The 57,671-nt window shown below is 33.1% G+C and carries 70 protein-coding genes and 1 pseudogene (1 of these 71 running past the window's edge); 33 read left to right on the top strand and 38 right to left on the bottom strand.

Annotated elements, in window-relative coordinates; all coding sequences use genetic code 11:
* The first annotated feature begins 43 nt into the window (after nucleotides 1-43).
* Nucleotides 44-235, top strand: a complete 192-nt coding sequence (locus R1F52_03095; protein ID WOV93630.1) for an aminotransferase class V-fold PLP-dependent enzyme — start codon at nucleotides 44-46, stop codon at nucleotides 233-235.
* A 443-nt stretch (nucleotides 236-678) separates the two neighbouring features.
* Here R1F52_03095 and R1F52_03090 read toward each other — a convergent pair whose 3' ends face one another.
* From R1F52_03090 to R1F52_03040, 11 genes are all read right to left on the bottom strand, one after another.
* Nucleotides 679-1,176 (bottom strand): DUF2326 domain-containing protein, encoded by a 498-nt coding sequence (locus R1F52_03090; GenBank protein ID WOV93629.1) that lies wholly within the window; start codon nucleotides 1,174-1,176, stop codon nucleotides 679-681.
* Nucleotides 1,177-1,213: 37 nt separating this feature from the next.
* Nucleotides 1,214-2,410, bottom strand: a complete 1,197-nt coding sequence (locus R1F52_03085) for an AAA family ATPase (GenBank protein ID WOV93628.1) — start codon at nucleotides 2,408-2,410, stop codon at nucleotides 1,214-1,216.
* Nucleotides 2,407-2,628 (bottom strand): ABC-three component system middle component 6, encoded by a 222-nt coding sequence (locus R1F52_03080; protein WOV93627.1) that lies wholly within the window; start codon nucleotides 2,626-2,628, stop codon nucleotides 2,407-2,409. The genes R1F52_03085 and R1F52_03080 overlap by 4 nt, the downstream gene beginning before the upstream one ends.
* 2 nt (nucleotides 2,629-2,630) lie before the next feature.
* Complete coding sequence (locus R1F52_03075; GenBank protein ID WOV93626.1) at nucleotides 2,631-3,209, bottom strand: ABC-three component system protein; 579 nt, start codon at nucleotides 3,207-3,209, stop codon at nucleotides 2,631-2,633.
* A gap of 244 nt (nucleotides 3,210-3,453) precedes the next feature.
* Nucleotides 3,454-3,786 (bottom strand): type IV secretory system conjugative DNA transfer family protein, encoded by a 333-nt coding sequence (locus R1F52_03070; protein WOV93625.1) that lies wholly within the window; start codon nucleotides 3,784-3,786, stop codon nucleotides 3,454-3,456.
* A gap of 51 nt (nucleotides 3,787-3,837) precedes the next feature.
* Complete coding sequence (locus tag R1F52_03065; GenBank protein ID WOV93624.1) at nucleotides 3,838-4,293, bottom strand: hypothetical protein; 456 nt, start codon at nucleotides 4,291-4,293, stop codon at nucleotides 3,838-3,840.
* A gap of 174 nt (nucleotides 4,294-4,467) precedes the next feature.
* Nucleotides 4,468-4,854, bottom strand: coding sequence for a hypothetical protein (locus R1F52_03060; GenBank protein ID WOV93623.1), 387 nt, complete (start codon nucleotides 4,852-4,854; stop codon nucleotides 4,468-4,470).
* On the bottom strand, nucleotides 4,827-6,041 hold the full coding sequence (locus R1F52_03055) for a hypothetical protein (GenBank protein ID WOV93622.1): 1,215 nt from the start codon (nucleotides 6,039-6,041) through the stop codon (nucleotides 4,827-4,829). Before R1F52_03055 ends, R1F52_03060 begins: the two co-directional genes overlap by 28 nt.
* On the bottom strand, nucleotides 6,042-6,455 hold the full coding sequence (locus R1F52_03050; protein WOV93621.1) for a hypothetical protein: 414 nt from the start codon (nucleotides 6,453-6,455) through the stop codon (nucleotides 6,042-6,044).
* Nucleotides 6,452-7,006, bottom strand: a complete 555-nt coding sequence (locus R1F52_03045) for a hypothetical protein (protein WOV93620.1) — start codon at nucleotides 7,004-7,006, stop codon at nucleotides 6,452-6,454. The genes R1F52_03050 and R1F52_03045 overlap by 4 nt, the downstream gene beginning before the upstream one ends.
* 2 nt (nucleotides 7,007-7,008) lie before the next feature.
* Nucleotides 7,009-7,461: a hypothetical protein gene (locus tag R1F52_03040; GenBank protein WOV93619.1), complete on the bottom strand. Its 453-nt coding sequence runs from the start codon at nucleotides 7,459-7,461 to the stop codon at nucleotides 7,009-7,011.
* A 269-nt stretch (nucleotides 7,462-7,730) separates the two neighbouring features.
* Between R1F52_03040 and R1F52_03035 the strand changes: the two genes are divergently transcribed.
* Genes R1F52_03035 through R1F52_03005 form a run of 7 tightly spaced genes read left to right on the top strand, consistent with a single transcriptional unit; the run spans nucleotide 7,731 to nucleotide 14,943 of the window.
* Nucleotides 7,731-8,489: a hypothetical protein gene (locus tag R1F52_03035; protein ID WOV93618.1), complete on the top strand. Its 759-nt coding sequence runs from the start codon at nucleotides 7,731-7,733 to the stop codon at nucleotides 8,487-8,489.
* A 7-nt stretch (nucleotides 8,490-8,496) separates the two neighbouring features.
* Nucleotides 8,497-10,491 carry a DNA methyltransferase gene (locus R1F52_03030; GenBank protein WOV93617.1) on the top strand — a complete coding sequence of 665 codons (1,995 nt, stop codon included), beginning with the start codon at nucleotides 8,497-8,499 and terminating at the stop codon, nucleotides 10,489-10,491.
* Entirely contained in the window at nucleotides 10,457-11,206 is a 750-nt protein-coding gene (locus tag R1F52_03025) for a hypothetical protein (GenBank protein ID WOV93616.1), read from the top strand. The genes R1F52_03030 and R1F52_03025 overlap by 35 nt, the downstream gene beginning before the upstream one ends.
* A 31-nt stretch (nucleotides 11,207-11,237) precedes the next feature.
* Nucleotides 11,238-11,759: a hypothetical protein gene (locus R1F52_03020; protein ID WOV93615.1), complete on the top strand. Its 522-nt coding sequence runs from the start codon at nucleotides 11,238-11,240 to the stop codon at nucleotides 11,757-11,759.
* Entirely contained in the window at nucleotides 11,759-12,421 is a 663-nt protein-coding gene (locus R1F52_03015) for a phospholipase D-like domain-containing protein (GenBank protein WOV93614.1), read from the top strand. Before R1F52_03020 ends, R1F52_03015 begins: the two co-directional genes overlap by 1 nt.
* 37 nt (nucleotides 12,422-12,458) lie before the next feature.
* Nucleotides 12,459-13,511, top strand: coding sequence for an SNF2-related protein (locus R1F52_03010; GenBank protein WOV93613.1), 1,053 nt, complete (start codon nucleotides 12,459-12,461; stop codon nucleotides 13,509-13,511).
* A complete protein-coding gene (locus R1F52_03005; GenBank protein WOV93612.1) occupies nucleotides 13,474-14,943 on the top strand; it encodes a helicase-related protein in 1,470 nt (489 codons plus the stop codon). Before R1F52_03010 ends, R1F52_03005 begins: the two co-directional genes overlap by 38 nt.
* Before the next feature lie 278 nt (nucleotides 14,944-15,221).
* On the opposite strand, the gene R1F52_03000 is transcribed toward R1F52_03005, so the two are convergent.
* The 3 genes from R1F52_03000 to R1F52_02990 all read right to left on the bottom strand — a co-directional run bounded on the left by R1F52_03000 (nucleotide 15,222) and on the right by R1F52_02990 (nucleotide 16,465).
* A complete protein-coding gene (locus tag R1F52_03000; GenBank protein WOV93611.1) occupies nucleotides 15,222-15,551 on the bottom strand; it encodes an IS110 family transposase in 330 nt (109 codons plus the stop codon).
* Nucleotides 15,538-15,903 (bottom strand): hypothetical protein, encoded by a 366-nt coding sequence (locus R1F52_02995; GenBank protein WOV93610.1) that lies wholly within the window; start codon nucleotides 15,901-15,903, stop codon nucleotides 15,538-15,540. Before R1F52_02995 ends, R1F52_03000 begins: the two co-directional genes overlap by 14 nt.
* A gap of 280 nt (nucleotides 15,904-16,183) precedes the next feature.
* Nucleotides 16,184-16,465, bottom strand: coding sequence for an HNH endonuclease signature motif containing protein (locus tag R1F52_02990; protein WOV93609.1), 282 nt, complete (start codon nucleotides 16,463-16,465; stop codon nucleotides 16,184-16,186).
* Between the two features lie 308 nt (nucleotides 16,466-16,773).
* Between R1F52_02990 and R1F52_02985 the strand changes: the two genes are divergently transcribed.
* Nucleotides 16,774-17,133: a hypothetical protein gene (locus R1F52_02985; GenBank protein ID WOV93608.1), complete on the top strand. Its 360-nt coding sequence runs from the start codon at nucleotides 16,774-16,776 to the stop codon at nucleotides 17,131-17,133.
* A 132-nt stretch (nucleotides 17,134-17,265) separates the two neighbouring features.
* Here the strand turns inward: R1F52_02985 and R1F52_02980 are convergent, their stop codons facing one another.
* Nucleotides 17,266-17,613: an integrase core domain-containing protein gene (locus tag R1F52_02980; GenBank protein WOV93607.1), complete on the bottom strand. Its 348-nt coding sequence runs from the start codon at nucleotides 17,611-17,613 to the stop codon at nucleotides 17,266-17,268.
* 303 nt (nucleotides 17,614-17,916) lie between these two features.
* Here R1F52_02980 and R1F52_02975 point away from each other — a divergent pair, with 303 nt between their 5' ends.
* Together R1F52_02975 and R1F52_02970 are read left to right on the top strand one after the other, a co-directional pair.
* Complete coding sequence (locus tag R1F52_02975) at nucleotides 17,917-19,014, top strand: hypothetical protein (GenBank protein WOV93606.1); 1,098 nt, start codon at nucleotides 17,917-17,919, stop codon at nucleotides 19,012-19,014.
* Entirely contained in the window at nucleotides 19,004-19,930 is a 927-nt protein-coding gene (locus tag R1F52_02970; protein ID WOV93605.1) for a hypothetical protein, read from the top strand. The genes R1F52_02975 and R1F52_02970 overlap by 11 nt, the downstream gene beginning before the upstream one ends.
* Before the next feature lie 437 nt (nucleotides 19,931-20,367).
* Here the strand turns inward: R1F52_02970 and R1F52_02965 are convergent, their stop codons facing one another.
* Entirely contained in the window at nucleotides 20,368-22,287 is a 1,920-nt protein-coding gene (locus R1F52_02965; GenBank protein WOV93604.1) for a type IV secretion system DNA-binding domain-containing protein, read from the bottom strand.
* Nucleotides 22,288-22,778: 491 nt separating this feature from the next.
* Between R1F52_02965 and R1F52_02960 the strand changes: the two genes are divergently transcribed.
* The 3 genes from R1F52_02960 (at nucleotide 22,779) to R1F52_02950 (ending at nucleotide 24,931) form a co-directional block, all read left to right on the top strand.
* Complete coding sequence (locus R1F52_02960; protein WOV93603.1) at nucleotides 22,779-23,450, top strand: restriction endonuclease; 672 nt, start codon at nucleotides 22,779-22,781, stop codon at nucleotides 23,448-23,450.
* Nucleotides 23,451-23,452: 2 nt separating this feature from the next.
* Entirely contained in the window at nucleotides 23,453-24,514 is a 1,062-nt protein-coding gene (locus R1F52_02955) for an aminopeptidase P family protein (protein ID WOV93602.1), read from the top strand.
* 114 nt (nucleotides 24,515-24,628) lie between these two features.
* Nucleotides 24,629-24,931 carry a hypothetical protein gene (locus R1F52_02950; protein WOV93601.1) on the top strand — a complete coding sequence of 101 codons (303 nt, stop codon included), beginning with the start codon at nucleotides 24,629-24,631 and terminating at the stop codon, nucleotides 24,929-24,931.
* A gap of 154 nt (nucleotides 24,932-25,085) precedes the next feature.
* On the opposite strand, the gene R1F52_02945 is transcribed toward R1F52_02950, so the two are convergent.
* The 6 genes from R1F52_02945 to R1F52_02920 all read right to left on the bottom strand — a co-directional run bounded on the left by R1F52_02945 (nucleotide 25,086) and on the right by R1F52_02920 (nucleotide 31,892).
* On the bottom strand, nucleotides 25,086-27,380 hold the full coding sequence (locus R1F52_02945) for a tetratricopeptide repeat protein (GenBank protein WOV93600.1): 2,295 nt from the start codon (nucleotides 27,378-27,380) through the stop codon (nucleotides 25,086-25,088).
* 53 nt (nucleotides 27,381-27,433) lie between these two features.
* Entirely contained in the window at nucleotides 27,434-28,264 is an 831-nt protein-coding gene (locus R1F52_02940; GenBank protein WOV93599.1) for a methyltransferase domain-containing protein, read from the bottom strand.
* A complete protein-coding gene (gene coaBC / locus R1F52_02935) occupies nucleotides 28,261-29,475 on the bottom strand; it encodes a bifunctional phosphopantothenoylcysteine decarboxylase/phosphopantothenate--cysteine ligase CoaBC (protein ID WOV93598.1) in 1,215 nt (404 codons plus the stop codon). The genes R1F52_02940 and coaBC overlap by 4 nt, the downstream gene beginning before the upstream one ends.
* Nucleotides 29,468-30,271 carry a 3-methyl-2-oxobutanoate hydroxymethyltransferase gene (panB, locus tag R1F52_02930; GenBank protein WOV93597.1) on the bottom strand — a complete coding sequence of 268 codons (804 nt, stop codon included), beginning with the start codon at nucleotides 30,269-30,271 and terminating at the stop codon, nucleotides 29,468-29,470. The genes coaBC and panB overlap by 8 nt, the downstream gene beginning before the upstream one ends.
* Entirely contained in the window at nucleotides 30,268-31,002 is a 735-nt protein-coding gene (locus R1F52_02925; protein ID WOV93596.1) for a phosphopantothenate/pantothenate synthetase, read from the bottom strand. The genes panB and R1F52_02925 overlap by 4 nt, the downstream gene beginning before the upstream one ends.
* 2 nt (nucleotides 31,003-31,004) lie before the next feature.
* Nucleotides 31,005-31,892, bottom strand: coding sequence for a GHMP kinase (locus R1F52_02920; protein ID WOV93595.1), 888 nt, complete (start codon nucleotides 31,890-31,892; stop codon nucleotides 31,005-31,007).
* Between the two features lie 64 nt (nucleotides 31,893-31,956).
* Between R1F52_02920 and R1F52_02915 the strand changes: the two genes are divergently transcribed.
* The gene (locus R1F52_02915) at nucleotides 31,957-32,928 is read left to right on the top strand and encodes a phosphate uptake regulator PhoU (GenBank protein ID WOV93594.1); all 972 of its coding nucleotides are present in this window, start codon (nucleotides 31,957-31,959) and stop codon (nucleotides 32,926-32,928) included.
* On the opposite strand, the gene R1F52_02910 is transcribed toward R1F52_02915, so the two are convergent.
* The 3 genes from R1F52_02910 to R1F52_02900 all read right to left on the bottom strand — a co-directional run bounded on the left by R1F52_02910 (nucleotide 32,919) and on the right by R1F52_02900 (nucleotide 34,405).
* The gene (locus R1F52_02910; GenBank protein ID WOV93593.1) at nucleotides 32,919-33,419 is read right to left on the bottom strand and encodes an NUDIX hydrolase; all 501 of its coding nucleotides are present in this window, start codon (nucleotides 33,417-33,419) and stop codon (nucleotides 32,919-32,921) included. The two genes, R1F52_02915 and R1F52_02910, sit on opposite strands and share 10 nt — an antisense overlap.
* A 267-nt stretch (nucleotides 33,420-33,686) precedes the next feature.
* Complete coding sequence (locus R1F52_02905) at nucleotides 33,687-34,106, bottom strand: cupin domain-containing protein (GenBank protein WOV93592.1); 420 nt, start codon at nucleotides 34,104-34,106, stop codon at nucleotides 33,687-33,689.
* A gap of 152 nt (nucleotides 34,107-34,258) precedes the next feature.
* Entirely contained in the window at nucleotides 34,259-34,405 is a 147-nt protein-coding gene (locus tag R1F52_02900) for a hypothetical protein (GenBank protein WOV93591.1), read from the bottom strand.
* A gap of 335 nt (nucleotides 34,406-34,740) precedes the next feature.
* Between R1F52_02900 and R1F52_02895 the strand changes: the two genes are divergently transcribed.
* Nucleotides 34,741-34,953 carry a hypothetical protein gene (locus R1F52_02895; GenBank protein WOV93590.1) on the top strand — a complete coding sequence of 71 codons (213 nt, stop codon included), beginning with the start codon at nucleotides 34,741-34,743 and terminating at the stop codon, nucleotides 34,951-34,953.
* A 95-nt stretch (nucleotides 34,954-35,048) separates the two neighbouring features.
* Here R1F52_02895 and R1F52_02890 read toward each other — a convergent pair whose 3' ends face one another.
* Nucleotides 35,049-35,981, bottom strand: a complete 933-nt coding sequence (locus R1F52_02890; GenBank protein ID WOV93589.1) for an AsnC family transcriptional regulator — start codon at nucleotides 35,979-35,981, stop codon at nucleotides 35,049-35,051.
* A gap of 81 nt (nucleotides 35,982-36,062) precedes the next feature.
* Here R1F52_02890 and R1F52_02885 point away from each other — a divergent pair, with 81 nt between their 5' ends.
* The 3 genes from R1F52_02885 (at nucleotide 36,063) to R1F52_02875 (ending at nucleotide 39,203) form a co-directional block, all read left to right on the top strand.
* A complete protein-coding gene (locus R1F52_02885; GenBank protein WOV93588.1) occupies nucleotides 36,063-37,247 on the top strand; it encodes an FtsX-like permease family protein in 1,185 nt (394 codons plus the stop codon).
* Between the two features lie 70 nt (nucleotides 37,248-37,317).
* Nucleotides 37,318-37,938 carry an ABC transporter ATP-binding protein gene (locus R1F52_02880; protein WOV93587.1) on the top strand — a complete coding sequence of 207 codons (621 nt, stop codon included), beginning with the start codon at nucleotides 37,318-37,320 and terminating at the stop codon, nucleotides 37,936-37,938.
* Nucleotides 37,935-39,203, top strand: coding sequence for an LPXTG cell wall anchor domain-containing protein (locus R1F52_02875; protein ID WOV93586.1), 1,269 nt, complete (start codon nucleotides 37,935-37,937; stop codon nucleotides 39,201-39,203). Before R1F52_02880 ends, R1F52_02875 begins: the two co-directional genes overlap by 4 nt.
* Here R1F52_02875 and R1F52_02870 read toward each other — a convergent pair.
* Together R1F52_02870 and R1F52_02865 are read right to left on the bottom strand one after the other, a co-directional pair.
* Nucleotides 39,185-40,255, bottom strand: a complete 1,071-nt coding sequence (locus R1F52_02870) for a branched-chain amino acid ABC transporter permease (protein WOV93585.1) — start codon at nucleotides 40,253-40,255, stop codon at nucleotides 39,185-39,187. The genes R1F52_02875 and R1F52_02870 overlap by 19 nt on opposite strands.
* Nucleotides 40,239-41,162: a branched-chain amino acid ABC transporter permease gene (locus tag R1F52_02865; GenBank protein ID WOV93584.1), complete on the bottom strand. Its 924-nt coding sequence runs from the start codon at nucleotides 41,160-41,162 to the stop codon at nucleotides 40,239-40,241. Before R1F52_02865 ends, R1F52_02870 begins: the two co-directional genes overlap by 17 nt.
* A gap of 48 nt (nucleotides 41,163-41,210) precedes the next feature.
* On the opposite strand from R1F52_02865, the gene R1F52_02860 reads away from it, so the two are divergent.
* Nucleotides 41,211-41,963 carry an ABC transporter ATP-binding protein gene (locus tag R1F52_02860; GenBank protein ID WOV93583.1) on the top strand — a complete coding sequence of 251 codons (753 nt, stop codon included), beginning with the start codon at nucleotides 41,211-41,213 and terminating at the stop codon, nucleotides 41,961-41,963.
* Entirely contained in the window at nucleotides 41,964-42,686 is a 723-nt protein-coding gene (locus R1F52_02855; protein ID WOV93582.1) for an ABC transporter ATP-binding protein, read from the top strand.
* Here the strand turns inward: R1F52_02855 and R1F52_02850 are convergent.
* A complete protein-coding gene (locus tag R1F52_02850) occupies nucleotides 42,679-43,974 on the bottom strand; it encodes an ABC transporter substrate-binding protein (GenBank protein WOV93581.1) in 1,296 nt (431 codons plus the stop codon). The genes R1F52_02855 and R1F52_02850 overlap by 8 nt on opposite strands.
* An 85-nt stretch (nucleotides 43,975-44,059) precedes the next feature.
* Here R1F52_02850 and R1F52_02845 point away from each other — a divergent pair, with 85 nt between their 5' ends.
* Nucleotides 44,060-44,632 carry a hypothetical protein gene (locus R1F52_02845; protein WOV93580.1) on the top strand — a complete coding sequence of 191 codons (573 nt, stop codon included), beginning with the start codon at nucleotides 44,060-44,062 and terminating at the stop codon, nucleotides 44,630-44,632.
* Here R1F52_02845 and R1F52_02840 read toward each other — a convergent pair.
* Entirely contained in the window at nucleotides 44,629-45,096 is a 468-nt protein-coding gene (locus R1F52_02840; GenBank protein WOV93579.1) for a hypothetical protein, read from the bottom strand. The genes R1F52_02845 and R1F52_02840 overlap by 4 nt on opposite strands.
* 178 nt (nucleotides 45,097-45,274) lie before the next feature.
* Here R1F52_02840 and R1F52_02835 point away from each other — a divergent pair, with 178 nt between their 5' ends.
* Nucleotides 45,275-45,757 (top strand): peptidylprolyl isomerase, encoded by a 483-nt coding sequence (locus R1F52_02835; protein ID WOV93578.1) that lies wholly within the window; start codon nucleotides 45,275-45,277, stop codon nucleotides 45,755-45,757.
* Nucleotide 45,758: 1 nt separating this feature from the next.
* On the top strand, nucleotides 45,759-46,643 hold the full coding sequence (locus R1F52_02830) for a hypothetical protein (protein WOV93577.1): 885 nt from the start codon (nucleotides 45,759-45,761) through the stop codon (nucleotides 46,641-46,643).
* On the opposite strand, the gene R1F52_02825 is transcribed toward R1F52_02830, so the two are convergent.
* Nucleotides 46,633-46,782: a hypothetical protein gene (locus R1F52_02825; protein ID WOV93576.1), complete on the bottom strand. Its 150-nt coding sequence runs from the start codon at nucleotides 46,780-46,782 to the stop codon at nucleotides 46,633-46,635. The genes R1F52_02830 and R1F52_02825 overlap by 11 nt on opposite strands.
* A gap of 307 nt (nucleotides 46,783-47,089) precedes the next feature.
* Between R1F52_02825 and thsA the strand changes: the two are divergent.
* The 5 genes and pseudogenes from thsA to R1F52_02800 all read left to right on the top strand — a co-directional run bounded on the left by thsA (nucleotide 47,090) and on the right by R1F52_02800 (nucleotide 50,404).
* Nucleotides 47,090-48,779 (top strand): annotated as a pseudogene (thsA, locus tag R1F52_02820) (thermosome subunit alpha).
* A 6-nt stretch (nucleotides 48,780-48,785) separates the two neighbouring features.
* Nucleotides 48,786-49,073, top strand: a complete 288-nt coding sequence (locus R1F52_02815; GenBank protein WOV93575.1) for a hypothetical protein — start codon at nucleotides 48,786-48,788, stop codon at nucleotides 49,071-49,073.
* Between the two features lie 46 nt (nucleotides 49,074-49,119).
* Nucleotides 49,120-49,671: an AAA family ATPase gene (locus tag R1F52_02810; GenBank protein ID WOV93574.1), complete on the top strand. Its 552-nt coding sequence runs from the start codon at nucleotides 49,120-49,122 to the stop codon at nucleotides 49,669-49,671.
* Nucleotides 49,656-50,087: an RNA-binding domain-containing protein gene (locus R1F52_02805; protein WOV93573.1), complete on the top strand. Its 432-nt coding sequence runs from the start codon at nucleotides 49,656-49,658 to the stop codon at nucleotides 50,085-50,087. The genes R1F52_02810 and R1F52_02805 overlap by 16 nt, the downstream gene beginning before the upstream one ends.
* Nucleotides 50,088-50,155: 68 nt before the next feature.
* Complete coding sequence (locus tag R1F52_02800; GenBank protein WOV93572.1) at nucleotides 50,156-50,404, top strand: hypothetical protein; 249 nt, start codon at nucleotides 50,156-50,158, stop codon at nucleotides 50,402-50,404.
* On the opposite strand, the gene rnz is transcribed toward R1F52_02800, so the two are convergent.
* The 3 genes from rnz to R1F52_02785 all read right to left on the bottom strand — a co-directional run bounded on the left by rnz (nucleotide 50,405) and on the right by R1F52_02785 (nucleotide 52,594).
* Nucleotides 50,405-51,310 (bottom strand): ribonuclease Z, encoded by a 906-nt coding sequence (gene rnz / locus R1F52_02795; GenBank protein ID WOV93571.1) that lies wholly within the window; start codon nucleotides 51,308-51,310, stop codon nucleotides 50,405-50,407.
* Nucleotides 51,311-51,606: 296 nt separating this feature from the next.
* Nucleotides 51,607-51,993, bottom strand: a complete 387-nt coding sequence (locus R1F52_02790) for a hypothetical protein (GenBank protein ID WOV93570.1) — start codon at nucleotides 51,991-51,993, stop codon at nucleotides 51,607-51,609.
* 7 nt (nucleotides 51,994-52,000) lie between these two features.
* Nucleotides 52,001-52,594, bottom strand: coding sequence for a restriction endonuclease (locus R1F52_02785; GenBank protein WOV93569.1), 594 nt, complete (start codon nucleotides 52,592-52,594; stop codon nucleotides 52,001-52,003).
* 81 nt (nucleotides 52,595-52,675) lie between these two features.
* Here R1F52_02785 and tmk point away from each other — a divergent pair, with 81 nt between their 5' ends.
* From tmk to pyrH, 3 genes are read left to right on the top strand one after another with little or no spacing between them, the layout of a single operon-like run.
* Nucleotides 52,676-53,251: a dTMP kinase gene (gene tmk, locus R1F52_02780; GenBank protein WOV93568.1), complete on the top strand. Its 576-nt coding sequence runs from the start codon at nucleotides 52,676-52,678 to the stop codon at nucleotides 53,249-53,251.
* Between the two features lies 1 nt (nucleotide 53,252).
* Nucleotides 53,253-54,425: an HD domain-containing protein gene (locus tag R1F52_02775; protein ID WOV93567.1), complete on the top strand. Its 1,173-nt coding sequence runs from the start codon at nucleotides 53,253-53,255 to the stop codon at nucleotides 54,423-54,425.
* Between the two features lie 20 nt (nucleotides 54,426-54,445).
* The gene (gene pyrH, locus R1F52_02770; GenBank protein WOV93566.1) at nucleotides 54,446-55,129 is read left to right on the top strand and encodes a UMP kinase; all 684 of its coding nucleotides are present in this window, start codon (nucleotides 54,446-54,448) and stop codon (nucleotides 55,127-55,129) included.
* Here pyrH and R1F52_02765 read toward each other — a convergent pair.
* A complete protein-coding gene (locus tag R1F52_02765) occupies nucleotides 55,110-55,460 on the bottom strand; it encodes a hypothetical protein (protein ID WOV93565.1) in 351 nt (116 codons plus the stop codon). The genes pyrH and R1F52_02765 overlap by 20 nt on opposite strands.
* 72 nt (nucleotides 55,461-55,532) lie before the next feature.
* Between R1F52_02765 and R1F52_02760 the strand changes: the two genes are divergently transcribed.
* Complete coding sequence (locus tag R1F52_02760; GenBank protein ID WOV93564.1) at nucleotides 55,533-56,078, top strand: hypothetical protein; 546 nt, start codon at nucleotides 55,533-55,535, stop codon at nucleotides 56,076-56,078.
* 279 nt (nucleotides 56,079-56,357) lie between these two features.
* On the opposite strand, the gene R1F52_02755 is transcribed toward R1F52_02760, so the two are convergent.
* The 3 genes in view from R1F52_02755 to R1F52_02745 are tightly spaced (each overlapping or abutting the next) and all read right to left on the bottom strand, a layout consistent with a single transcriptional unit that may run on beyond the window.
* A complete protein-coding gene (locus tag R1F52_02755; GenBank protein ID WOV93563.1) occupies nucleotides 56,358-56,993 on the bottom strand; it encodes a hypothetical protein in 636 nt (211 codons plus the stop codon).
* Nucleotides 56,993-57,244, bottom strand: coding sequence for a hypothetical protein (locus tag R1F52_02750; protein ID WOV93562.1), 252 nt, complete (start codon nucleotides 57,242-57,244; stop codon nucleotides 56,993-56,995). The genes R1F52_02755 and R1F52_02750 overlap by 1 nt, the downstream gene beginning before the upstream one ends.
* A protein-coding gene (locus R1F52_02745) for a V-type ATPase subunit (GenBank protein WOV93561.1) crosses the window boundary here: on the bottom strand, nucleotides 57,244-57,671 show its 3' end. Its footprint extends 604 nt past the window's final position; 428 of the gene's 1,032 nt are visible here — the last part of the coding sequence; its start codon lies beyond the right edge, outside the window; its stop codon occupies nucleotides 57,244-57,246. Before R1F52_02745 ends, R1F52_02750 begins: the two co-directional genes overlap by 1 nt.

Raw genomic sequence — 57,671 nt, 5'->3', positions numbered from 1 at the left:
AATATCAAATTAAATATAATACACAATCTGGTATATTATAAATATGCAAGAATCTATTTATCTAGATTATAATTCTACAACTTCGATAAATCAATGCGTTTTTGAAAGTATGCTGCAAATATTTCATCATACATTTGGTAATCCTTCTAATACTCATACATTCAGACAACAAGCCAAAATAGTGATCAATAAAGCTAGAGAACAAGTATCTGATTTAATAGTTCCACAACATTGATGTTAGTGTTGAGAAATTCAAGGACTATTCGTGTCTTGTCTTGAAGCGAAATTCTTTTTTATGTTCTTTCTTTCTCCATGATCTATGATAAGATTATACATGTAAGTGGTCTCATTCTAGAGGGGTCACACCAATTAGTATGTGAATGGGCCTCGTCAAGCTAACAGATTTACAGAAACAAAAAGAATCAATCACATTTCAGATTAACGAGTTAAAATCAGTGTAAAAACAATTTTAAAAAGATGTATAACTTTGTTTTTCTTATGTATAAAAACATGTTTGATAATAGCTTGGTTTAACTCTAGCTTTGTTTGAAAATCTATTCTAAATTATCTCTCATGTGTTAATAAGTTAAAAAATACTAATTCTAACAAACTGTTTAGTTTTTCTTTCGAGTTATTTTTATATGAGTAAATCAAACAAAAACTAGATTTTGTCATTGTTTATAGTCTAATGCCTAAGATTCCACCATCTTCAGTTGAATCTGTTAATTTTCTTACAATGTGTCTTTCTAAATCCAGATCTTTCAAATCTCTATGAGGAATCATATCTGAATTTAATGTACAAATATACTGAAAACTATACATTTCTGATGTTTTTTTTGCAAGTTGTAGGGCTCCTGCTCTTTGTCGTTCATCCACTCCATCAAAAATCATACTATCGTGAATCAAAAATTTAGGAGATTGTTTTCTCATAGACCAAATTTTTGTAAGTGTAAGATCATAACAAAATACCTTCATATTTCCAATACCCTGACTTGATGAACGTTGAATGTTGATATCAAACTTAAACCCGTCTTCATTTAAATTTATTAGAAAAGTTCCAAATTCACTATAGAGAGAACTAGAGAATTCACCAAATGCCCTGATTGCCATATTTTTCTGATCAGTTCGTTCTTTCATGTCGATTAAAGCATTTTTATAGAGTTTCTGCTTATCCATTTTTATCTGATTATCTCTATCTGCAATATTTTTTAAATTATCTAATTTCAGCTTTGATATCATTTAACTCAGATTGAGAATTACTATGATTCTTTTGAACTTCTGTGTATTCCTTTAATGCACCTTGTGTGTTAAGTATTTGCATTAAATTTAATCTTTTTTTATCTAATTGTTCTATTATTTGTGTTCTGGAAATAATTTCACTTTTTAATTGTGTAATTTCTGAATTCAAAAATTCTTTTCTATTTTCTATAATCTTATTATGAAATTCATTAACTTCCTCTAATGTTTTTGTTATTCTTTCTGAAAAATACATTCCAGCTTCTTGATAAACTTCAGATATTTGTTGAATATCTGCTACTTTTTCTTGTTCTAAACTAACGTTGTATCTATTTAACAATAATTTATCCATTACACTTTGATTGGTTTTATTGTGAATTGTGTCTGTGATGTCGTTAGCTTCCTTCTCAATTTGTTCATATTGATCATTTACTTGAAATTTATTTAATTTTTCTTTTTCTTTATCTGCATGTATTTGTAATCTGACTCTTTCTGCTTCTAATTCACCAGTATTTCCCATAAATCCTTTAAAGTTTCCTGTGTTTATTTCTCGCTTAAATGCATCTAGATCATTTTTCTTTTTTCTCAAAATTTGTAATTCTGTTGCAAATATCCATCCTAAATCTAACAAATATGCATTATTAGTCTGAATATCCCATGTTAGTTGAGCTGATGACTGTTTGAATGCATCAAGAAATCCTTCATGTTTTCTTATAAAATATGAAATCATGCTTCCAAATGATGGATTAAATGATTGTAAACCTATTGGTAAATCAAACATAAGTTTACCTAAAATATTTCGCCAAGAATTCTTGTTGAGATATTTTTTACCCGTTTCGGTATCTGTTTTAGGTTTTATTGACCAACTGGAATAATCCCCATCTATGAAAATCTGACCCTTATTTCCTGGACTTCTACTGACCTTGTATCTTTTCTCATCTAAATCAAGTTCAATTGTGAATGTAGAATCTTCCAACTTTGAATCATTTAGTGCATCTTTAGGATCTCCTCCTAAACAAAAATGAATAATGTTTATCATGGTACTTTTCCCAAGCCCATTCCTCGAATCTTTCTGTGATGATTCCCTAGTTCTTTCTGCTAAAACTACATTAAATCCTTTAGAAAAATTAATTTTTTTAAATTTCTTATGATCAGAATCAATCGAATGAATCAAATCTGTATTTTCCTAATAATTCCTTTTTCATAATCTATTAGACCTAACATAAACAAAAAATCTAACCCTAAAGTAAATTTCTCAAAGTATATTATTTCAGATTTAATTTTTGAATCATTCCAAAGCATTGTAATTGTTTGTGCTTCATCAATTTGTTCTAATATTACAGCCCCCACATTTAACATTGAATTAGATAATTTTACATGTTTACTTGGCAATATTATTTTTCAAACACCTCACATTTTTCAAAGAAATATACTAACACGGATAACCCTGCTTGTGTTTTTGCTTTCTCGTTAGAATGTAATGAAGCAAAATCATACAAGGAATAAAATAAATCATCGTCTTTTATTTCTTCTTCATTACGTAGTCTCATGTACTCTTGTACAAAACGTTCTCTTATGCGTTCTCCTTGTTTTGGATTGGGGTGTTTTTGCAAATAATTATTAACTTGATTTGAACCTATCATTCCACGTAAAATTAATTGTGAAGTCTGTGTTGACAAATTATTTTTTTTGATTTTTTCTTTAGGTTTTATCAATGTATAATCATCTTGAATTGTAATCACATCTGATGCTAGAAAATTTAATATGTCTTCTAGTTCTGTAAATCCTACATTTTGTACATTGTCTCTCAATTTATTGTATATTTTGGCTTCGTGGTCTTTTTTGAATTTTTGTAATTTATCTTTAGTGTAGAATTTCGGATTTTTGTCTATTTTTATGTGACAATTTGCACAAACTACAATTAAATTCTCTTCTGAATTTTTTTGTGAGTCTGATGATATCCTCTTCTGCACGAGGACCATTTTTGCTAAAACTTATGATATGTGCATTTTCTGAAATAACAATTTCAACATCTTTGGTCATTTTTTGTAAAAGATCGAGTCCACAATCAGGCATTGCACACTGTCTCCCACATTTCATGTATAATCGCCTTTTAACGTCATCTGATATACTCCGACTCATATAATATGATGAATAATGTGTTATGTTAAACTTTGCTTCCTAATTTACATCTAACTCATTTACAATCAAAAAGATTTAGATCATCAAGTTTTGTAATCCTTTGATGATCTTTATTCGTTCAGCATCAATTCCAGATACTCTACCAAAGATTTGTGTTGCTGTATTTCCAGTGATACTCTCTAATAATTTTGCAGATATCTGAGATGTATTTTGATGTGAAAGGATTAGCCCTAAATTGTATGATCGAGCCTGAGCAAGTAGTGTAGATAGTAGTGTTAAATCATGTATCTTTTGAAACTCGTCTAATGCTAAAACGACCAGAGTTCTATCCTCTGCAGGTATCAAAGCTGCACGTGCTTTGGCCATTTGAAGTTGTATCTTTCTTGAGCGTCCTTTGATTGTTCCCATGTCTTCTCGTCTGATTAGCCCGTCATTTTCTGGAATTGTTGGTGGTAATAGTCATGCAGATAGTGGTCTGACTATTTTGCCCTTTAGATTTGAATCTTTCTCTATTACTCCAAGTGCTGGACCGTGTTGGCTCATGGGTCTTTGACCTAGTACTTCTCCGGATATGATAAACTCTGCACCAATCTCTTCCATGTGTTTCTTTGCTGCATCAAACATCATGGAACGACAATCAATACAAGGATTATATCCTGCACCTCTTCTATGTTTTGGATTTTTTAGCATTTTGATATATTCATCTCCTAGGTATACTGTTTTGAGATCAACACCCAATTCTTCTGAGCGCTCTCTAATTTCGAATCCGCAACCTCTTCCACAATCAAAGTCACAAAATGGTGTCTTGATTGCTACGGCAGACACGTCAAATCCCTGCTTTTGCATCATTTTGACTGCCAATTGGCTGTCTAGACCGCCTGATAGGAGGGCTACTATTTTCTTGTTTTTTACCATATTGTAATCAATATCTAATATTTTATTAATACTAATAAAAATATCTAATTTTGAACAGTGTAGGTATTATGATGTTTAGATATCTCAAAATACATATTCATAGCAAGAACACCATAGTAGAAAATCTCAACAAATTTGGTACAGGAAGGATCCCTCCTCATTTCAAATAATTATTTACTCTTCAATAAATTGCATGACAAAGAAGCATTTGTCACAAATGAATAATTTAATAGAAAATGTTTCTCTATCACCTAAAGTTAAAGTATGAAGTCTTTTTTTCAAAAATGATTTATTTCCACAATGAAGACATTTTTTAGGCTTATCATTATCAACTTTTGAATGAAGTAAACTACGTTTTATTTGTTCAGATTTTTTTCTTATGAGAGGATCATTTTGATAATCACCATCTTCAACTACTGGGCAATGTTCATGAATCCATCTTCCACTTCCAGCTTGAATTATTTCATCTCCTGGATAAATAAACTCACTACATCCAAAACATTTAGATTTAAATTTTGATTTCAATTTAATCATTAAATTTTGTTGATAATCTCTTCCCAAGTTGTAAATCGATCATAAAGGTTAGAATATGCACCAGTTGTATCCCTTTTATTAGCATGTTTCGCTGCATGTGTTAATTTTGCAAGAAATTTTCCTATCCCATCAGAATCAATTTCTTCTAATTCTTTAATTCGATTTACAAGAAAATGCTTTCCTGCCAATTCCATTTGTTCACCTTTATTATCAACATCATGGATTATGTCACAATATTTACAATCACATTTTTTTAATTCTAGCGCACGTTCAATTTCAGCAATTCTTGCAAATGGTACTTTTGAATGAAGAAATGTTTGATAAAATCGAATGGTTGCAGCCCTACCACCAGTAGTAAATGGACTTTTGTGTTCTCCATAACAAATTGAATGTGAGGATCCTGTCATACCTTTTTCTTTGAGTAAAAACGAAAACAATCCCCCATACATATTATAAATTGGTTTTTTGTTATTAGCAAGTTTACTAACAAATTTTTGAAAACGTTCTAACTCTTCTTTCTTTGCAAAATTTTCATCCATGTATGCAGACCATATCATATATCCATCAACGCCTGAGATTTTGTATTTTTGTATAATTTCATCAATATCTTCTTCATATGACAATAGATCCCTATCAATCATTATCACTGCAAAAATTTTTTCATTATCATCTCTATTTTCTATTGCCAATTTGATAGAGTGAGTATTTACGGTAAGCCAATCTTCAGCACCTGCGTCTAAGAAAAAATATGGTGGAATAATCCATTTAGGTCTAAGAACAAAAGATTCAGTATTTTCAGTTTCGAATTCTTCAAATTCAGAAATTTCATCATAAATATCTTGAACTGTAGTTCTTTGATAAGTTACAACATTTTCAACTAATTCTTTCAAATTATCTGTTGGTTGATTATTGTCAATAAGTAAATTTGGAGATAGATTAAGAGAATCAGGTTCAACTATCAAATCTAAACCATAGTTTTCCATGAGTTTTGGAAACCAACGTTTTCCTCTAATATCTTCAACATCAGCACCAAAAACGTATGTATGAGGATCAATAATGTATGGTTTTTTTAGTTTTGTAAGCATATTGGTAATCCTTTTTTTCAGACCTTCTAAAATATGACTTGATACAACAATGTTAAAGTTTCTCAAATTACTATTTTCTAACCATGCCATTTCTCGGCTAATGTTAATTCGTATCATTAATTCAGGCAATCAAGACATCTCCTGTAATGTACATTGTTTTTTTGCATAACGTCTACGTTTAGAAATAACTAATTTTGATTTTTTTGCAGATAATTTTTTTTCACAGGAACCATTTATTTCTAAAATTCCAATCCCAAGATTTTCAAAGAGCGATATATCTACATTCGGCATTGTTTTATGCCATAAAGCAACATAAGAATAATCTGCAACATAGAGATTTGTATAAGCTTGCTGCAAAACTTTTTTCCAATTACTGATTTTTACTTCAATTGAAACTAATTTTTGATTTTTTAAAGCAACTATATCAATTCTTTTTCTACTAGATGACCAATCCCCTATTGGAATTTCATAATATAGAGTCTCATTTGCAAAAGGTCCTGTATGTTTAATCTTTTTGTACAATTCTAATTCTTTAATACTCATACCAAACCACCATTTAGCTCCCTTATTTCAGATTTAAATGAAGAGTTAAAAGACAAAAATTGTTGAATAAAACTAGTAATAAAAATTAACCCAATCACTAGAACAATTGCATTTAAACATACTATGTACAATATATCAATTCCAAATGTATTATATTTAGAATTTATGAAAAGTTCGTTTGTTGCAGTAAACAAAAAAGTTATGATCCCAAGTATTATAGACGTATTTGTTGATAATTCCAATAATAGAATAATGATTTGTTTCTTATTGCTAACTTCATTAAATTTGAATAAACGCACTCGGTATTGTTCTAATTTTTCTATGACTTCTGGGGTTTTAAAAAATTTTTCTGTTTTAAATTTTCCTTTAGTACTACTAAGAATTCCTTGTAAAATAGGATTTAACGTATAATTTCTCAAGTGTTGATATGTTTTTGTAATGTCTTCATCAAGTTTATCTCGTTTATCATCTTTCATTCTAAATAAAGTACACCCAAAAATGATGAGTCCACTAGCAAATACTCCAAAGATGTATGTTTCAGTTAATGGCATTGCTATCTTAACACCCTATCACGTATTTGTGATTTTATTGTAAAATCAGGATAATTTGAATACACATATCTGAGAATATCATCTAATTTTTCTCTACCATGTTTTTCTTTAAGATCGGATATATGTTTTATCAGATCTTCATGAACTCGTTCATACGTTTTCTTTTCAAGAAATCTTTTTCCTTTATCCGTAATCTCATATTTCCCCACTGTCTCCTTAATCATTTTAACTGATTTTAGAAAATCAATCTCATCATAAATTTCCGTAGCGAGCGGTCCAAATCTATCAGGTTCAAAATTAAATTTGATTTTTACATTGTCCCATTTATTTAAAATTTCCATTTGTGTTAAAAACACTAATTTTTCAAATCTAGTTATGCCCTCAATTGGAAATTTGTTATCTCCATTAAGTAAAAGAAGAATTAAATCAGATTTTTTTATAGATGCATTACCCAATTAATATATAATCTAATTAGTAATTAATATCATTTATGGTTCTGTTATTTCTTCCACAGACTTATTTACGCACACTACTAATTAATCTATTACTAAAAAAATAAAAACACTATAATCTGCTAAAACCATGCTATCTATTGTGAAAAGTATATCAAGTTTGAATAGACACATGAACGATTCTGTAAGAGAGAAATCTTCACAAAATGTTCAAGGATTTTTATTAGTCAAGTACACGAGGTGGCTATCTCTTATCTGAACAGATCCAAAAAATGCTTGATCAATTGGGTGTAGACATTGAAAAAATCAAGATGGAAGGGTTTCCAAAAAACTGGACAGCGTTTAATTTTAAAAAATCAAGTGATTTTCCATCAACTCAAATAATATTGATTGAAGATGGTCCCAAAAACATTGTAGAAGCACGTTCATACATATCTAAACTCTCTTCATGCATAGTGCTGTTTAGAACAAAACAGGGTAAACCATACAATCTGTTTCTAAAGGCGTTGGAACATAGTTTTTTAGTAAAACTTGAAAGCGCCAATACATACGAACAGATGACATCCATTCTAAACTCATGTAAATTTGCAAAGGCGACTAGTAAGATGGAGATGGTAAGATGTGTGAGCAATGCCATAAAGATGATTCCTACACACGAATCTGATTTTGACAATAGAGGAGTATTTTCGACACATTATATCAAAAACCGATTATTTGATGAACTTGGGCGAGATGTAAAAGAACAAGCAACAGAGATTGCAAAGAGAATTAATTCTGTGGAAGATATTTTAGATCTGTTAGGTTGGAAAAATCTAGAAAAACGAGCTAGTGGAGTTTATCATATTAACGATTTTGTTACCATTGTAGTTAAAAAAGATGTAGATCTTGGGATAAAAACCAAAGATGATATAGCGCCAAGTTATGTGGCTGTGTCTGAGCTGAAACAACACACCTTGGGTAATATTGACAAACGGTACGCAATGGCGACTCTATACAAACAAAATGTCGGCCCCCACCACAAATTATTTTGAGATAAATTTGGGTCTTAAACGCGATATCATATTACAATATCTAGTAGCAATATTTGGTATAGACTCGTATGTGAAACACGATAAAAAAATCGACATTGACGTAATATTTGAGAAAGGTAAGACATATGCGCAGGAACTTGAAGATGATCTGTCCTCTAAAATACTACAAACAGATGGAATATTTCTTGATTTGATAAAAGGTGTGTTAGATCATGATATAAAAAAGAAGTATACTGATGCAGATCTAGAACATGCAAAGCAGACATCATTGAAGATCATGTATAGAATATGGTTCCTGTTATATGCTGAATCTCGTGATCTGTTACCAGTAAACGATACAAAATATCATCCCATATCACTCCAGAATCTGCGAACTAGATTTGATACTATGGAAAAAGAGCCAAATGATGATTCCTGCTGGAGTGCACTTTTGAAGCTATTCACTGGAATACGCAAAGGTAGTGTAGAACATAATCTTCCAGAGTACAACGGTGAACTGTTCAAGATCAATCCATCTATTGATAATCAAAGTGTCAAAAACAAATTCATAGTACCTGCTATGCGTGGACTAGTTGAAAAAGATGGTGATGCAATGGATTATGCTAGTCTTGGTGTTAGACACCTTGGAAATATCTATGAGGCATTGATGGAGTTTAGTGTAAAACAGGCAGACAAGGACATAATGTTGTTAGAGGATTCAAAGGGGGTAAGAGAGGTTGTAACCAAGCAAGAATCTACATACTCTTACAAGGTAAATGATTTGTATCTTGCATCAAAGGGAGGAATAGCATCAAGAAAAAATTCTGCTAGCTATTATACTCCAGAAGAATTTGTACAATTTCTAGTAAAACAAGGACTTGATCCCATACTTTATGAACGAGAAAATAAAATCAAAAAAGATTTAGAGAATTACAAAAAAAATTCTAATGATAAAAATCGTAAAGTCTGCATAGACAGACTACTTGATTTACAAGTACTTGACCCATCAATGGGCAGCGGTCATTTCTTGGTGGAAGCATTAAACCAAATAACGACATGGGTAACAGGTATTTTAAACAGATACAGAGATCATCCGCTTGCCGAAGACATCGAACATGATAGAGAAACAATAATTCAGACACAAAAGAAGAAGGGCATAACTTTTGATTATAACTTTCTTAAAGATGATGTTTTATTAAAACGGAAAATAATGAAGCGATGTATATTTGGTGTTGATATTAACCCTCTTGCTGTAGAACTTGCAAGATTGTCTTTATGGCTTGACTCGTTTGCAATAGGAGTTCCTCTAACATACATGAACCACCATCTAAAGATTGGAGATTCTACAATAGGAATGTGGCGGAAGGATTTGGCAGAGAAAAATCATACCATAGATAACTGGATTGATAATACTGAAATGACTGGAGAGATAATAACCAAAGTAAGTTGTAGTTCAGATGTTACAATGAAACAGGTTCAATTCAGTGAAGATGAACATAATAGATATGAAGAAGAGATGTTACCACACAAAATGATGCTGGATGTGCTTACAGCATCAAAAATTGACAAGGATATAATACCAAAAAAAAATCGTGATGTCAAAAGATTCGTAGAACAATTTACTAATAATACTGATGATGAATTATCTACAGATAACTCCATAACAAAAATAAGAAAAAAAGTTCAAAAATTATCTAAAATTTACAAATTTTTTCATTGGGAGCTTGAGATGATGGATGCATTTACTGATACAAGGCGAGGATTTGATTTGATTGTTGGAAATCCTCCTTGGGATAAAGTAAAACATTCTGATGATGAATTTTTCACTTCACACTATCCATCTTTTAAATCATTGAAAACAAAACAAGATAAAAATAAAATTATTAAAAATCTACTCAAGAATTTATCTATTAAAAAAATTTATGAGAATCATAAAAACATGTTTGTGGATAAAACATTATTTTATAAAATATATAAACTACAAGGAGTTGGGGATAGAGATTCTGTGGCAACTTGTTCTTGAACGTTCCTTGGATTTTATGACTGCCGGTGGATCAATATCAATGGTGATTCCGTCTCAACTTCTTTCGAATCTTGGAGGATACGATATTCGTAAAAAAATTCTTGATAAAGATATTATATCACTTTATGTGTTTGAGAATAAAAAAAAATATTTTCCATACATAGTCAGCTATAGATTTGTACTGCTAACTATTCGCAATGTAACTGGTTCAGATATATTTCCTGCTGGATTTTATCTACATAATCTTTCCACTTTACAAGGAGATGAATCAGAAAAACACAAATTTAGAATTGTTTCTAAAACTGAGATGGAACTCATATCTCCAAATGAGCTTATGATTCATGAAACTGGATCGGCATATACGAATTTATTAACAAAATTTGCCGATAATCCATGTGTTGGTTCTAGACTAGATGGTAATTGGTCTATATCACTTTCACGTGGATTTGATAAAACTAATGATTCGAATTTGTTACAAGATGATGGAAAAGGTTGGCCTGTTTTGGAAGGCAAACATATACACCAATTTATTTCAAACTATACAAAGCCTGAATTTACAGCAGACAAAATTGCTGGCTTGCAACATGAACAAAAAAAACGAGTTTATGATGATCAATGCAAAGAAATCCACGATTCATTCAGATTGGCATTTAGAAATATATCATCACCCACAAATATGAGAACTGTCATTACAGACTATAATTCCTCCACATAAATTTTATACATACTCATTACGTGTTTTAATATTGAAAAAAGACGATCTGATAAAGATCGATGCACAGTATAATAGAAAAATAGCATATTTATGTGGTATTTTTAATTCTATGATTTTTGATTTTATAGCGCGTTCTAAAACACAATTAAATGTATCTACAGTATTTCCATTACTTCCAATTCCAAATGTTACAAAGTTTGATGATGAAATAATTCATCTCTCTGCCAAACTATCAATTGGTAGTTCTGAATTTGAAGGTTTTGCAGAATCATTGAGAATTGAAAACAAACAACTCTCTCCTAGAGAAAGAATCGAGACCGCCGCCAAACTTGATGCATTGGTGGCTCTTGCGTATGGATTGGATATAAATGAATATAAAATTGTTATAAATTCGTTCAAGCTTGGTGAAGATTTTACAATGAGTGATGCTAAAGAGATTAACTGGAGTGACAGTACGTCCATAATGCGTAACTTTTTTGGCGAGGTGCGTAAAATTGTTCTAAAACATTATAATGAATATGTAAAAGAATACAATATTGGAGTGAAAATATAATGAGCTATGATAGAAAAGATCGTCCAGATATAGTAGATAACGTCAGCACAAATATGATAGATGCGCTCAATCTCAACATTCCAAAGATCAAATCACTTGACATATCATCTGGTTACTTTGAATTAAGTGGCTATGACTTAATTCGCAATACATTAGAACCTGCCTCAGAGAAGAGTGATTTTGTCATACGTTTACTTTTAGGTGAAGATGCGATCAGTGCTCCAGTTTTGAATACATTTGAGGACTATCGCAAAAAGATAAAAACAGACGAGACGAAATCATTTAGTACAAAATCGTTAGGAGAGAATTTAGACGATGCTATATTTACACAGGACAATATGAATTCCGCTTCCAGTCTAGTAAAGATGCTTAAACGCAATAATATCCAAGTAAGACATAACGATCGTAGATTCAATCACGCAAAGTGCTACATTTTGGGAAAAGATATGGCGCTAGTGGGATCTAGTAATTTTACAAAATCTGGATTTGAGGGCAATAGAGAGCTCAATGCTGCAATATACACACCAGCGTCACTAGATAAAATATACAAATGGTTCAATAGAATGTGGTTTGATGCAAAAGATACAAAACAAGAGATAATCGAATCTGTTAGAACAATCGAAGTTTGGGATACCACCAAATCCATACCAGATATATATTAAAATGTTATTTGAAAAATACAAACCATCGCTTATGGCAATGGCAGAGACAGATTCCTCAAAGCTTGCAAACCTTGCAAAATTCCAAAAAGATGCCGTGATAACCACAATGCACATAATTAATGATTACAGAGGTGTGATAATTGCAGACTCGACAGGACTGGGCAAAACCCACATAGGAATAGAGATAATCAGACAAAAGAGACATCAGGACAACAAAAAGGTACTTTTGATTGCCCCTTCTCAAGTGCTAGAGTCAGTGTGGAAAGTAAAATTGGAATCGGCAGGAATTACCATAAAGACAATAACAATGGAAAGTTTAGGGAGGGATACATTTGAGGATGAGTTGCACAAGTATAGAAACATAGATACGGTGGTAATAGACGAATCACAAAACTTTCGTTCAAAGAACGCAAACAGGCGTATAAACTTGATGAAACTCATGTCAGGAAAGAAAAAGGACGCAATATTGCTATCTGCCACACCAATCAACAACAGTATAATGGATCTCTACTATCAGGTATCAATAATTACAAATGGTGATGATACCTATTTTTCTAATATAGGAATACCAAATCTGTATCAACATATGAGAAAGGCTGCAAACGAAGGTATAGGAAATGGTCTACAAAAAATCCAACAACTTCTTGACGCCATAATGATAAGGCGCACAGAATCATTTATCAAGGACGTATATCCTAATGAGAAGCTCAATGGCAAACTAGTAAAATTTCCAAAAAGAGAATACTCCCCTATATACTATGACTTGAGCGAAACTACTGGGACAAATGTGTATTCAGAATTATTAGATACAGTAGAAAAACTTCATATGGTACCATACGGTGTAGAAACTTACAACAAGACTCTCTCAAAGGAGGAAAGGGAAAAGCACAAGGTTTTAGCTACACTTCAGACTATAATTATTTTAAAGAGATTTGAAAGTAGTACGTATGCAGCTAAGATTAGCATAGATAATAAAATACGGTTGTATGAGCACTTTGAGAAGACTCTGAAAAATAACTCCATAGTATCTGTAAAGGAGACTCAACAAGATAATGGCAAAATGGAAGAGGCAGACAGATGGAGAAGATGATGGAAATGATAGGGATGAGTTCTTTGTAAGCGCAATAGAAAAGCTTCCAACAGAACCTGCAGTAAACTATGATACAGTACAGATGAAAGAGGATTTAACAGAGGATCTACGTATTCTAAGAGAATATCAGAAAGGAATTGAAGAAATTTTACCATTTGATAAAAAATTCGATGCTGTTGCAGAAAAGATAATGATTGATGGCGCATTGAAAAATGAGAGCAGAAAGGTACTCATATTCACAGAGTATACAGTGACTGCTAATCATATCAAGAAAAAGATGATGGAAAAATTTGGAAACAAAAAGATATTGTTAATCACAGGAGATGTCAAAAAAGAGACTCGACAGAAGATGATACAAGAGTTCTCTCCAAAAGCAAATATGGATGATGATGAGACAATGCCAGAGCAGACGGCAGACATTCTTATATCAACGGAGGTGTTAGCAGAGGGTCAGAACCTGCAAGACTGTAATTATGTAATAAATTATGATTTGCCATGGAATCCTATGCGAATAGTACAGAGAATTGGGAGAATAGATAGACTAACTAGCACCTTTGATACGGTACGCTCTAGAGAATGTTATCCAGAGAAAAGCCTTGATAAAATACTAAAACTCATGGGTAAGCTTTTGGGTAAAATAGAGACCATAAATGATGTAATTGGACTAGATACCTCAATTCTTGGTGCAGAGACCACACCAAAGCAGTTCAACGGAACTGATGCCAATAGGATACGGATATTTGCAGGGGCATCAAAGTCAGAAGATTCTGTAACAGACGTGAGAGAAAAGCTTGAACGAGAATCAGACCTAATGCCACTAGTATCACCACTTAACGAGATAAACCAGTATGTGAAAAAGACTGGAATAGAAGAGATGATGAAGATTCCGATGGGACGCAGAAGTGGTAAGAACATGCATGGAGATATAGTAATTATATCATACATTCAAGAAAAACCACAGAGACAGTTCCATTCTGTGCTATTTGATTATTCTACTAGAAAGGCAGAAGTTATAGAAGACTCTGACGCATTCAAACATACTGCCTGTGTTGATGACACGCCCAAATATATGCCGATGGATGATAACCATTATAGTAGATCGTTTGCAGAACTATTAGAGATCGACAAGCTTGCCAGGAATGCCATAATTTATAAAAAAAGTATAGACGCAGATGCAGCAAATAGACTACGTCAAACATCAAATACTTACAGAAAGAACATTGAGAAAATACAAGGTATTATAATGGAGGCAGTAAGTGATGGGAAAGTTTCAGAAAAAGAGGGAGGATCTGTCTTTGAAATAACAGATTCACCTGATCTAAAGGCATGGGAAAATAACATATCAGATCTGTTAAAAGAATATGATAAAACCAAGAACGTGGCAGATATAATGAACAGAGATCAAAAAGATAGCAGAAAGGGTAGGCATTGAAAAAGAGGTAAAACAGAAGATAAAACAGGATAAGGATCCTATTCTCATACTAGTTGGAGCGATGTTTATTACTGGAGATAAACCTGTGAATCTATTTCATACCTAGTTTTTTTAATTTATTAGTTCTTTCTTGGGTTCTCCCATATTAACTCGTTACCACTTTTCTCGTGGACCATACTTTGTGACTTTAGCTGAATCAGGACAATTGTGCTTTCTTTTTCATCTTTTTAAATTTTTTTGATGTCAAGTCAGTATTTTGCGTTCTATACTCTTTCATATCATTCAACATGTACCAGATAATCTCCAACATTTGTCTTGCAGCAGCTACTCTCAGCTTTTTGCTTTCCACGTCGTTTGGCAATACGAGTATAGAATGATTTTATTCTATCATTGAGACATACCGTAGTCGTTGCAGATTCTACTAACGCATTACGTAACCAAGTGGAACCTCTCTTTGTTATACTGCCTCCTTTGTGTACATTTGCACTATCTCTGTGTGATGGAGCAAGTCCTGCATACGCAACCAATTTTGCTGGAGTAGAAAATCTTTTGATATCTGCAATTTCAGAAATTATTATTGCGGCAGTTGTAAAACTAATTCCAGGCATTGTCAACAATATCTTTGCCCTTTAGATCTGAATCTTTCTCTATTACTCCAAGCGCTTGACCGTGTTGGCTCATGGGTCTTTGACCTAGTACTTCTCCGGATATGATAAACTCTGCACCAATCTCTTCCATGTGTTTCTTTGTTACATCAAACATCATGGAACGACAATCAATACAAGGATTATAACCTGCACCTCTTCTATGTTTTGGATTTTTTAGCATTTTGATATATTCATCTCCCAGGTATACTGTTTTTAGATCAACACCTAGTTCTGAGCGCTCTCTAATTTCGAATCCACAACCTCTCCCACAATCAAAGTCACAGAATGGTGTCTTGATTGCTACGGCAGACACATCAAATCCCTACTTTTGCATCATTTTTACTGCTAACTGGCTGTCTAGACCGCCTGATAGGGGGCTACTATTTTCTTTTTAGGCATATTTGTAGTTAATATCTAATATTTTATTAATGCTGTTAAAATAGGTATTGTCAAGTTATATGGACTTGCTCATTATGTAGGTATATTCAAGATTAGACTAATCAGTGCTATTAAGTTATCTGTGGACAGGCACAATAAATTTTCTACTTAAATCTATGAACAAAAATTGGTCATATTTCCAATTCATGTTATTTCTAATCCTTTCGTAAATTATCTCTCAAATATTTCATATCACGACCTCCTTTGATTCTATTACAACTTCCACATAATAATTGTAAATTATCATCAACATCTCTACCACCACGAGATTTAGGTTTTACATGATCCACTTCTAAATCTTTAATTCGATAATGATTTCTGCAACCATTACAAATACCTGCTTGTTTACCATAAAGAGTATTTTTTACATCATCTGAACGTTGTTCATCATCTGAGTCATATTCTTCTGTTGTATCATTTGATTCAGATGTGGACAACGAAAAGCTATGATGAGACCAATAAACCATATAATTAATAGTGTAATTCCAATTATTATATCTAAAATAAATCCGAATATCACTATAATGAAAAACACGAATCCAATAACTACTAAAAATCCGTTAAATTCTTCATCGTCTGCCATTAAAAATATCATTGTAAAAATCTATAAATTGTTTTCTAAATGTGGTATTGTCAATTCATCGATAACTTATACACGTAAGATAATAATTTAGTACTTTGCTTTTTAATCTACAGGTCATCCTGTACAAAAAGTTTAATTTGAAGAAATTCATGTTTACGATATATGAATTCAATCCCATTAACTGATGCTGAAAAATTGATTCTAAATAGAATAAAAAATATTCCTATTGATGATGTGAAAAAGAATATTAATTTTAGTGTAATTGTTGATCCTAAAGAACTAGGAAAAATTTCAACACGTATAGGTGAAGATGTACATAGAAATCTTATTACCTCTCGTATACATTTAATTCATTCAAAATATTCTATTGAAGCTACTATTGACATCACAATAAATATGCATATTAAATTATCTGATGAAATGATTAGCATCATATTAGGTAATTTAGTTAAAGATGTATACGAATATTTAATAAAGTCGTTTGATCGAAAAAGTAATAAAAAAAGATCAAGAAAAAATTAGATTGAGAGTTATGAATAATGAGCTGGACATCTGTGTAAATGTTGTATACAATGTTTGAAATTATGTATGCATGTAAAATCTAATTTATGGAGCGGACCCTCCATTTTGAGACCACTTTTTGCATGTTTTTCTTTACACTTTTCCTAAGTTGTTTCTATCCCTCCATGACTCTACAAATTCATTAGGAGTTACATATATCAATGAAGAATGAATCCTAGACTGATTATAATCTATGAATGTCGATGACAGTACAACTTTGACTTCCTGGAAACTCGTAAAGTCATGCGGCCACAAATATTCTTTCTTGAGTGTCTTGTGAAAGGATTTCACATGACCATTCTTCTCTGGCATGTGATTCCAAATGTATTCGTGATTGACTTGTAGTACATTTAGTGTATCTTTAAATTTTCTATTCATATATCGTGTACCATTGTCTGAACAAATGACTAGTTTGCCTACCTTTGATTTGTGTATTGACATGACCTTTACCTCTCTCACAACTACAGCATCACTAGTGGTAGTATCAAAAAGTTCTATTCATTTCCCTGCAAATACGTGAACAACATTGAAACAATAGTATCATCTATCTTTACCACATCAAATGTAGATAATGTCTGTCTCTCATAATTCATTAGGTCTAGTTAGTTTGAATATATCAGTAGATTTTATGATGTCTGATTTGATCTTTCTAGGATTAATACATACTGAAATATGTTATATCTATTTATGTACAGAGCTAAGAAAAGTATAATAGTTATTGGTACCTAAATCAATAGACAGATTATGATGAATAAGGGGATTGATAAAAACGAATCAGATAAAATTACAACTGAAATACCAACATGGGTTTTACCCACAGAAGAAATTACTTTCTATGTGAAAATCAACAAAAACATAAATTTTACAAAAATTGAAATTAATATTCCAAAATGTTTTGAAGTTAAAGATTTTATTAATGTTTATAAACATACTTTTGACGAAAATATTTTATGTGTAACTGAAATTGGAGAATCCAAATTAAACCCAAAAAAATATTTTGGAGTTACAATTGCATCAAAAAAACCTTTTGATGAATTAGCTGTACAAAAAGAAATAAAAATAAAGATGATCGAAACTAATCATGATGAAACAGAGGCACTAGTATATGTGCGAGTGTTTAGACCATATCTAGAAATAGAACAAATTCCCGATTACATATCGTTAAATGATGTAGAGGAAACCACATTACCCATTCATTTACGATTCAAAGGATTTGGTGATATTTCAATTAGAATTGAGGCAAATATTGGTGGAGAATTAGTATCGGAAGGTGGAAGAACTGTAATAGATGAATTAGTTCAGGGTTTTCTACGAGAAGGAGTATTTGAAACATCATCAAAAAATAATCCAAATCAAGTCACTATTAATAAATTACTACTTTTACGAGAACTTGATAAATTTAAAAAGAGATTAGATGATGAAAAATTTATTAAAGAATTAAAAGAGGATGATGAAATCACACAAGAAACGATAGATTGGTTAATGGATCTTAATACACTACAACAAGATAAATTTATGAATGTGTTATATGATACAATGGAAGGGTATATGATAAAAAGAATAACAGATGTTTTTGCAAGAAATATAGGTGCGTATTTACAGATAGATTCTGGCACAAACATAGTAGCAAATCTTAAGACAAAATTAACCTCGTTATATATAACAATAAATTATGAAGATTTGGTAGGAAACTTATATCCACCATTAACAGGAAATATAGAAATTAGAGACAACCGTAAGAGTGCTCAATTAAAAGTGAATATTCCAATAGAAATTGAAAAAGTTTATGAAGATGAAGCATATAAAAACGTTAGAAATATGAGGATTGACCATGGTACTTAGTATATCTGCTGATCCAGTATTATGGTTTGAAACAATCAAAACCTATTTTTCTGATTTTAAACCAGAAACAAAATCCATGTGTATAAATTTCAATGATAAAACGTGTGAAATAGGTCTGTCATTTCACATTGAAGAGGGCTATAGAAAAAATCATAAAACACTAAAAATTCCTAATTTTTCTGGATTTCGTATTGTTGAAATGCAGGACGCAGTATTTAATTCATTAAAACCATTATGGAAGTTAATTGATAATGAGTGGATTCTTGATGCAAAAACATTGCCTAAATCTGATGGTTATTTTGTAAAACTGGAGGGAGGTATAAAAGAAGAAAGTTTAAAGAATTTAGTACACATCAAACCCTCGATTAACAGAGATCCGAGTGATGATTATGATAAATATTGGTTAGATGCATCATTAAAAGATCCTAAAAAATTAGAAAATATTTGGACAGAGTTAGAAATTGATGAAATAAATGTAAATGTAAAAGTCGATATAAATAAATTATTTGCTATACAATTGCCTCAAGAAATACAAGATAAAGCGGCAGCCATTCAAAAATTTCTTCATGCAGGAAAAACGGGGGATCGAGAATCGGTTTTTCGTGGTATGCATGATTTGAGAAAACAAGAGCGTAAAAACCCATTTCGTCCAAATGATTTTTGGAAAATCATTCAAAATCTTACTACCAAACAAACATTGAAAGAATATTTAACAGTAGATCAAAGATTTATTTTGGGTAATGTAGATAATTCAAGTACATTAAATAATTTAATGCCAGAAAATATTAAAGTGCAAGCTATTACTAAATTATCATTACGAGAACCAACATCCATCGGTTATCTTACACTGAAAAAGAAATTATATCTTGAGAGGATTAAAAAGGATTTTAATAAGGTCTTATCTAAAAAACCTTAAAAATTATGGGAATCTAGCTACTCAGATATTTATGTCTAAAATTTTTCTAAATATTTTTTCCTCTGATAGTGAGGACCACTTTAGAATGAGACCACTTACACATACATAATCTCATCTTGGATCATGGAGGAAGAAAGAGTATGAAAAAAAGGATTTCACCCCAAAACAAGGTACAAATAATTCTTGAATTTCTCTACACTAACAACAGTGTTGTAGAATTGTGTATAAAGTACAATGTTACTCCAGCTTTTATCAATGGAGGGATAACTTTGTCCAAACTGGCAAATTGCCATTACAAACAAATGATTTGATTGTACAAGATTACAAAAAGAGATAGACAGTTTAAACAGGATCATAGATGAATATATTATAGCTAACGAAATCCCAAAACTTGTAATATGGAATAACCATTCCTATACTTATTATTTCATAATCTCTCACTTTTCAACATCCACGAAAAATACAGAAACACCATCATCTTCTACCTCTTCAAATTTTGTAATTACTTTGGATGCTGTCCACACATGACACTGTGAAAACCCCATCTCTCTCCACTTCCTCATATTGAAACTGACCTGTTCGGGATGTCCAGATACCTCAACTTTAGATTCTACCTCAACGGATATTGATATTTTTCTATCATAGTCAAATGCAACAAGATCCGTCTTGAATACATGCGTTTTATACTTGTGCTGTTTAGCTATACAAACAAAATACCCCTTTTCCATATAGTAAGACATTGCCATACCTGCTACAATCTCTATATCCTGAGCTGTTCCTATATCACGAAAATTATCTGGAAATAACAACTTGCGATGCTCTGGCATTAAATCAAATTTACGCTCAAACACTCTACCTCTCATGCCAGACTCTCGTACTGTGATTACTTCATTGGCCATCAAATTAGTCAATGCCTTACTTGCAAGTTCACGTTTAGGTACCTTTGTAGCTTTGACAATAGAGACCAAATTAGACACATTCTTCTCCAAATGTACCAATATTCCCCACTCTAATTTAGAGTAGAATGGAATCGTAATGTGCAGCATCCAATCCGAACCTTCACTAACCATCGGTGGATCTTCATCAACCTTATCATTTCTTGATTCAAATAATGTCTTGACCTCATCAATACTTGAAAGTAATAATGGTTCATCTCGAACTGTAAACTGTAATGGAGTGCTCTGTTCATTATCTACATCACGCATTTTGGCAGTAAACACTCTATCTGATTGTACAGGAATCTGTTTTGTGAGCATATCTGCAAACATTGGATCCATAATTTTCGCTATTCGTTCAGCATCAATTCCAGATACTCTACCAAAGATTTGTGTTGCTGTATTTCCAGCTATACTCTCTAATAATTTTGCAGATATCTGAGATGTATTTTGATGTGAAAGGATTAGCCCTAAATTGTATGATCGAGCCTGAGCAAGTAGTGTGGATAGTAGTGTTAAATCATGTATCTTTTGAAACTCGTCTAATGCTAAAACGACCAAAGTTCTGTCCTCTGCAGGTATCATAGCTGCACGTGATTGTACAGCAAACCGAATCTTCATTACAATAGAGGTAATTGCAATACCGTGTGCATGAATAGGTGTTTGTGTATCACTTATTTGGAAAATAGTAAATTTTCCAGGCTGAAGTATATCCTCAAAATTAATGGAGGATTTCTTGACTGAAAATCTCTGTTTCATGTATGGATCTGTAGTAAATTGCTCAATTCTATTCAATATCGGCAACCACATATCTGCCCTCAAATCTGCAAGTGTGGTTAATGCCTCCTCAGTCTGTGCATTCTGAATCTTTCCTAAACTGATTAATCGGTCTACTTCACCTGTACCATACTTTTTGAATCTAGTTACAAGATCAAACAAGTCTAATAGTGTGGGTTTGTCGGATTGTGCGTATAATATGAGTAGTAGTAATCTTAAGATACGTTCTACTTGAATGAAGGTCTGATGTTGTGAATAATATTCTTTAAACATATCTACAACATGTCCTGTCATTCTAGAGACTATACTATTACAATCTGTATAGTACTGTGGCAATTCTAATATGTTTAATTTAAAATTACTACTACTAATATCTACAAACTGAACATTATTTTTCAAGGTATTCTTTTCACATTGTCTTAGGAATAGTATCGCATCATCATCTTTTGTATCCACATAGATGAATGCACTTTTAAATATATCATTTACATTTGCCAACTCTAGATGTTTGAATAAAATTCTCAACAAAGTAGTCTTCCCTGAACCGCTACCTCCCAAAATGTATGTGTGTCTAGATAAATCATTTGGATCCACTACAAATCCTTTTGAATAACTTTTACAATCGCCAAAATTTGACTGGCTCAAACCAATATGATATACCCTTTACAAGTATATAGATAGATTGACTAATCAATATACATTACAATTTACTTGAAATCTATACATAAATTTTGAAGAATTTTCAACAATTAGGCATAGAATTGATATGAAATTATTTAATAACTCACAATTACTTTAAATTATAATTTTTATTTTTAGAAGTTTAACGATAATATTGTCATTACGAAATGACTCTATTATGTTATATTGAATTACACTCAAAATCATACTAGTATTTTTATATTATTCATTTTAATTTTAGATATTGATTCCACCATTTCAAGAAATTATGTTACCAATTATTACTTTTACACACACACCAATTTCTCGTAAAGAAATTATAAATAAAATAATAGAGCACTTTGAACTCAATGAAGATGAAAAAAATCAATATCTTCAATCTGGAACACAAACTCGAATCGCTAATCGTACTTCCTGGGCTATATTTCATTTATCTAAAGCCGAGCTGAATTGTTGTGAACGATGATAAAACTATTATGATAACTAAAAAAGGAAGAGAAATTCTTAAACAAAATCCAACAAGGGTTAATCTTAAATTTTTAAAAACATTAGAATCTTATAAAAAATTTATATTTAGATATAAAAATAAAAAACAAAATACCATCCAAACCATCAAATCTGAACTCTCACCTGAGGAGATTCTTGAGAGTACCCAACAAACCTTACGTACACAAGTCGAGAACGAGCTTCATCAAAAAATTAATTCTCAAAATTTTCAATATTTTGAACGTCTAGTAATAAAAGTGATACGAGCAATGGGTTATGGTATTGAAGATAACGTTATCGGGAAATCTGGAGATGGTGGCATTGATGGTATTATAAAAGAGGACAAACTAGGTTTGGACAAAATATATCTTCAAGCTAAAAGATGGAAGTCCTCTGTTCCAGTTGAAACTGTTAGAGGATTTGCAGGAGCTCTTTCGTCTAAATCATCTAAAAAAGGTATTTTTATTACTTCATCCACTTTTAGTAGCGGCACAGAAGAATTTGTTAAAAAAAGTGATAATAATATTATTTTAATTGATGGGAAACAACTTGCAATGTATATGTATGAATATAATATTGGAACAAAGTGTACAACTACATATACAACTAAACAATTAGATAATGATTTTTTTGATGAATAATTATGAATCTACGACAGAAAACCATTTTTAGATATGTACGTGATGTACAATGCGATACTCTGCTTGTAACAGAGCCTGAAAATCTTTTCTACTTGACTGGCTTTTGGGGAGAAGCTATTGGTGTATTGACTAAAGATAATGTAAGGATTTTTGCCCCAAGTTTAGAGGTAGAGCGTGCAAAACTTGAAAGCAAAGACTGTGAAATCATTGCAGCGCCTAGAGGAACTGCTATAACATCATCACTAAAATCAATAAAATCTAAAAAAATCTGTACCGATGCTAAAGATATAACTTATTTCAGCGCGATGAAAAAAATATTTCCAAAGCTCAAACAATCATTCATCTCACTTCAGAGAGCTAGATTACTCAAAGATACCCAAGAGATTAATCTATTAAAGAAAGCCTCTAAAATAATTGATGAAATGTTTCAACTATGTGTAGATTCAATTACAGTAGATCAAAATGAATCACAATTACAAACAATTCTAATGTCATATGCAATGGATAAAGGCTTGTTTGATACTGGTTATCGTTGGACCACAAACCCATTAATTATATCTGGAGGACCAAACGGAGCACTGCCGCATGCACAAGTGACTAATAGAAAATTCAGAGACGGTGATCTAATTGTAGTAGATTTAACACTACGGTATCGAGGCTATGTATCTGATGCTACAAGAACATTTCATATTGGTGAAATGTCCCCTGATGCTGCAAAAGCGTATGACGCTGTACATCACTCTCAGCAATTAGGATTAGACGCTACTACTGCTAATGCTACTTGTAAACATGTAGATCTAGCATGTAGAAATCATATCGATAAACAAGGTTTTGGCAAATATTTTATCCACTCTACGGGGCATGGAATTGGTCTAGATGTACATGAATCACCTGCAATATCTTTGAATAGTAAAGAGGTCTTGAAGAGCAATATGGCTATAACAATAGAGCCTGGAATCTATATTCCAAAGAAATTTGGAATTCGTATAGAAGACTCTGTTATTGTGACTAAAGGAAAACCCATTTTGTTGCATAAATTTACTAAAGAACCCATTAGAATCTAATATCATTAAATAATTAGATTTAGTTTGATGATCATATGATGTCATAATTTTACACTAAACATAGGTATGATATGTGTAAATATTCTTTTATGTGGGAATGCGTATTACTTGTTTATGATAAGACGTCTTGTTATACGTATTATTAACGGGAAAACTGTAGTTGCTCACAGACCTACAAAAGGCAATACAAGTATACGACTTGCAAATGGCAGTACACGTATACGATTTGCAAATGGCAGTACACGTATACGACCTGCAAATGTAAATGCTCCTGAAATGAGTGAATATGGTTATTTTGCAGCAAAAGATAGACTGGAAAGACGTCTAGAAGGCAAGATGGTAGATGCAATTCCTGTAGGAAAATCAAATGGTAGAACTGTAGTTAAAGTAAAAAAATCTAGCGGAAAAGTACAATGAGATAAGAATTCAAATACAAAATTATAATCTATCTTGTTACCTGACAAATTGATTCTTGAATGAAGAATAAATGCAAGTATTCTAACACAAATTTAAAACATTTTAAGCAAAATTTTTAGAGTATAATTATAAAACACACAAGTCATTATATTATCTATTTAATTCTATTACTAGAATCATACTTGTCTTGTTTTTCTTTAATTAATTTTTTACAATTCATTATTGTTTTACTATTTGGTATATCTTTTAATGCTTTGTCAATATAACTAACTGCTTTTTCGTATAGATTAAGTTCTGCTAACGCAATTGCCTTATTACAAATTGGAATTTCATAACTAGGATCATTCTCCAATGCTTTATCAAACCATTTGATTGCGTTCTCGTATTCTCCCTTTATAGCAAATGTTTCTCCCATACTAGTAAGTACACCTACATTTTCTTCATCAATATTAAGTGCCCTCTTCAACAAACTAATTGCGTTCTCGTATTCTCCCTTCATAGCAAATGCATTTCCCAAACTAGTAAGCACATCTACATCATGTTCATCAATATCAAGTGCCCTCTTCAACAAACCAATTGCTTCCTCATAGTTATCTAAATCAATCATTACATTTCCTTTATAGTATAATGTGTCTGCATCTTCAGGATCAATCTCCAATGCTTTATCAAACCATTTGATTGCTTCCTCATATTCCTTCTTCATAGCAAATGCATTTCCCAAACTAGTAAGCACATCTACATCATGTTCATCAATATCAAGTGCCCTCTTCAACAAACCAATTGCTTCCTCATAGTTATCTAAATCAATCATTACATTTCCTTTATAGTATAATGTGTCTGCATCTTCAGGATCAATCTCCAATGCTTTATCAAACCATTTGATTGCTTCCTCATATTCCTTCTTCATAGCAAATGCATTTCCCAAACTAGTAAGCACATCTACATCATGTTCATCAATATCAAGTGCCCTCTTCAACAAACCAATTGCTTCCTCATAGTTATCTAGATTAATCATTACATTTCCTTTACAGCATAATGTGTCTGCATCTTCAGGATCAATCTCCAATGCTTTATCAAACCATTTGATTGCTTCCTCATATTCCTTCTTCATAGCAAATGCATTTCCCAAACTAGTAAGCACATCGACATCATGTTCATCAATATCAAGTGCCCTCTTCAACAAACCAATTGCTTCCTCATATTCTCCCTTCATAGCAAATGCATTTCCCAAACTAGTAAGCACATCTACATCATGTTCATCAATATCAAGTACCCTCTTCAACAAACCAATTGCGTCCTCATAGTTCTCTAGATTAATCATTACATTTCCTTTATAGTATAATGTGTCTGCATCTTCAGGATCAATCTCCAATGCTTTATCAAACCATTTGATTGCTTCCTCATATTCCTTCTTCATAGCAAATGTTTCTCCCAAACTAGAAAGCACATCTACATTTTCTTCATCAATATCACGTGCCCTCTTCAACAAACCAATTGCTTCCTCATATTTCTCCTTCATAGCAAATGCATTTCCCAAACTAGTAAGCACATCTACATCATGTTCATCAATATCAAGTGCCCTCTTCAACAAACCAATTGCTTCCTCATATTCCTCCTTCATAGCAAATGCATTTCCCAAACTAGTAAGCACATCTGCATCTTCAGGATCAATCTCCAATGCTTTATCAAACCATTTGATTGCTTCCTCAAAATATTGTTTTTCTAAATTTTGCTCTTTTTTATTATGATAAAATATACTCTTAGATACATACGCTTGTATAATTCCTTCAATTTTGAAGGTAATTTTTTTTTGACGTTTTTTCTCAACATTCCTAACCATACTCTGAGTTATGATCATTATTTCTTCAACTGCCCAATACATATGAAAAATATTTAATCTTTTTTTGCTTAACGTATGTACCAATTCATGACGAATATCAAATAAATCATCGATCTTTACTTTTTGTAGATAGCTTTCTTTGGAGTGATTTGTGTTAAACTCTACACTATTTTTTAATTCATTTATAATTTGTTCATAATATGTAATATTCAACCGCAAAATTTTTTTCATAATTGTTGAAATATCTTTGAAATTTTGAGCAGAATGTGCTGTAGCATAAACTCTTCCTGATGTAATTCTTCCACTTTTATAATTTTCTAAATCACTAAATTTTATGTCAACATATTCTTTTTGTATACTTGTACGTAATTCTTTATCCTCATTAATTGTTACCTTTGTTATAAACCAAAAAAAATGTTCTAATATTGTAACCAAGCGTATAACGATATAATTGTGTATATGAAATAACATTAAATTATTTTGTATGAGTTTTTCCTCTGCCTCTTCATTGAAATTTTCTACAAGTGATAAAAGTGAATAAAATTCTTCAAAAATATATTCAATATCTATTTTCTCTCTCGCCTTTCCTCTCTGATCAAAATATCTCAATTCAAAGATATAATCATACAATTATATTAATTTACTTGTTAGCTTTCTATTGACTAATGTATCTCTGTGGATACTATCAAAATCTGCCAAGGAAATGTGATCTTGCCAGTTTTATTTGTAAAACGTTTTGTATTATTCTCTACACGACTCTTCAACTCTATCTTTTCATTTCTACTCAATTTATTCATCTTTTGTCGTAATGGTTTTGCAATATACTTTGTATAATTTTTCCAATAATCATCAAATGTTCCAGGGCTATACTGATAAATGATATCTTTTACCTTTATTCTCTCAAATCCTGCCCGTTTCATCTCTTCTCTGAGTGCCTTTTTGGTACCAAATCTAGCCAAATCCGGACTACCATTATTCATATAATCTGGTATGAATTGTGTAATCTCTTTCATAATACTAGAAAAGTATGGAGATCCATATTTCTCACCATGAACAGTAACACCTAATCGTCCTCCTTTTCTCAGACAACTCTTCATATTCCTCAGTGCCTTTTGTGCATTTGGAAAGAAAAATAATCCAAACTGACATGTAACAGCATCAAAAGATTCAGAGAATCTAAAATTCTCTGCATCCATGTTTACAAAGTGAGCATTAGGTATCTTTCTTTTTGCCAATTTTAATGCGGTAATAGAAGTGTCTCCACCAACAACCATTCCATTCCTGACTTTTTTCACAATTCTTGCAGTTATAACTCCTGTACCACATGCTACATCCAACACTTTATCGTTAGCAGAAAAGTTCATCATATCAACTAGTACATCTCCACTCTGAAACGGCCCAGTCTTTGCACCAATCCATCTCTTTTGATATCTAGGTGCAATCTCATTCCATATTTTCATATTATATATTTTATAATCTGAGGATTTGTTCATATTTTATCTTCAATTGCTCTTGTTATTATTTTTACAATCTCTTCCTTTTTTTTCCTACCAGTTTTTACAACATTTTCTTTATCAATGATTAATACATCATTATATGATGTATCTTTTTTATATTTCACTCCAATATCATTTGCGATTATTAAATCTGCACTAGATTGTTTGAGTTTATTTCTAGCACTAGTCTGTAATTTCTTTACAGAGACATCAATCTCTGCTTTAAACCCAACAAGAAATATGCTTTTTTTGAGCTTTTTGATTTTATCTATAGTCTTTGCAGTTTTGACCAGTTTTACAGAAATCTCACTCTTTTCACTATTCAATTTTCCACTAATCTTTCTTGGGGTGTAATCGGAGATAGCAGCGGCCATTATGACAATATCGGATTTCTTCACCCTACTAGTAATGGTGTCATCCATCTGCTTTGCAGTCTTTACCGGAATGACACAAATTCCTGCAGGGATATCATACTCTCCGGGTCCATACACTAGTGTGACATTTGCTCCAACACGACTCAGCTCCTTTGCAAGCAGAATTCCTGTTTTACCACTACTAGTATTTTTAACAACACGGATATCATCAATGAATTCCTCAGTTGGTCCAGCAGATATCAATATTTTTTTCTTGTATAATTTTTCAGAACGATTAATCTTTATCACCTCTTTTAATACTTTTTCTGGCTCTGCAATCTTTGCCTTTCCCTCTGAAATTACAGGGGATACAAACTTTACCTTATCTGATAAATACTTGATATTCTTTTGTATGATATCATTATTATACATTGATTCATGCATAGCTAGAGCCATTACTATTGGAATTTTGGAACCAAAACTAGTAGTGAGTATGGTAGATATCACAGAGTCATCAATTCCATTTGCAAATTTACCTAGTGTATTTGCAGTTGTCGGATATACCACTATAACATCAGATGTGTTGTAATTTGCAACTTGAATATGCTCCAAATTACCAGTTAGTTTTGTTATGGTATCATTGCCAGTAGCCCATTTAAAATAATCTGCACGAATCAATTTTTCAACTGCTCTACTAAGCACACACGTCACATCTGCACCATGTCGCATGAATAATCTTGCAAGTTCAATTGCCTTGTATGCTGCAACACTGCCGGTAACACAGAGTATGATTTTTTTATTATTCAGCTCACTCCCATCGATACCAATAATATCTAAAGATGGATGATTATTCATTTCTCTTTCCTGAAAAAGAGTGCTCTGTGCCTGGAAATTGCCCAGATTGCACCTCTTTGATATATTGTGTTACAGATTCCGTTATGATTCCAGATAGGTTAGAGTATTTTTTCACAAATTTAGGATTGATTTTATCATACATACCAAGCATGTCATGAGTTACTAGTACCTGTCCATCACAACCACTCCCCGAACCAATTCCAATGGTTGGTATTGATATTTCAGATGTAATTATTCTAGCAGTATCTGTTTCCACTTTTTCTAATACTAAACTGAATGCACCGGCCTCTTCAACAGATTTTGCATCACGAATTAATTTTTCAGCCGAGTTGCTAGTATCTCCATGAACCACATAACCATCTGATAGAGTAGCAGTTTGAGGCTGCAGTCCAATATGCCCCATTACCGGTATTCCTACACTAGTGATTCCTTGTATGATATTTTTCATTACACTACCGCCCTCCAACTTTACAGCATCAGCGCCAGTNTGAATCAATTTACCTGAATTTTTAATTGCATCAGATAAACCAGACTGATATGACATGAATGGTAAATCAGCTACTATGACAGCATTTTTTCTAGCTCGTGATACAGCGCTTGTAAATAGACACATCTCATCCATTACTACTGGAATGGTACTGTCATAACCGAGCATTATCATACCTAAACTATCTCCGACTAGTAGTACATCAGCGCCTGCTCTATCACATAGAGTGGCAAGGGTATAATCATATGCAGTTAGCACGACAATCTTTTGCTTTGATTTCATATTTTTAATTAAACTAGTATTTTTCATGCCTGCCTCTCCAAATATTTCATAATCTGTGTTATACTGGCCTTGCGATTTTTGTTACTATCAAACTTTACCCTTTTAATATTTTTATTATGTTTAATTCTGCGACACTCCTCAACTAGTAGGGTCATACCTCTAGTTATATTATCAACAATACAGATTGATGCCATTCTAGCTGTACGAGATAGAGGATTGAGATCAAAAGTAATTACAATCTTACCCATATTGATTAAAGATTCAGTTCTATCTCCGTCCTCTAATGGTACTAGCACTACATCTGCCTGATAAATCCCCTCAGAACTCACATTACCTCTGGGACTCTTCAAGTTGGGAATTTTTTTACTACTAGAATGATTAACCAGAATATTCTTCCCACCATAATTATTCAATACCTTTTGTATAATCTTTGAGCGCTTGTCTGTATGGTAGAATAAATTGACTTCAATCTTTCCATCACAAATTTCACCCAACTGTATTATTTCTTTTGGACATAGAGTTGCAAAATTACCATTCACGGAAATTACTGGTCTTTTTGATATCATTAGTGAATATGCTGCAGACTTTATCGCAGATTTTGCACTACTAGTAGTCTTCTCACCAATGATATAATCAAACATCTCTCCTCTTCCATGAGCAATTAACCCCTCTCTTGCAACAAGCCCGTCCTCATATCCGGATATTAATAATTCTCTGATGCGCAACGATTCGGCTCGGGGGTGATTTTTGGGAATCAAGGCTATTCAATTAATCGTGGACCCTTGTGGTCTATTTGAGTAGTAATTACTCGTGCAGTATCATACCTTGAGGCAATTTTTTGTACCCGACTAATCTCTGATTCCTTTATTATCGTAAATATGGTCTCGCCAAAAAAAGCAATTCCACACTTTATGCCTTCATCTCTCAACTCTTCAATGACTCTGCCCAGACGTTCAGTGATAATTCCTACATGTCTTCCAAACTCTATTGACATGTCTTGAAAATGATAGATATCTTTTGATGCTTGAAATTGTTTTACCATCTTACCTCCAAGTCCATTTATTGTAGATAATTTTTTCATAAATGTTTTTGTGGCAATTGGTGCAAAACAAATCAATACAACCTTGTGAGAGTGATCATCTACCAACTCTACTTTACCAATACCCGGAGCTCCGGGTTTTGTTCTAATCTCTATTCCACCCTTGTACGATCCCAATACATCACCAAGTCCAGTCTTACAATCAATCTCTGCATTGTGTGCAATTAGTGCAATTCTCTCTTTACTATATCTAGTATCAAGAGCTTTGTCTAGTGCAAATGCCAAAGATAGTGCAGCAGCTCCACTACTTCCTAGTCCGTATCCAACTGGAATCTCAATATGCTGCTCTACTTGTATGGTATGATTAATCACACTATTATTCATAAAATATTGTAAAACATACTCTGATACATTGGTGTTATCTGTATCAAATCCAGTTGTAGTGATTTCAAATGGAATGCTTGTCTTCTCAACTAGTCTCACTCTACTCTTCACACCATACTGTATTGAAAATCCTGCACCAAGGGAACCGGTCTTCTCTGCAGACTTTTTTATCTCTGCCTTGAAGAATCCAGTGATGTGTCCGGGGCAGAACGCGATTCCTTCCATAATTTGAATTTAAATAATTACAAAAATATAAAAATATGCATTAAATAATTTAAATTGAATTAAATTGGCTAAACTACGACGACGCCTACAGAGGATAGGAAGTAGCATACTAGTATGCCTTCCAAAAGAATGGGTAGATAATAATGGATTGGATAAACAGTCTGAAGTTGAGATTGAGTATTCTGCTAGTAGTATAATGATCACACCTGAAAAACAGACACGTATACAGAAAAAAGTTGAAATCTCATATCCATTACCTAAGGAGGAGAATATTATTGCAACAATAACAGGCGCGTATCTCTTAGGTTATGATGTCATTGCAATAAAATCAAAGACTAGTATAACAAATGAGGCCAGAGAGCAGATAAGAAATACTATGAGAAGATTTGTCGGCATGGAGATAACTGAGGAAGATTCAGGAAAGATCACCATACAATTTCTTCTTGATGCAGCAACGTTAAATCCAGAAAAGCTTCTAAAACGCATAAGTTTGCTTGTATTTGGTATGTTTAATGATGTTTTAGGTGTATCATCAGATAAATCAAGTCTACAAGGATTATCAAACAGAGACAATGAGGTGAATCGTCAATACTTTCTTCTTGTTCGATTACTTCGTAGCTCTATGATAGATAAACATCTTGCAGATACATTTAATCTTGAAAGTATTGATTCATTGGATTATAGATTGGCAGCTAACATACTAGAGAACGCCGGTGACACTGTGGTAGAGCTAGGAGAATTAGTCTATAATACTGTGATACCTCAAATCGATTTGGAGAAGATTCATAAAATATTTGATAATTTTGAGGACGCCGAGCAGAGATCTATTTTATCATTTATTAATAATGATCGAAGTCTGGCAATCGACTCTATTCGTTTGCATAAAAAATATCATAACGATCTGGCACGCTTTCGTGTACAATTAGAGAAGCGTAGTCGTGTACCTCTGACTCTTCTTGAGGTATTAACCATGATAGATAGGATTACTCAATCTTGGTCTGATATCGTGGATTTGGTAAAACCACTCTACAAGTGACTAAAAAATAGTACAGAGCAGATGGTCTTTGAATCTCGAATGTTTCCATTTTTAATCTCCTCGATTACTTTGTTGTAATCCATCTTTACTATATCGATAAATTCATCTGGATCTGTATCTTGAATTTTTGTATCCTCTAATCCCTTTGCGATATAACAATGAATTATCTCACTGTTATACCCAATTGAAGGGTAATAGCTAAACATATAATCCATGCTCTTTGCAAGCATTCCAGTCTCCTCTCTTAATTCACGTACAGCACACTCTTTTGGCTCCTCCCCTTTATTCAGTGTCCCTGCAGGAACCTCTAGTGTGTAACCGTGTGGATATCTATCTTGCTTGACTAGTATTACTTGCGAGTTGTCATCGATTGCTAGAATGGCAGCGGCTCCGGGATAATCTATAATCTCTCTAGTTGTCTGTCTTCCTTGAATTGTAACATCATGTACAGAAAGACCAATTATTTTACCTGAATAAATCTTTTTCTGCATAAATTAACTCTGATTTTTACTAATAATTATGTTTGATATTCGCATACTGATTATCTCTCTTGTATAATTTTAATATCATATAACCACATGTTTTTATATATAATTGTGATATTATGATACTAAATGAATCAGAGGTCCTGTAACATCTTTGTGCGTTATTTATAGGACCGTAGAGGAGAATTTGATAAAACATCCAATAACGTTACAGAACCGTGATACTATTCCTTGTCTATTTGTATTAGTTGATAATTAAACAAACTTGATTCTCTAGTTTGCACCCATTATTACAATTAGAATTTTAACTGGTATGTCTCCTGTGTTAACTCCATTATGAGAATATTTAATGGCCTCTACAAATGAATCTCCTGTTAAAAATTCTTTGGTAACAAGTTCTGTGTCAGAAGATTCATTTCCATATGTTACTGAAACTTTGCCTTCCATAATATACGCAAACAATGGATACTCATGGGTGTGGAATCCTGTCTGAACACCTGGAGGGATTGTGATAATTTTTGATGTAATGTCTGCAACCCCTGATGGATATTGTATATCCTGACCAATGACTGTTTTAGATGTCTCTAAAAGTGTAGTAGTGGAAATTTCATCAGCAGCTGTAATAAAAGAAAAACCTGCAAGAGATAAAACAACTGTGGCTATTGCCAGAGGGATTATGATTTTTTTGTTCACTAGAAGACTTTTGATTTTACTGTATTTAAAATATTAGTTTATGGGTTTGTTAATTTTGAGAGACCTATTGGTAGAGAATACAAACGAAATATTACTCAGGTCTCGTAAACTTTACGAACCGTTAATCAAAAATGATTTTATCTATTTAATATTTAACTTTGCAAGTCTTTTTTTTGTATTTTACGTGATTCAATAATATCAAAAGTACCTCTAGGTTTTATTTGATGTATTAGTGGGCTATCCTCACAATCATATATATTTTTTACACGTTCTTTTTCTGCATCAGTGATTTTTTTCATACTATACATACAACTCCATTATATTAAAGGATATGATAATCAAGAGATTATCATCACTAATCTCAAAATAATTGTTAATAAATACCACAACATTAATCGTCTTCGAATGTAGTGATCTGGTTGAATGTTGGAAAGTAATAATGAAGCACCAATTACAAATAAAGCAATTTCAATTTTAGAAGATCAAACTCTATAATTAGATGACGATAATGTAACAGAATCTGATTTTCTCTAATGTTATATGCAAGCGTGTATAATGTATACAGAAGTTAAATGGATAATTTGAAAACAGATTCATCTAATGTGAAAAATCAACAAAATATTCACAAAAAATTGTGGAAAAATATAAAAAAAGTTTAGATACAAACTTTGGGTTGCAAAAAGATACGATTAAAGAAATATTCATGAATGCATATGAAAAAGGACGCACCTTTTATCCTAGTGATCTTGCTAATGATTTTAACTTGGATATGGAACAAGTCATGAAAGCAATGGATGAATTATATAATGAAGGACTAATCGGAGATGCAAAAAATGTCAATATATAAAAACGAAAGGGAGGATGGAAGAGGACAATGTATTGCATATTAAGGTAGGAAAAAAGATAGTGAGCGTATAATTTTAAATTTATTCTCCAACTTGCCTATTTTATCTGGTAATCTAGATGAAACTTTGAAAATTTAGAGTCATCTATTACATCCTCAATCCAGTTATTCGTATAATTGACCTCTTTTGGTATGAATAAATCAGTCCTCTTTACTCCATCCACACGTTCAATCTCATGTAGAGTATCGTCAATCTCAAACATATCTTGTGCATACAAAAATATGACAGTTTGATCCTGTGTTAAAAATGGTTTTTGTACATAGCGATTAGAATACTGTCCATTTAATCTATTCAAAACATCTCTATTGTTCTTCCTTGTCCATACCACTATAGCATACAAAATATATCCAACCAATTTTTTTGGATTTATTTTCAACGTAAACTGAAACGCCTCATTATCCTGTAATTTATTTATACACCGAATTATTGTCTTTGATGATATTCCAGTCTTCTCATTAATCTGACTAGCTGTGAATCGTGGATTTTTTAACAATTGATTAATAATTTGTAAATCTGTTTTTGTTATTCCTGCGTTATAATTAATCTCTGATGATTTAAATACTGAAAGTATCTTGAAATCTTTCATAAAATTACCAACAATTTCTAATTTCTGCTCAATCTCATCTCGTACTATTATTCCACATACTATCACATCTCCAATGCAAGGAATTACAAAGTATGGCTCCCCGACAAGTTTTATCTGTTTTAGCATCTCTTGTTTATTAATTCCAGTACTTGTTATGATAAATGCGTCTCTTCCAAGAGCACCTGGTTCTATCTTCAAAGTCCAATCTTCAATGACACCTAGTTGCAACAACTTGTCAATTCTTCTTTGCACCGAAACACCACCGGTACTCAATTCACTACCAATACTTCGACTAGACATACGGCAGTCATTCAATAATTTGCCTAAAATTTGGATGTCATATCTGTCTATTTTGGTAGATTTTTGTACTAATTTTGTACTCAATATACTAATTTATAGTAAAAATGTCTTAAATAAGTCTTTTTTCAACAAATATATTAAATATAAGACAATTAGTCCATACCTATGGACTATAGAATATTACTAGCCAAACGAATGTTATTTCATAGAAAAAGTAGTTTGATCGGAGCACTATTGGCCGTCAGTATTGGAATACTGGTAATTCATGTAAACTTTGTAATATTTCAAGGGCTCTATGATGCTATTGTCCGTGATACAACTGATTATCATTTTGGTGATGTGTATATTTCACATGAAGAAGGATATATTGAAAGATCAGACAAATCACTAATCACTTGGCTTGAAAGAATGCCATCAGTGGAAGCTGCAACTGCGCGGTTATCAACTACAGCGACGATTGATGTTATAGTTGCAGGTAAAGATATCACAGAACACGGTGTCTTTGTTATTGGGGTAAATCCATTTAATGATATTAAAGCATCTACCATTCATGAAACTGTTGGAGATGGACAATATGTATTTTCAAAAAATTCAATTGTTGTAGGTAATATTGTAGTGAATAATCTAGGCGGTATTAAAGTTGGCGATAATGTGGAATTACTCATTACAGACAGATGGGGTCAAGATCAAAATAAAAATTTTCTAGTTAGTGGAATAACTAATTCTGCTGGAGGACAGGGAGCTGATGATAGTGTTATTGTTCATATAGATACCCTTCGTGACATGATGGCACGTGGCAGTGATTCACAATATATCATGGTAAAATTAAACAAACCCTCACAGGCCGGCTTTGTTCGTGATAGTTTTTTGAGTGCGTTTTCTAGTGACTATATTGCCGAGACTATTGAAGAGTCAGCAGATAAGACACTACGAGGTTTTAGATTTGGTATTGCCATGATTAATGTAATAGGATATTTTGGTATGATGTCTTCAGCATTTGCAATAGTGACTATTCAAATGATGTTGGTAAATAGCAAAACACGTGAGGTAGGAATTCTGAGAGTTATAGGGGCAAGAAGAAAAGATATTCTAATCATATTTATCATTCAAGGAATGCTTATTGGTGCAATTGGAGCCGGTACTGGAACAGCAGTAGGTGTGGCATACACATTCTTTGCAAAAGAGACAAATATGAAATTTGATAACAGTCTAGAGCTTGAAGTCAGTTATAATATTGGGAAAATTGTTCAAACAGCAATAATGGCATTTTTCTTGGCAATTGCTGCATCATTATATCCTGCATACAGAGCAACAAAATTACAACCAGTTGAGGCGATGAGATCTGGCTAGTGTTTTAACGGTAAATAACCTGAGTAAATTTTATGGAACGAATGAAACTCGTGTACAAGCGTTAAGTGATGTGTCATTTACATTACCTAGAGGAGAATTTGTACTCGTAGTGGGAAGTTCTGGTTCTGGCAAGTCTACACTACTTAACATGATTGGATTATTAGACAAACCAACAAAGGGGAGTGTAATCATAGATGGTACTGATACCTCTAATCTACAAGATGCTCAAATATCTTCATTTAGAAATGAAAAATTGGGATTTGTATTTCAGTTTTCAAATTTACTATCAGACTTGACAGTTTTAGAGAATGTAATGTTACCAAAACAGATTCAAGATGATACTAGTAATGTGAAAAATACTGCAATGAATCTATTAAAACTGGTAGGACTGGAAGACATTGCAGATCGCTCCAGTAATAAAATATCAGGTGGACAGGCTCAGCGAGTAGCAATCGCTAGGGGATTAATTAATAGCCCTGTACTAGTCTTGGCAGATGAGCCCACAGGTAATCTGGACTCTAAAACAGCAGATGTTGTGATTGATTTAATGAAGAGCACTGCTAAAAAACTAAACCAAACATTTGTTGTGGTCACTCATGATAAATCACAGTTTGGTGATGTTGATAGAATTATTACAATAAAAGATGGCAGACATTCAGAACAATCCTTTATGATGGAGTTGAGAGCATGATTTATGTTTTAATATTTAGTTTAATGTTATCTGGTATAATAATTACTGATGTATCAGCACAAAATTCAATATTCGATCAAAAATTTAGTGATGTAAAATTTCTAGATGCATATTTTGGTACCACTATTGAAAAAATCGAAGTAAGTCCAGGGGATACAAATGTGCCATTTACTATATTATTTGCAAATGTCGGTACAATAGATATAACAGGAATTAAAGGAGTGTTATCAACACATTCACATTTTTCTCCTAGCGGTACTATACAATTTACAGCCGATCAGACATCAAATCCATTGGCAGGCGATACGTTTTCACTTACTTTTTTCGTTGATATATCTGAATACGCAAATATTGTATCATATCCTGGATCTGTACAACTAGAATATTCTAGAATACGAGAATCAGGAACACGAACATCTTCTATATCTTTTGATTTTAGAATTACAGGAGAGGGTATCTTGGAGGTTAGCACGCCTGATTTGTTCCTAAGTTCACTTGAGAATAACAATGTCACCATTATAATTAATAATTCAGGTACTGCTATTGCATCTGGAATAGAGGTTGAACTGCAAAATACTCAGACAGAATCGAGCACCATGACTAATTTAGAGAATGTGGTGATTTCAAACACGTATTGGAACTTGGGGGATTCAGCTCCGGATTCATCTAGAGAATTTTTAGTACAAGTGTATGTTCCTAGCTCCATTAAAGATCAAACATTCAGAGCTCCACTCTTAATCTCATATGTGAATGCACATGGAGATTTAAAGGAGATAGTCAGAGCTGTGGATTTCTTTATTCACGGCAAACAAGATCTATCCATTTATGATTTGCAAATAATAAAACTATCAGACCAGCCAACTTTGATCGGAGAAATAATTAATGAAGGTAACGAAGATGCGTTATTTGGATTTGTCACTATACAACCACTTGGAAATTCTCAATTACAGGAATCTACAATATTTATAGATGAAATTGAGGTTGATTCTCCAACCCCGTTTAACATCCCACTAAAATTTGAGGGAGATTTCCAAGAAGGAGATCATGACATAAAAATTATTGTAAGATACAAAGATAATATGCGCTCTGAATACTTTGTAACTGAATTGACAACAATAACTCTCCAACCCCTACAAAACACATCCGATGATCAACAGGGAAATTTAATTTGGATAATCATCCTAGTAATCATAGCTGCAGGCATTCTACTATTAATCAGGAAAAAGAGACCGTCTTGCTCAATTCTTCATTTGAATAAGAAATAAAATATCTTTTTACCTATACTAGGCCCCGGCGGCTTTGCAATAAATGGTATAGTGGGAGTCGGTTTTTCTGCAAAAATTCCTTGTGGGCGATATAATAGTACGAGTAGCAGAATAATTCCTAATAGTAGAAAATCAAGCCAGACTACATCAAATGGTACAAATCCTTCAAATGAGTCTTTGAAATAAATTATCAACTTTCGTATTGCTACAAAGATGAATGTTCCAACTACAACTCCCTTGTTATTTGCAAGTCCACCTAGTAAAATCATGAGGAAGGGCCAAAAAGTCCAACTTGTTCTATCGTAAGATAATGCAATGGTACTTCCAACATAAAATGCATACACTGCACCACCAATCGCGGCAAGTGCAGCCGAGACCATGATTACTTTGATTCGAATATGCGTGGTATTCTTACCAAGAGACTCTGCTGTAGTCTCATTATCACGAACGGCCCGTAGTATTCTACCAAGAGGGGATCTAATCATTTTTTCATGATGTATGTAAACAAAAAGAGCAATTAGCGCAATTCCTATTGTTGCTACAGGAAAGCGAATACCATCTGGGAGAAAAGCCAACGGGTCTGGCACTTGTGTTCCAAGTGTTCCGCCTACAAGTGGGGTGAAATTATTTCCAATGACTCGTACACTTTCACCAAAAGCTAATAGTGAAATGGCTAAATAATCTCCACGAAGTCGTATTGCAGGGTATGATGTTATTATACCTAGACCACCACCAACAGCTGCTGCAATTCCTAACGTCAAGAAAAATACTAGAAATCCAATTCCTACATTATCTACAAGCCATATGTTCACTTGAGAGATTATACTAATGTTATCCTCTATAAAATTCCCCTCAATACCTGCAATTCCAGCAAATATTCTGCCCGGTATTGANGCCAGTACAATTGCGCCGGCCCCAACTGCAAGTACTTTACCAAAGTTTGGAATTCCAGTATATCCAAATTCTAAATTTAAACTTAGATTAATTATAACATAAATTGCAAATATTGCAACTAGATTGATTAAAAATATTAGTTCAGGCCCTAGACTCATTTCTCCTCAACCTAGACCAATTAATACCTGCCAAACCTCGCGGAGCAATTAAGAGGGTAACTACAATAAAGATAAGTGGAATTAATGGACGATATGCAAGAATCCATGACCCAAACTCACCGGCTAAAAATCGTGTTCCTAAAATCTCTGTTAATCCAATTAATATGCCGCCAGCTATTGCACCATAAATGCTGAAAAACCCACCAACTATACTTGCTGCAAATATACCCGGTATCAGCATTGGACCTAAATTTGGATCTCCTTGAAACCACATCGATAATAGTGATCCGGCTATGCCTGCAAGACCTCCACCAATAAGCCATGATACTATGTAAATTCGTTTGACATTAATCCCAACTATTCCGGCTAAATCCTCATTCTCTGTAGATGCTTTCATTGCAATACCAAATTTTGTCTTCTTTAACATTATATGTAAAATGATTAATAATATCGCAATGGTAATTGGAGCGACAAATATCACAAGGGGTAAACCTAGAAACTCTCCATCATAACTTCGTAGTGTAAATTCTCTTGATAAAACACGATATGTCCTTATTATGTAATCTGCTGTTATGTTTAGCAGAGCAATAACTATCAAATCAAACGCAAGTGTAGCAATCATTTGTATTGCTTGAGATGCACCTCTCCTAGCAAGTGGTTTTAAAATGAATATGTACAAAGCAACCGCTGTTAATCCAGATATTATAAATGCTAGAGGAATTGAGGCGTATGGATTTGAATCCCAAACCCTAGTTACAATTAATGCAATGTATACACCAATTGTTGCAAAAGATGCATGAGCAAAATTAGGAACTCTAGTTGTAAGGTATGTCATGGTTAATCCTATGCTTAACAACGCCAAGAGACTTGAGAAAACTACCGCATCAGCGAAAATTGGATCTATCAATCTTTCATCCTCGGAAACTCTTATTTTCCTACTATCTTTAAAGTTTTTATGAGTTATTTGTCTATACAAAAAGTCTCTAAAAGTTTTGGTGGTCATACAGTGCTGAATGGTGTAGACATGGAAATTGATGCAGGTAGGATATACCAACTAATTGGTTCTAACGGTAGTGGAAAGACCACACTAATCAATATAATATCTGGCCTCTTTCCATTAGATAGTGGTAGAATAATCTTTAATGGTAAAGATATTACAAACACAAGCTTGCTTGATACTTTTAAATCTGGTCTGGTTCGTACATGGCAGATACCACAGCCATTTACTAGTCTTACAACCTTGGAAAATTTCTTGGTAGCTAGTAAAGGGAATATTGGTGAATCTATTCTGGGACCTCTAAATTTACAATGGAAGAAAAATGAAAGAGAAATCATGAATAATGCTAGTCAAGTATTAAAGATGGTTGATTCTGATCAAAAAGTAGACACAAAAAGCCAAAATCTTAGTGGAGGACAATTAAAATTACTTGAACTTGGACGTGCGTTGATGTCTAAAAGTAAGATGATCCTTATGGACGAACCAATAGCAGGTGTTAATCCTACTTTGGCACATACTATATTTAAAAAAATTTCAGAGATTTGTAAAAAACAAAAAATTACATTTCTAATTGTAGAACATAGACTAGACATCTCACTACAATACGTGGATCATGTGTTTGCGCTAGATGAGGGGAAAATTATAGTTGATGGCAAACCTGATGACGTCATTAATCATCCCAAAGTAGTAGAGTCATACCTGGGGAAATAAATGTCACAAAAAGTAATAATTCAAGCACATTCCCTGAATGCAGGGTATGTAAATAGTCATATTTTATTTGATATAGATTTTGAAGCAAAGCAGAAAGATATTACAATAATTGTAGGACCGAACGGAAGTGGAAAGAGTACGGTGTTAAAGACCATCTTTGGCCTGTGTAAAGTGTATTCGGGGAAGATTATTTTTCATGATGACGATATTACAGGAATGTCTACTCATCAAGTTGCAAGAAGGAAAATTGCCTATTTACCACAAATTAATAATGTATTTGCAAATTTAAGTATTAAAGAGAATCTTCTAATGGCAGGATATACGTTAGATTCGGACACATTCTCACAACGGATAACTCAAATATTTGAAACATTTCCAATATTGAGAAAGTTTGAAAAATCTAAATCCAACATACTTAGCGGTGGTCAACGTCAAATGTTAGGCATGGCAATGGCATTAATTCGTCGTCCTGAAGTCATGTTGTTTGATGAACCAACAGCTAGCCTTTCTCCTAAACTTGCCCAAGATGTATTAGATAAGATCAAACAGATGCGCGATGATTTTGGAATTACGATAATCCTAGTTGAGCAAAATCTCACTCGTGCACTTGAAATGGGTGATCGTGTTTATCTATTTGCCAATGGTAAAAATGTCTTTGCAGGCAAGCCTAGTGAATTAATTAAACATCCTGATCTAAGTAAATTATATTTGGGAATTAATTGATAGAAATAGAATCATCTGTAAAAAAGTATTTTCCAACGACTTTCCATTCACCATCACGTATTCCCCAAATGTCGTAATCTGCACTAGCCAAATCTCCTGCCTCGTTGAGATTAGAGCCTCCAATGGACCCATCATATCTTTCAGCAACATCTCTAATCACACTCTTTATGACTTTGGGATCAGCACTCTCTGTCTCTAACATTGCAAGTCCTACCAACCATACAGAGTCATAGACTGCATGAGCGTACGTATTTGGTACTCGTCCAACAACTTCTAAAACATGATCCTCTATAATTGGAACTACATCATTATCTGATAATCCTACTTGGACTGTAGTTAGTTGTACTGTAGAGGAAAACTCTCGCCCGATAGGATCATCTACCAATCTATAATCCTTTGTGTAACCGTCTGGTCCGAACCATCTTACATCATCTAGTATGTCATGATTTGACGCTGACTGCATGAATTGTAAAACTTCACCAAACGCCAAGAATACAATTGCTACCTTGTCTGCTCCATACTCATCTACAGCTCCTCGTACTTGTTCTGCTAGTAGTGATGTAGACGCTGAAAATTCTGGTGATTCAGGATTGTAACGAATTCCTTCTGATACTGTTCCGCCTCTACTTTGAAATGTTTCTTTTGTAGCTTTACTAAGACCATCACCCCATACATCACCTCTCCACACAATGATGATACTCTCTATTCCTTCAACACTCACTAATTTTGAAATAGCTTTACCTTGGAAACTGTCATCTGGAGCCATACGATATACACTATCATCTGCAATTGCCAATGCAGGTGCAGTTGAACAACAACTAATTATCATCATATTATTAGAATCTGTATATCCTTTGACACTTTTTACATTTGAACTAGTCTCAACACCGACCACAATTCCAACTCCTCTAGCATTAAGACTAGCTATTTTATCCAATGCTATAACAGGATTTGTAGCAGAATCTTCTGAAATTAATACCAACTCCCATTTGGCATCTATCTCATCTAGATACTCGTTAAATGTGACGGCTCCAAGTTTACCAGCTGCTGCATTCTCTTCACCCTTAGAAGACAAGTCTCCGGTTAATGGTAAAAGCATTCCTATGGAAACAGCTCCTGATAATTCAGAATAATTTGTTACGTCAGTAACTGCCTTTTCAATCATAACAGAGCTNGAATTTGCNTCAGTAATACCATCTATGTTAAAGGAAAACTCTAATACTAATAGTACAGCTAAAATTATTACAATTATAGCTACTCCTATACCAATTTTCTTACCTAAACTCAATATTATCCACTCGAATATTCATATTATTAAACTTTTTAATTATATTCGTCTAATACTTTATAATTATTAATTCTGTTATGATATCATGGAGGATAGAGATGCTCTGTTTGACATGATTTATGCAAAATCATTTCAATATACTACAGATATTATTACACTCTCTTCTGGAAGAAAAACAAATTACTATTTTGATCTTAAACAAATAACTGGTAATCCAGTGGGAATTAATCTAGCAGGTAAATTACTGTATGAAAAAATTAAGCAACTAGATAATATCAATTCTGTTGGAGGATTAGAATCCGGTTCCATCTCCATCTCTACTATAATCAGCTCACTAAGTGATAGACAAAATGAATCAAAAGTAGCATCATTCTATGTACGAAAAAATGCCAAGAGTCATGGTCTGGGAAAACAGGTAGAAGGAGTAGTCATCTCCCCTACTGTAATAGTTGATGATGTAATTACCACGGCCGGCTCTGCATTGAAAGCTGTGCATATTCTTAAAGAGATGGACATTGAAATAAAATCTCTACTGTCTATTGTTTACAGAGGAACAAAAGACGATATGAAACAACTCGAACAGAATAACAACATTCCAATTCATACACTATTCTTTGAACAAGAGTTTATAGAAAGGTATGATCAAAGACAACACTAGATTACCTTTCTAGGTCGTGTGCTGAGGTAAAATGCATGTGCACTTATTATAAGACCTGTGAGAAATATTTTTGTAGCAAATATAAGATTCCAAGGTCTTGATTCATCTGGGTATAGTATAGTTATTGCATCAATATCTGGAAACATTCCATCTTTAACACCTGCTAAAACCTCTCCGGTAAGTACAGAAAAATTCCATATTACCTCATACAGACAAATTATTGTAAATCCAAGTAACATTAATTGTACTAGTGCTAATCGGACTGGTGATATTTTACTACTAGTAGTTCTCTTCCATCCTACTCTGGTTACACAATACCATCCTATAGTTGCAGAGAAGAACAACCATGTAGATAATCTTGCAAAATTTTCAAATGGAATGGTAGTATTTGTTAAAACCTCACCCATTACATACGTTCCAGTTCTTAACCATTCGTCTAGCATTGCCCATGTACCATATATCATAATTGATACCATACCGAACGAACAAACATAAAATATGTATAGAAATACTTTGTATCCTCAATCATTTTTCTCTAAATGTGTGGTCAACTATATTCATGTCATATTTGAACATAATAACTCATGTGCCAACAAATCACTCTAGCATAAAGTCTATATGATAAACTAAAACAGCATAAATATGACTAGCGCTCAAATAATTACTAATCAAGGTTCTATTACATTCACATTATTACCTGACCTTGCTCCAGAAACTGTACGTAATTTTACCAAATTGGCCAAAGATGGATTTTATAATGATACACTTTTTCATAGAGTCATACCAGGATTTATGATCCAAGGTGGAGATCCGAATACAAAAACTGACAACAAAGCAAGTTGGGGACAAGGAGGACCCGGTTATACTATAAATGCAGAATTTAATCCAAAATCACACCTACGTGGAGTTGTCTCTATGGCACGTTCAACTGATCCAAACAGCGCAGGCTCACAATTCTTTATTGTGACAACAGACAGTGTATTCCTTGATAAACAATATACTGCTTTTGGTGAAGTAACTGAAGGTATGGATACTGCAGATAAAATTGTAAAACTTCCACGTGATGGAAATGATTGTCCAAATCAACAAGAGGCCAAAATAGAAAAAATTACAATTATTGAATAAAATGATTCTACGAATTCTATTTATTTTACTATTAATACCAATGTCCCTCTCCTTTGCCCAAGAAATTCAAGTCGGTGATCCTGCTACACATAAATCACTTGATATCAGAATAAATCAAGACGGTAATGCTAATGTTACTCATTTGATAAAATCCGGAGGTCTCAATCATGTTATACTAGTATCCGGTGATATAATTAGTGAAATTTTAGTAACAAATGAAGATGATGACACTGTTCAATTTGCTCACTCTGGTAATAATGAGACCATAGTTTTATTTCCACATCGTGATGATATCAAAATTAGTTATACACTAGGTGGTGTAGTAAATCTGATTAATGATACATGGACATGGGAGTATCAATACCTGACCAGTACAAACTTTTACTTTCCCGATCATATTGACAAAGTATACACAAATGATATCCCAATATCCCTAGATGATGTCAAGGGAGTAAAGTGTCATGGGTGTCAAGTAATTCTCGAATATACTACTGATAAATCACGCATATTTGATGTAATATGGGAAGAGGAAAAATTCAAAGTACATATTGACACAGCAGACGAACTGTCCAACTTTGTATTCAATCAGATGACAAAAACCATACAATTTGATATCAAGCATGGAGATCGTAATATTGAAATTATTATACCTACAAAATTACTGGGAGAACCGTATCAGGTATATGTTAATGATGATGAATTTGAAATCTTTAATGTTGAGCAGATAAACAACTCTACTACTACTATATACATAAAACCATCTCTTGGTACTGTACAAATTATTGGAACTAGTGTGATACCAGAATTTCCAGTTTATCTGTTGATATTTGCTATATCTATGATGTCAGTTCTTCTCTTCACTTCTAGAAAGATTATCATCCACTAGCGCCACATGAGCAAAAACCAAATTCATCAATTCTCTTCTCACATATAGGACATTTTTCTCCAAATTCAACTTCCCACGGCTCTTTGCCAAATATACGCACATGATCATTAATCTCTTCCTCTTCCTTTTTATCAGGCATGTGTCATGTGTGTTCAAACTAACATATAGATTAATGTTAAAAATTAATTCTCTCATGGAATGTAATTGTCATTGTATAAAATGTCATGGTGTAGATTTAGATTCTAAACGTGTCGGTCAAATAGAATCTGATGGATACTATTCTATGCATCACACATGCAAATCGTGCAATACACATTTTGATCATCTAGAAGGGGAAGTATTTGATGCGTGTGATATCTGTAATTATTCAAACATCTAAAATTCAATAATTTCACATTTTATATTTTACCTATTACCTTTAAATAACAACTATACATATTTGACATATGAGTGTCCAACCTGTTAGTAGGAACATGCCTGTAGTTTTACTCAAAGACGATGCCACACAAACCAAAGGCAGAGATGCACAAAAAAACAACATTGCAGCAGCTAAAATCATAGCTGATATCGTACATACCAGTCTAGGCCCACGAGGAATGGACAAGATGCTTGTAGACTCGCTAGGTGATGTTACCATTACTAATGATGGTGCTACCATACTCAAAGAAATTGACGTACAGCATCCAGCAGCTGAAAATGCTAGTTGAGATATCAAAGACTACTGACAATGAGGTAGGCGATGGAACTACATCAGTAGTAGTATTGGCCGGTGCCATGCTAGAGAGTGCAGAGTCTTTATTGGATCAAAACGTACATCCCACTGTAATAGTTGACGGCTACAAGAAAGCGGCAAAAAAGGCTAAAGAGTTATTACAAGAGATGGCAAATAGAGTAACTCCAAATGATACTGAATCACTAACTAAAATTGCAAAGACTGCAATGCAGACCAAAATAGTTAGAAAAGAATCTGATAATCTAGCCCGTATAGTAGTAAAGGCAGCTTTGGCCGTTGCACAACAAGAAGAGAATGGATTCACACTAGACGTCGATGAGATAAAGGTGGACAAGAAAGCTGGAGGCAGTATAAAAAACTCTGGCATAGTTCGAGGAGTTATTTTAGATAAAGAAGTAGTTCATTCAGGCATGCCAAAGAGAGTAGAGGAGGCTAAAATCATTCTATTGAATGCGGCAATTGAGATAACAAAGACTGAAACTGATGCTAAAATTAACATTTCAGATCCAAATCAACTCAAAGCATTTCTAAAAGAGGAGAGTAATATGATTAAAAACATGACCGATAAAATTATCCAGTCAGGGGCTAATGTGGTATTTTGTCAAAAAGGAGTAGACGACATGGCACAACATCACCTAGCTAAAAGTGATATTCTAGTTGTAAGACGAGTCAAGGAAAGTGATTTATCTAAATTATCAAAATCAACTGGAGGCAGAATTGTATCGAATCTACAAGATCTTACAGCCGAAGACCTCGGTAATGCAGGACTAGTCGAGGAGAGAAAGATTGAAGAGGACAAGTGGGTATTTGTACAAAAATGTAAAGACCCCAAATCAGTAAATATTCTACTTCGTGGTGGAACACAACGTGTAGTAGATGAGGTAGAGAGATTTGTTCACGATGCAATAATGGTAGTCAAAGATGTAATGCAGACACCACTAATTGTTCCAGGTGGCGGTGCTCCAGAGACCTTTATCGCAGCCAAACTACGTACATGGGCTAAAAACTTTGTAGGAAGAGAACAATTAGCAATTGAAAAATATGCCGAATCACTAGAATCTATCCCATTAGCACTAGCAGGTAACGCAGGTATGGATCCAATCGATACTCTCACTGCTCTAAGATCACGTCAGATTGCAGGCGAGACATGGACTGGAATTAATGTACTTGAAAATACCATATCGAATATGGAGTTTGGAGAAGTGGTAGAGCCTTTGGCAGTAAAGAATCAGATTCTATCCTCTGCAACAGAGGCAGCATGCATGCTATTGCGAATTGATGATATTGTTACCGGCTCAAAGTCTACAGCCCCACCTGGTGGTGGCGGTGAAGGTATGGGCGGTATGCCACCAGGTATGGGTGGCATGGGCGGTATGCCTCCCGGAATGGGCGGAATGATGTAAGTAGTAATGGCAAAACAAGATATCTCTGTATTTCTACTAGGTACAAAATTCCTCTATTTGATACTATTTTTTGGATTCTTATCTGGCTTCTTTTATCCTCTAGTTCGTAACACTGACTTTAGTCCAGTAATTGGTGGGATTTTTATTATATTTCTAGGAATGGCCGGAGCAGGTCTAATCTATATGGGTTCTACAGTACGCAAGTATCAATACGCATACTTTGGTGGTGGATTTGCTATATCAGGTTTAACATGCATTTTAATCTACATCACAGTGAATCGCCCACTCTTCTAGACGTTTATTTCGATACATTCATAGATATTTTTCTTGAATTACTTTCATGCCTAAATTACTAGTAGCATTAACTGGAATGCCTGGTTCTGGCAAATCAACAATAGCCCAAGGACTGAAACACAAAGGATATCAAATTATCAATATGGGAGATGCAGTTCGAGCTGAATGCAAGAGGCGAAATGTCTCACCTAGTGGTGAGAATCTCGGACAAATTATGTTGGAATTAAGAGAAAAACATGGCATGGCTGCAATAGCAAAATTAATTCAACCTGATATACAAGATTCCACTTTTGATGTAATTATTATAGATGGAATACGCTCCAACGAAGAAATTCAAGAATTGAAAAAAACACATCCTTTGAGAATGCTCTCTGTTCACGCATCCACAGATACACGTTTTACTTTTCTCAGTAAGCGAGGCAGATCCGATGATCCAGATACTAGAGACAATTTTGATCAACGTGATACACGAGAACTTGGAGTGGGAATTAGTAAACCTATTGCGCTCTCTGATGAGAGTATATCCAACAATAATCTTAGTATCGAGCAATTAATTACTAAAGCTGATGAAATTATTAAATTTTGGATTCAATCATGATCATTCCTGACATTAGTTGTAAAATTCATGTGAGCGCACAAATACATCCATCTGAAGATCCAGAAAAAATAAAATCTGCAATGTTAAATATTGTACCATTCATTGATGTTGTCATTAGTGAAGGTATGATTCATGGTCATTCTACAGATATTCATTCACTAGGAAAAATTCATGAATCTATACAATCCAAACAGACTAGTTCTGCATACAAGAGACAATTACAAAATAATTCAAATGATAACCAAACATGGATTTATCTAAATAAACAGGCAGCATTTGTAGATAATATTGCATTATGTAAGGAAGAAGATGAATCTCCACTAGGCCCAATTCAGATAAACATAGATTCTAATGATATACGTTCCTTAATTGGTTGGATGATTTATGGTAATAATTATAATGATATAGATTTGTAAATAAAATTTTCCCTTTTGTCATTTTTTTTTGCACTCCTATATAAAAGGTAAAATACATAATGTATTCTATGATACTGAAACTAATCATAGCAGGTGCTATAGTTGCAGGAATTTACATTCTATTCTCAACAGGAATTCAATCACAATTCCCTGAATCTGCACCACTCTTTGAGACAATTGAATATGAAACAACAGAGCTTAGAAAAAATTTAACTACACTTGCATCAGAGACTACAAATAGTTTGAGAAATATTGGTACGGAGAGATTGAGTTCTGCAGAGGACAGAATAAAAAATCTAGTTAATGCTACACCATAATTATTCATTTGATATTTTTATCTCCAAGTAATCTTCTGCTGCCACTACTGATTCATGTTCGGCCTTGGCTTCGGATACTAATTCTGATACATCAGTATATCTAGTTGAAAAATGTGTAAGGATCAAATGTTTTACCTGAGACTTTTTAGCTAAAATTCCTGCCTCTTTTGCAGTAGAGTGACCTGTCTCTTTTGCACGATCCTCATTTTCATCACTAAATGTAGATTCAAATATTAAATAATCACATTTTGAAAAAAACTCTTCCAACTGTTTAGTGGGTCTAGTATCCCCAGAGATTCCAATCCTAATTCCTTTTTTTGTAGGTCCGACCAACTCTGATGATTTTATTAATTTACCATCAACCTCAATGTCCAAACCACTCTTTATCTTTCCGCGTACGACTCCATCGGGAATTTTCATCTTGTCTGCTTTCTTTGCATCAAATGATCCTGGTTTGTCTTTTTCGATAAATAGGTATGAATATGCTGAAACAGAATGTTCTGCAGCACAACATAGTATATCATACTGCTTCTCTGAATCAACTAATTCATCATTTATCTCTGAAATTATGATGGGGAAACTAGGATTAAAATTTAAAACAGTAGTGTTTGATTTTAAAAAATCAACAATTCCAGTTGGACCGTAAATCTTGATCTCTCTGCTTCTACCTCGTAATGCCATTGTTTGTAATAATCCTAGTAATCCTATACAGTGATCACCATGCATATGTGTTACAAAAATCTTCATTTTTTTATTCCAGCCTAGACCTGAATTTTGTAATGCCATTTGTGTTCCTTCACCAACATCAAACATGATAATTTCTCCTTCTCGTACTAGACACATACAGCTCATACCTCTATGTTTTGTTGGCTGCGCCGCAGATGTTCCAAGAAATACTAATTTCATATGATACCCACAAACTCCAAGTTGTTTTTCTTTATAAATATCAAATTATAATGATTCATTTCATGTAGCATGATTCACAAAGGTTCTTTTTAAACAATAAAAACTGCTTCTTTTGATATCTACATTTTTTACAAATTGTTTTTTCACAATTTTTGCAAACAAATCCATGACTATTAAATAATTTTGGTCCATGTACTATACTACCACAATTATTACATAATAATGATTTTTCTTTTATTTTTTCATCACATAAATTACATTGATACAAATCAGTTGATAATATACTAATTTGTGTATCATTTTGCAATATAGTACAGTTGTATTTTGTGTTTTTGAATTTGAGAGCTGACTTTACAATGTGGTATGTAGACATGTTTAACATCATGGATAGAGATGTTTCTCTTTCCGGGTTTGCAATTTTTATAATATGTCACGTTGTTTCTTCCAGTATATCTGATGGTTTTAGAGTAATCATGAATTATCTGCCTCTTTGCATGCTCTATCAGACTGGTCTGATCTAAATTGAAATCTGTTCGTGATGTAACTGATGATAGTTGTACAACATCCTCAGAATTGATTAATACCGAGCTTGTTAAAAATGAAATAGTCTCCTCACCAAGTTGTAAACCATTTGCTGCATCAAGAATTAAGATAAAATCATTCTTGTGTATTGAATGAATCACACCTACACTAGTACCTGAAATCTTGTTTTACACTAAATTTTATCTTATAGTGAGCTACTAGGACTATTTGACTTAATTCCAACTGTGCAATTTCGTATGCAGATTGTGGCCAACTCTGTAACTTTTCAAATATGTTTTGAAATTTACGTTTCAACTCTGTATCATTCGCAATAGGAAAACTATACACAATCGTATCTGACATACTAGTTGAAATATTTATTTTAGCTTTTACTGCTAGAGCAACAAAATTCAGAAAATCAACTAATTCCATAGTAATACCCTGTGATGTAAGTAATTCAGCATGCTCAATTGCTTCTTTGGAAAATTTACCACTTGTAATTAATATGCCTTTTTTTGCATGTGAAGAGATTACTGCTGAATGTAATTTTTGTACAACTGGTCTACCAACCGTAGAATTTGGCTGGTGTTTACATTCAACTATAATTTTTTCATCATCTACTGAGTGTAAAATGAGATCCCGTCCACCATCACCTACTCCTACAATATTCTCTACTGCATATCCGAGATTCTTGAACATCTGTTCACAGAGATCCTCAAATTCAAGTCCATCTAATGTATCGAGGTAAACTGTATCGTGCATATTCGTTGATTAGTAATCAAACTCCTAATACATTTTGTTAATAGTTGTAGGGCTAAATATGATTATACAATACAAAAATCAATGATAATTGCGATTGAAGGTGGGGATCAGGCAGGAAAAAAAACCCAATCTGAATTATTATCTGATGCTTTGAATCAGATGGGGAAAAAAACCCAATTATTCAGCTTTCCAGATTATACCACACCATTAGGCAAAGAAATAGAAGCTTATCTGTCAGGTAATAGAAATTACAATCATAAAACAATTCACTGTCTGATGTCTGCTAATAGATGGGAATGTCTTGATTCATTGCAAAAAGCAGAACAAAAATCAATCGTGATAATAAATAGATACACACTATCAAATATTGCATATGGTATGGCAAATGGATTGAAAAAAATATGGTTGGAGAATCTTGATGATGAATTACCTATTCCCGATATTACGATTATTCTAGACATATCTCCAAAAAAATCATTTGAGAGAAAAACAATGAATCGTGATTCATTTGAAAAAGATGAATCATTTTTAAATCGAGTATCACAATATTATCGTGATCTAGCTGAAAAAAATAATTTTCAAATAATAAATGCATCTAACGATCCAAAAATTGTTCATCAAGATATAATGAAATACGTTAAACAACAGGTGTTGTGAAATGAAAAAAGATATTGATATAGTAGATCCAATACATCACTTTGTACGAATTAATGAAACAGAACAACAACTAGTCGATCATCCGATATTTCAGCGATTGCGTCGTATCAAACAACTCTCTTTGGCATATTTGGTATATCCCGGAGCGCAACACACTAGGTTTGAGCATTCACTCGGTGTTATGCACATTGCACGTCAGGCAGGGGAGCATCTGTTAGAGAATGAAATTATAGACAAATCTAGTCTAGATGACTTGAGTGTATCTGCATTACTACACGACATAGGGCATGGTCCTTTTTCTCACACCTTTGAGCATATCAAAAATGTTCCATCACACGAATCTATGACCGAGGAAATCATTTTAAAAACTGAGATTGGAGATATTTTAGAGAAATACTCATTTAATAAAAAACAGATTGCAAAATTTTCTACAGGGCATTCTACAAAAAATAAATTCCTCAATGAAATAATATCTGGTTTTATGAGCGCAGATACAATGGATTACTTGTTGCGTGATGGGCATTATACTGGAGCTGAACATGCACGAGTAAATTATACACGTATAATACGTTCACTTGGAGTGTATAATGATAAATTAGTACTTGATAGTTCAGCGTTACACTCTCTTGAATCTATTATGAATTCTAGATATCAAATGTTTCAAGCAGTATATTTTCATAAAACTATAAGAGCTGCAGAAGTGATGCTACTACACATAATACAAATTACAAACAAATATCTACACTTGTCAAATTTGAGTCTTGATGAATATTTAAAATTAGATGATATTACACTTTTTTCACAGCTATTAACGTTAAATAAATCTAAATCATTAAAACCGGCCAGAGACATGATAGACGCATTTACAAATAGAAAACTCTTAAAATTAATACATGAATCACATAAAATTTCAGACAAATACAAGGCACAGAAACACTTTGCAAAAAAATTCAATATACCAGAGAATGAAATATTCATAGACTCTGTATCTACATCATCAATCTCTCTGTCTCCACTAAAATCTGAATATGTGACATTATTCACTAAACGTGGATTGGAACAAAAACTTGACAAAGTCAAAGTATTTAGCTTGTTACCTGAATCTTCTAGTAAATCTATCAACATACTACGTGTATACACAACTGCTCATCATCGCCAAAAACTGAAATTATAGTATAATTTACTTGAATCATATTGAAAACAATCGTAATCAAACTCTCTGGTAAAATATTTGGGATGGAAAATACAAAAACTCTCAAAGATTATGCAAGATTTCTAGCTCTGTATAGTAAGCGTTACAGACTTGTTGTGGTTGCCGGTGGTGGGAAAATTGCTAGACATTATATCACACATGCTAGATCCTCTGGAGCTGATGAATCTTCATTAAATCAATTGGGAATTGATGTATCTAGACTTAATGCACAATTACTAATTTATGCATTAAAGAATAAAGCCTATCCGCATCCACCTACTACTTTACATGAAATAAAGAACGCAGTTGATGGCAGACAGATAGTAGTTACAGGTGGATTGCATCCTGGNACAGGTACAAATGGAACAGCAGCATTGATTGCTGAGAAAATTTCTGCATCTGAATTTATCAATGCAACTGATGTTGATGGAGTATATGATTTAGATCCAAACAAATATCCAAAGGCTAAAAAATTTAGTCGAATTAATATTAAAGATTTGAAAAATATATTAATTCACGAAGATTCTATGGCAGGAGGTTATGATCTTATGGATATAGTTGCTTTAAAAATAATAGAGCGTTCACAAATTAAAACTAGAATTGTAAAAGCTGATCTTAAAATTCTAGAAAAAGTGATTACTGGTAAATCTACAAGTGGAACAATAATTACTCCAACTCAGAAATGACATCATATTGTTGTGTCCATATATTTACACGATCCTTTGTGAATTTTTCCATTCCAGTATCGCGTAATTTTTTATAAAATTCTCTACATTCACCCTCTTCAAGTGGTTTGGACTGAGCTTTTGTATATCCATCCTCGTCTACAATGATTACCACAAAACCATCATCTGTGTGGATTATCGTGGTATATTCTGATTCCCCAACAGGGCTAAACTCTCCATCTGTCTTCTTTACTGTTAATGTCAGCATAGCGAATCCTGCCACATCAAATAATCGCATCTGAGATTCATTAGCTCGCCTCTTTCCAATCTTTACGGCCTCAAAGTACTGCATAGTATAATTATTTACATCATAAATATAATCTGTTTCTTAACATTTATTCAATGGCATGATTAATCATAAATCATGAATCGTAAAATATACGTTGGTGGAACTGCAATCGTTTTAATTGCAATTATAGGTATATTTGCCTTGTCTAATTCTCCTACCATACAATTATCTAATGATGGGAGAACTGTAGGAACCATTCAAACTGGTGTTGTACCATTGGAGCCTTCTATTTCTGCTATAGAGATTGTAGAGATTACTGAAAAAAAAACATATATTAATTTAAAGATAGATGTCACAAACAAAAATCAACGCTCAATCATTTTACAACTAGTATTATTCAGTTTATATGATTATGATAATGATAAATTAATCACTAAAGGACAAATTGGTGAGCGAGCAGATGGAATGGTTGTGGGATTTAACTTTTTTACTGTTTTGAGTAATACAACAATTACACTTACTGAAAAAATTGTTTTAAGAAATGATGACTTGGATGACGAATTTTTGGAATTATTAAAATCAGATGACGTCTCTTGGCAAGTTGTAGGGAATTTGATATATAATCTTAGTTCTATGACTATGGGCGGAGAAAACGAGGCTGAATTTGATCTCAGATACTAGTCTATCATAAAATACTAGAATTATGTTTAAATCATAAAACCATACTATATGCACTAAAGTTATATATTCACGCTATGCTGAAAACAAAATATGGCAGAAGCAGGAATAGCAGCATATGGAGCAGCATTAGGTGTAGCAATAGTTTTGGCTATTGTGACATTTGCACTACGTGGTAAAGGTCATCCAGAACCACTAGAGTAATCATATATCTTTATGTTTAATTATCTTTAGATAGATAACTTTTTTACTTTTTTGTATTATCTTTTTAATTTATTATGATTATTTGAGCCCAATCATCTCTTTCAAAGAGACCGAACGTCCAATCTTTTTATCAATGAAACACCGGCTATAATATTGACAATCTGAACATTCTGGGGATGGTTCTAATATTGGTAATTTCTTTGTCTGCAATAAATCAGTTAATACCTTTGCTCTACGAGATGTCTCCTCAAACATCTTTGTATTTTTACTAAGAGAAAATGATGTCTCTTGACGGTCACCTGTAAGATATATCAAGATAGCATCCATTTTATCAAAGATCCACATGCAACCATTAAGATATAAGATATCTGAGCCCATTGGGGATTCAGGTAACTTTTCTGTAAATCTAAATAGTACAATGGTGTCATCAACAATCATATCAGAACTTCCAACTAAATTTACCCCTTTGATGTCATACTTTCCTTCCTCGGTTCCATATTGCATTTTTCGTACCAAGCCACTAAGTAAATCACTGAATTTATTATAATCTCTCTCAATTGGATCTATTCTATTATAGTATGATCTTCGAAGACATGAAACAACTTCGTGTAGTTGAATATTTTTAAAATCATTTTTATCAAATTTGGGCTCAATTTCTCTGCCAATGGATTCTATAGCGCCTTTGATTACACTGCGGTAATCACGATCACCCATCAAACTTGATCAACCATATCTGTCATACTGCGTGTAAGGAATCTTGAAATCCGTCCAGAAAAGATCAATGTTGTAAAGTGTGTAATCACACCCAAAATTATCCCTAAAACCCAATTTCCAGTAAGATGATGCACGCCAAAAATAATTCCCAATACTGGGAGTGTAAAGATCATTGCAAGTATACTGCTTACCCAAATTACCCCAATAAAGCTGACATCATTTTTCTTGGGTTTTTTTGATATTTTGATCATTATTCATTCACTATGATCTTTGCCATCGTTGTCTCTGTAGGTATGCCATGTTCTACGGCAAATCCAATTGCAGAGATGTTACGTATCTCATAATTAGTTAGTTTGGTAATTCCTATGCTAGTTCCAAGACTAAACATCCTTGTGAAACTAGCAGATGCCTCCTTGTATGCAAGTAAATCCATAGAGCGCTCAAATGCAGATATTGCATCAATCTCATTTTCTGTTTCCGGTATTATCCCTTTATAGCTTGAAGTGGATAATTCATCAAATGCTTCTTTGACAGAATTGGAATTAATCATTCTTCCTAATAAATCCTTCGATACCCTGGATGTTTGTGAAATAATTAAATCTTGTATCTGAGTGGTATCTAATTCCCAAAATTTACCACGTAGTATACTTAGTAGATTGTAAAAATCAATATCAATTC

Source organism: Nitrosopumilaceae archaeon AB1(1) (genome assembly GCA_033471095.1).
Classification (GTDB): Archaea; Thermoproteota; Nitrososphaeria; order Nitrososphaerales; family Nitrosopumilaceae; genus Nitrosoabyssus; species Nitrosoabyssus spongiisocia.
This window is presented reverse-complemented; position numbering and strand designations above follow the sequence as displayed.

Excerpts from the sequence above, each read along its gene's own strand:
- R1F52_03095 (WOV93630.1), top strand. The coding sequence starts at position 44 with ATGCAAGAATCTATTTATCTAGATTATAATTCTACAACTTCGATAAAT.
- R1F52_03090 (WOV93629.1), bottom strand. The coding sequence starts at position 1,176 with ATGGATAAGCAGAAACTCTATAAAAATGCTTTAATCGACATGAAAGAA.
- R1F52_03070 (WOV93625.1), bottom strand. The coding sequence starts at position 3,786 with ATGGGAACAATCAAAGGACGCTCAAGAAAGATACAACTTCAAATGGCC.
- R1F52_03065 (WOV93624.1), bottom strand. The coding sequence starts at position 4,293 with ATGGTAAAAAACAAGAAAATAGTAGCCCTCCTATCAGGCGGTCTAGAC.
- R1F52_03050 (WOV93621.1), bottom strand. The coding sequence starts at position 6,455 with ATGAGTATTAAAGAATTAGAATTGTACAAAAAGATTAAACATACAGGA.
- R1F52_03045 (WOV93620.1), bottom strand. The coding sequence starts at position 7,006 with ATGCCATTAACTGAAACATACATCTTTGGAGTATTTGCTAGTGGACTC.
- R1F52_03035 (WOV93618.1), top strand. The coding sequence starts at position 7,731 with ATGCTTGATCAATTGGGTGTAGACATTGAAAAAATCAAGATGGAAGGG.
- R1F52_03015 (WOV93614.1), top strand. The coding sequence starts at position 11,759 with ATGAGCTATGATAGAAAAGATCGTCCAGATATAGTAGATAACGTCAGC.
- R1F52_03010 (WOV93613.1), top strand. The coding sequence starts at position 12,459 with ATGGCAGAGACAGATTCCTCAAAGCTTGCAAACCTTGCAAAATTCCAA.
- R1F52_03005 (WOV93612.1), top strand. The coding sequence starts at position 13,474 with ATGGCAAAATGGAAGAGGCAGACAGATGGAGAAGATGATGGAAATGAT.
- R1F52_03000 (WOV93611.1), bottom strand. The coding sequence starts at position 15,551 with ATGCCTGGAATTAGTTTTACAACTGCCGCAATAATAATTTCTGAAATT.
- R1F52_02985 (WOV93608.1), top strand. The coding sequence starts at position 16,774 with ATGAATTCAATCCCATTAACTGATGCTGAAAAATTGATTCTAAATAGA.
- R1F52_02980 (WOV93607.1), bottom strand. The coding sequence starts at position 17,613 with ATGTCAATACACAAATCAAAGGTAGGCAAACTAGTCATTTGTTCAGAC.
- R1F52_02975 (WOV93606.1), top strand. The coding sequence starts at position 17,917 with ATGATGAATAAGGGGATTGATAAAAACGAATCAGATAAAATTACAACT.
- R1F52_02970 (WOV93605.1), top strand. The coding sequence starts at position 19,004 with ATGGTACTTAGTATATCTGCTGATCCAGTATTATGGTTTGAAACAATC.
- R1F52_02955 (WOV93602.1), top strand. The coding sequence starts at position 23,453 with ATGAATCTACGACAGAAAACCATTTTTAGATATGTACGTGATGTACAA.
- R1F52_02950 (WOV93601.1), top strand. The coding sequence starts at position 24,629 with ATGATAAGACGTCTTGTTATACGTATTATTAACGGGAAAACTGTAGTT.
- R1F52_02940 (WOV93599.1), bottom strand. The coding sequence starts at position 28,264 with ATGAACAAATCCTCAGATTATAAAATATATAATATGAAAATATGGAAT.
- coaBC (WOV93598.1), bottom strand. The coding sequence starts at position 29,475 with ATGAATAATCATCCATCTTTAGATATTATTGGTATCGATGGGAGTGAG.
- R1F52_02920 (WOV93595.1), bottom strand. The coding sequence starts at position 31,892 with ATGGAAGGAATCGCGTTCTGCCCCGGACACATCACTGGATTCTTCAAG.
- R1F52_02910 (WOV93593.1), bottom strand. The coding sequence starts at position 33,419 with ATGCAGAAAAAGATTTATTCAGGTAAAATAATTGGTCTTTCTGTACAT.
- R1F52_02900 (WOV93591.1), bottom strand. The coding sequence starts at position 34,405 with ATGAAAAAAATCACTGATGCAGAAAAAGAACGTGTAAAAAATATATAT.
- R1F52_02885 (WOV93588.1), top strand. The coding sequence starts at position 36,063 with ATGGACTATAGAATATTACTAGCCAAACGAATGTTATTTCATAGAAAA.
- R1F52_02875 (WOV93586.1), top strand. The coding sequence starts at position 37,935 with ATGATTTATGTTTTAATATTTAGTTTAATGTTATCTGGTATAATAATT.
- R1F52_02860 (WOV93583.1), top strand. The coding sequence starts at position 41,211 with ATGAGTTATTTGTCTATACAAAAAGTCTCTAAAAGTTTTGGTGGTCAT.
- R1F52_02855 (WOV93582.1), top strand. The coding sequence starts at position 41,964 with ATGTCACAAAAAGTAATAATTCAAGCACATTCCCTGAATGCAGGGTAT.
- R1F52_02845 (WOV93580.1), top strand. The coding sequence starts at position 44,060 with ATGGAGGATAGAGATGCTCTGTTTGACATGATTTATGCAAAATCATTT.
- R1F52_02840 (WOV93579.1), bottom strand. The coding sequence starts at position 45,096 with ATGATATATGGTACATGGGCAATGCTAGACGAATGGTTAAGAACTGGA.
- R1F52_02835 (WOV93578.1), top strand. The coding sequence starts at position 45,275 with ATGACTAGCGCTCAAATAATTACTAATCAAGGTTCTATTACATTCACA.
- R1F52_02830 (WOV93577.1), top strand. The coding sequence starts at position 45,759 with ATGATTCTACGAATTCTATTTATTTTACTATTAATACCAATGTCCCTC.
- R1F52_02825 (WOV93576.1), bottom strand. The coding sequence starts at position 46,782 with ATGCCTGATAAAAAGGAAGAGGAAGAGATTAATGATCATGTGCGTATA.
- R1F52_02815 (WOV93575.1), top strand. The coding sequence starts at position 48,786 with ATGGCAAAACAAGATATCTCTGTATTTCTACTAGGTACAAAATTCCTC.
- R1F52_02810 (WOV93574.1), top strand. The coding sequence starts at position 49,120 with ATGCCTAAATTACTAGTAGCATTAACTGGAATGCCTGGTTCTGGCAAA.
- R1F52_02800 (WOV93572.1), top strand. The coding sequence starts at position 50,156 with ATGATACTGAAACTAATCATAGCAGGTGCTATAGTTGCAGGAATTTAC.
- rnz (WOV93571.1), bottom strand. The coding sequence starts at position 51,310 with ATGAAATTAGTATTTCTTGGAACATCTGCGGCGCAGCCAACAAAACAT.
- R1F52_02785 (WOV93569.1), bottom strand. The coding sequence starts at position 52,594 with ATGCACGATACAGTTTACCTCGATACATTAGATGGACTTGAATTTGAG.
- tmk (WOV93568.1), top strand. The coding sequence starts at position 52,676 with ATGATAATTGCGATTGAAGGTGGGGATCAGGCAGGAAAAAAAACCCAA.
- R1F52_02775 (WOV93567.1), top strand. The coding sequence starts at position 53,253 with ATGAAAAAAGATATTGATATAGTAGATCCAATACATCACTTTGTACGA.
- R1F52_02765 (WOV93565.1), bottom strand. The coding sequence starts at position 55,460 with ATGCAGTACTTTGAGGCCGTAAAGATTGGAAAGAGGCGAGCTAATGAA.
- R1F52_02760 (WOV93564.1), top strand. The coding sequence starts at position 55,533 with ATGAATCGTAAAATATACGTTGGTGGAACTGCAATCGTTTTAATTGCA.
- R1F52_02755 (WOV93563.1), bottom strand. The coding sequence starts at position 56,993 with ATGGGTGATCGTGATTACCGCAGTGTAATCAAAGGCGCTATAGAATCC.
- R1F52_02750 (WOV93562.1), bottom strand. The coding sequence starts at position 57,244 with ATGATCAAAATATCAAAAAAACCCAAGAAAAATGATGTCAGCTTTATT.